Raw genomic sequence first — 56,350 nt, 5'->3', positions numbered from 1 at the left:
CGGCCTCAGGAAGGGCACCGGCCGCCACATCCGTCACGCCGCGAGCGTCGTCAGCAGGCGCTCCAGTGACCCGCCCAGTCCCCAGCGGGCCGCCAGTACCTCCAGCTCAGCAGGGTCGCGCGGCGTCCGAGGCACCGCCGTCGTGACGTCCGGCAGTGGTACGTCGTCCGCGACCCGGACCACCTTCGGCGCCACCGCGAGATACGGACGCGCCTCGTCCAGCCGCCTGCGCTGCGTCGGCGTCAGCTTCGAGCCCCGGTCCTCGACCGCCGCCAGGATCCCGGCCAGGTCCCCGAACTCGGCCAGCAGCTTGGCGGCCGTCTTCTCGCCGATGCCCGGCACCCCCGGCAGGCCGTCGCTGGGGTCGCCGCGCAGCAGGGCCAGATCCGCGTACCCGCTGCCGTCGACCCCATACTTTTCACGCAGCCAGGCCTCATCGGTGAGCTGCAACGTGCCCACGCCCTTCAGCGGGTACAGCACGCGCACCCCGCGCGCATCGTCCACCAGCTGGTACAGATCGCGGTCGCCCGTGACGATGTCGACCGGGCCCTCGGCCCGCGCGGTGAACGTGCCGATCACGTCGTCGGCCTCGTAGCCGGCGACGCCCACGCGCGCGATGCCCACCGCGTCCAGCACCGCCTCGATGACCGGCACCTGCGGCGACAGCGTGTCGGGCACCTCCTCCTCGTCCGGTCCTGCCGCGTGTTCCTCGGCGACGCGGTGGGCCTTGTAGGAGGGGATCAGCTCCACCCGCCAGTGCGGCCGCCAGTCGGCGTCCATGCAGGCCACCAGGTGGTCCGGCCGGTGGTCCCGGACCAGGCGGTCGATGAAGTCGAGCAGCCCGCGCACGGCGTTCACCGGCGTGCCGTCCGGTGCCTTCACCGAGTCCGGGACGCCGAAGTAGGCGCGGAAGTACAGGGAGGCGGTGTCGAGGAGCATCAGTCGTCCGGTCACGCCACGCATCATGCCGTACGCCACCGACAGCGACCCGCCGCTGCGCGACGCGTTGCGATGTGTGCGTTCTGTGTGAACCGCCCCACTTCCGGGTTTGCTTTCCGGGATCGGGGGGAGGCGCGGCCCCGGAGCGAGGTCGGTTGCGCATTTCAACTGTTTTGCGCCCCGGCCTCGCTGTGTTTCTGTTGCCGTCCAGTCAAGAGGTGCACGTGTCAGCAAGGCTTCAGGCGGAGAGCCTGTACAAGGTGTTCGGCCGGAGACCGGACCAGGCGGTCGAGCGGCTCCGTGCCGGGGCCGACCGGGAGGAGCTGCGCGCCGAGGGCGCGACCGCCGCCGTGATCGACGCGTCCTTCACCGTCGAGCCCGGCCAGATCTTCGTCGTCATGGGCCTGTCCGGATCCGGCAAGTCCACCCTGCTGCGCATGCTGAACGGCCTGCTCGACCCGACCGCCGGACATGTGCGCTTCGACGGCCAGGACCTGACCACGCTCGGCGACCGTGAGCTGCGCGAGGTCCGCTCCCGGAAGATCAGCATGGTGTTCCAGCACTTCGCGCTCTTCCCGCACCGCAGCGTCCGGGAGAACGCCGCCTACGGTCTGGAAGTGCAGGGCGTGCCCCGCGCCGAGCGCGTACGCCGCGCCGACGAGGCGCTCGCCCTGTGCGGCCTGGCCGGCTGGGAGAAGTCCTGGCCCGACGAGCTGTCCGGCGGCATGCAGCAGCGCGTGGGCCTCGCCCGCGCGCTCGCCACCGACGCCGACCTGCTGCTGATGGACGAGTCCTTCAGCGCGCTGGACCCGCTGATCCGCCGCGACATGCAGGACCAGCTGCTGGAGCTCCAGCAGAAGCTGAAGAAGACGATCGTCTTCATCACCCACGACCTGAACGAGGCCATGCGCCTCGGCGACCGCATCGCCGTCATGCGCGACGGCCGCATCGTGCAGATCGGCACCGCGCAGGACATCCTGCTGCGGCCGGAGAACGACTACGTCGCGTCCTTCACCCAGGACGTCGACCGTTCCCGTGTGCTGACCGCCGGCGAGCTCATGGACACCTCGGTCACCGGCGACGACCCCGGCTGCCACTGCGAGACGGCCACCGCCGACACCCCGTTCACGGAACTGTGCGCGATCAGCGCCCGGCTCTCCCACCCCGTCTCGGTCGTGGACGAGGGCAACAAGCTGATCGGCGTCGTCCCCCGGCAGCGCCTGGTCGGCTTCCTCGGCGACGAGCAGGACACCACCCCGGAGCCCTGCGACTCCCCGCGGGACAAGGGCGGAGAGAAGGTGATCGCCCGTGCCTAGGATTCAGCTCGGCACCTGGGTCAACGACGCGGTCGACTGGCTCACCACCCACATGGGGTGGCTGTTCGACTTCTGCAAGACCGTCTTCCTCGGCCTCTACGACGGCATCAACGCCGTCCTCCAGGCCCCGCAGCCGCTGCTCCTCGCGGGCATCTTCGCCGTGATCGCCTTCTGGCTGCGCGGCACCCTCGCCGGTGTCCTCACCTTCGCGGGATTCGCGTTCATCGACTCCCTCGACCTGTGGGAGAACGCGATGATCACCCTGGCGCTCGTCCTCGTGGCGACCGTCATCGCGCTGGTGATCTCCATACCGGTGGGCATCTGGGCGGCCCGCTCGGACCGCGTGAGCGGTCTGGTCCGGCCCGTCCTGGACTTCATGCAGACGCTGCCCGCGATGGTCTACCTCATCCCGGCGATCCTCTTCTTCGGCACCGGCGCCTCCGCAGGTATCGTCGCCACCCTGATCTTCGCGCTCGCCCCGGGCGTGCGCATGACCGAACTGGGCATCCGCCAGGTCGACAAAGAACTGGTCGAGGCCGCCGACGCGTTCGGCACCACACCCCGCAACATCCTGCTGCGCGTCCAGCTCCCCCTCGCCCTGCCCACGGTCATGGCCGGCGTCAACCAGGTCATCATGCTCGGCCTGTCCATGGCCGCCATCGCCGGCATGGTCGGCACCGGCGGTCTCGGCGGCGACGTCAACCAGGCCATCGGCCAGCTCAACGTCGGCCTGGGCGCCGAAGCCGGTGTCGGCATCGTGATCCTCGCGATCTACCTCGACCGCATGACCAGCGCGCTGGGCACCCAGGTCTCCCCGCTCGGCCGCCGCGCCGCCGCCCGGCTGCGCGCCGCCCAGGGGCTGAAGATCTGGTCGTACCGGCCCCGCCCGGCCGTCGCCGTCATCGGCGTGGTCGTACTCGCCCTCATCTCCGGCGGCATGGGGGTCTTCGGCAGCGGCGGCACCACTTCCTCAGCCGCGGCCGGCAGCAAGGACGTCGGCCAGGGCAAGAAGATCAGCATCGGCTACATCCCCTGGGACGAGGGCGTCGCCTCCACCTTCCTCTGGAAGGAGGTCCTGGAGCAGCGCGGCTACCAGGTCGAGGCCAAGCAGCTCGACGCCGGCCCGCTCTACACCTCCCTCGCCCAGGGCGACGTCGACTTCCAGACGGACGCCTGGCTGCCCACGACCCACGCCCAGTACTGGAAGAAGTACGGCAAGCAGCTCGACGACCTGGGCGCCTGGTACGACAAGACGTCCCTGGAGCTCTCCGTGCCCTCCTACATGAAGGGCATCGACTCCCTGGCGGACCTCAAGGGCAAGGCGTCCGAGTTCGGCGGCAAGATCACCGGCATCGAGTCCAGCGCCGGCGAGATGGCCCTGCTCAAGAGCAAGGTCCTCAAGGAGTACGGCCTGGACAAGGAGTACAAGGTCGTCGACAGCTCCACGCCCGCGATGCTGGCCGAGCTGAAGCGCGCGTACGCCAAGAAGGAGCCGGTCGTCGTCACGCTCTGGTCGCCGCACTGGGCGTACAACGACTACGACCTGAAGAAGCTCAAGGACCCCAAGGGCGCCTGGGGCGAGGGCGACGGCGTGCACACGCTGGCCCGCAAGGGCTTCGCGGACGACGACCCCACGGTCGCCGGCTGGCTGAAGGACTTCAAGATGAGCGAGAAGGAGCTCACCAGCCTCGAAGCCGAGATCAACAAGGCGGGCAAGGGCAACCAGCAGGAGGCGGTCCGCGCCTGGCTGAAGCGGCACCCCGGTTACGTCGACAAGCTCGCCCCGGTGAAGGGCGCCGGCGGCAGCACACCCGCCGAGGCCGAGCGACCGCTGGACGTGGCGTGGTTCCCCTGGGACGAGGACATCGCCGTCACGTACCTGTGGAAGAACGTCCTCGAACGGCGCGGCTACCGGATGAACCTGAAGCAGATGGACGTCGGCCCCGTCTACACGGGTCTGGCCTCGGGCGATCTCGACCTCAACTTCGACGCCTGGCTGCCCTACGCCCAGAAGAACTACTGGGACGCGAACAAGGACCGGCTCAAGGACCTCGGCACCTGGTACCAGCCGACCTCCCTGGAGATCGCCGTGCCGTCCTACGTCAAGGGCGTGGATTCCCTGGCGGACCTCAAGGGCAAGGCCGGAACCTTCGACGGGAAGATCATCGGCATCGAGCCCGGCACCGGCGAGATGAACCTGCTGAAGACCAAGGTCCTGCCCGGCTACGGCCTGGACAAGGAGTACGAGGTCGTCGACGGCTCCACCCCGGCCATGCTGGCGGAGCTCAAGCGCGCCTACGCCAAGAAGGAGCCGATCGCCGTCACCCTCTGGTCGCCGCACTGGGCCTACAGCGACTACGAGCTGACCAAGCTGAAGGACCCCAAGAAGGCCTTCGGCGAGGGCAACACGATCCGCACCATCTCCAACGAGAAGTTCCCCGAGCAGTACCCGCAGCTCACGAAGTGGATCAAGAACTTCAAGATGAGCGAGGACGAGCTCGGCAGCCTGGAGAGCGAGATCAAGGACCGCGGCCAGGGCCATGAGGAAGAGGCCGTCGCCGCGTGGCTGAAGCAGCACCCCGACATGGTGGAGCGCATGACGCCGCAGTGAGGCCCGGTACGGGGCTGGACGCGACACGCCGCGTCCAGCCCCGTACGCGCACCCTCACCCCCACCGGCGCCCGGACCCACGAGCAGATCCGGACAACCACAGAGCGCTACGCCACCCCCAGAACCCCTTCTCCCTTCCTGTTTCTCCCTGTTCCTCCCTGAGGAGGAATCCACGCGCCGCCCCCGAGGGCGGCGGATCAACTGGCGCGAAGTGTGAGGTCGCACACCGCCCGGTAGGACGTCGATGTGACGGGCGCATGCACCGGTTTGCCGAACATGCGTAGGGTGCAGACAACCCAACAGAAGGAGTGCGCCGGCACCGGCGCACAGGATCGACGGCGAAGGAGGGAGCCGGAGCGATGGGCGACCACAAAGAGCAGCCCCTTCGGGTGGGCGCGGCCGTGCGTCGGCGGCGCCGCGCGCTGGAGCTCACCCTCGCCGTCGTGGCCGAGCGCAGCGGCCTGTCGGTCCCGTTCCTCAGCCAGGTCGAGAACGACCGTGCCCGGCCCAGCACGGGTTCCCTGGAGAAGGTCGCCGACGCCCTGCGCACCACCGCGGTCGAGCTCCTCGCCGCCGCCGACCCGGCGTGCAGCGTGGACGTCGTCCGGGCCGACGACACCGAACCGCTGCCCCAGCCCCGGACCCGGTCCCTGGTGCGCGGCCACCACCAGATGCACGCCTCCGAGTTCACCGGCGACCACGACGCCGGCCGTGAATTCCAGTACCGCAACGATCAGTTGATGTACGTCGCCGACGGCGCGGTGGAGATCGAGGCGGAGGGCCGCGCCTACCGTCTGGGCCGCGGCGACACGCTGTACCTCACCGGCGGTGTGCGGCACCGCTGGCGGGCGGCGGAGTCCGACACCCGGGTGATCGTCGTCGCCGTGGCCGAACACATCGAGGCGGTCCGGGACCGGCCACGCCGGTGAGGGTCGTCTCGCTGGTCCCGTCGCTGACCGAGGCCGTGGCCCGGTCCGCGCCCGGCGTGCTGGTCGGCGCCACCGACTGGTGCACGCACCCGCCCGGCCTCGAGGTCGTACGCGTCGGCGGCACCAAGAACCCGAAGGCCGACCGGATCGTCTCCCTCGCTCCCGACCTGGTGATCGCCAACGAGGAGGAGAACCGCGAACCCGACCTCGCGGCCCTGCGCGCGGCGGGCGTCGAGGTCCTGGTCACGGAGATCCGCGACGTGCCGCAGGCCTTCCGGGAACTGGCCCGGGTCCTGGACGCCTGCGGGGTGGCGGCCCGCCCGCGCTGGCTGGACGAGGCGGAGGAGACCTGGTCGTCCCTGCCGCGCCCGGCCGCCCGGCCGACGGCGATCGTGCCGGTCTGGCGCCGCCCGTGGATGGTCCTGGGCCGCGACACCTTCGCGGGCGACGTCCTGGCCCGCCTGGGGGTCGACCACGTGTACGCGGCGCACCCCGACCGCTATCCCCGCATCCCGCTGGAGGAACTCCGCGCCGCCGCGCCGGACCTGGTGGTCCTCCCGGACGAGCCCTACCGCTTCACCGCGGACGACGGCCCGGAGGCCTTCCCCGGCCTGCCCTGCGCGCTCGTCAGCGGACGGCACCTGACGTGGTACGGGCCGTCGCTGGCCGAGGCGCCACGGGTCCTGGGCCGGGCCCTGCGAGCAGCTCGCCCCTGAGCAGCCCGCGTACGGTGCCCACCGCGGCGGTGCCCCACGCGGCGACCAGCACCGCGTACAGCACGACGGCCGGCCCCGCGTAGGCCACGAGCCCCGTGTGCCGGCCCAGTGCCTCGGCGCCCGTGACACAGGTGCCGACCGGGAAGGTGAACGACCACCAGGTCATCGAGAAGGGCATCCCGTGCCGCCGGGCGCGCAGCACATGGGCCGTGGCGAGGCAGAACCACAGCAGCGCGAATCCCATCACGGGCACGCCGTAGAGCACGGCGAGGACACCGAAGCCCTGGCTGTACGGCGCCGGTAGGACCCCGGGGGCGACGTCCGCGAACGCGCCGACCGCGGTCGTGGACTGCCCGAGCGGCCCGAGCACCAGGAAGAGCGTCGGGGTGAGGGCGAGCGGCAGCGGCCCGCCGGTGATCAGCCGTCCGAAGACCAGCGGCAGCATGACCAGGGTCGCGAGCAGGCTGAGCCCGAACAGCGCGACACAGACGAGGAGCAGCGTCTCCCGGGGCTGACCGGGAGGCAGATGGCGCACCAGCGGCGGCCCGACGGCGGCGGACACCATGGGCGCGACCAGGGGCAGCAGCCAGACGGGCGTGGCCTGTCCCGGCTCGACCCGGTGGCCTACGGCCATCAGATACGGCACCGCGACGGCCGCGGCCAGTCCGAGAACCGTACCGGCGCCGAACAGCACGGCGTCGAGCGCCACGGCCGCCCGCACGCCGATCCAGTCCCGGCCGACGCCGAGAGCACCCCCGCCGACGGCCAGGAGGGCCATCGCGAGGCAGCCGTAGAAGGGTGCGGTCGCGGGGTCGAGGAGGTGGGCGCGGGCCTGGTCCCGGTGGTGGGCCCAGTGCACGGCCCGGGCGCCGAGCAGGGTGACGAGCAGGACCAGGGAGAGGGCCCAGACACCGGCCAGCGTGCCGCGCAGCCCGGGGGCGTGCGGCGACAGGGCGGTCCCGGCGGTGGCGACGACGGCGGTGCCCATGACGGTGGCGTACCAGTTGGGTCCGAGGTGACGGACGGAGACTGCGCACGGAACGGGCTGGGCTGCGGTGACCATGACTCCACGGTCGGGCCGTGGGCACCCCACCACCAGGGAGCATGCCTCTATGGCCACATAAGCTGGGTTTATGAGCAGGACGGAAGAGCAGGGTGAGGTCCCGACCGGCGGGTCTCTCGCGCACCGGGTGCCGGATCTGGGCGCCCTGGAGTTGCTGCTGGCGGTGGCGCGGCTCGGCAGCCTCGGCGGGGCGGCGAGGGAACTCGGCATCACCCAGCCCGCGGCCAGCAGCCGGATCCGGTCGATGGAGCGGCAGCTCGGCGTGGCGCTGGTCGACCGCTCACCGCGCGGGTCCCGGCTCACGGACGCCGGTGCGCTGGTGACGGACTGGGCGCGGCGCATCGTCGAGGCGGCGGAGGCGTTCGACGTGGGGGCGCAGGCGCTGCGCGACCGCCGCGACTCCCGGTTGCGGGTCGCGGCGAGCATGACGATCGCGGAGTACCTGCTGCCGGGCTGGCTGCTCGCGCTGCGCGCCCAGCGGCCCGACACGGCGGTGTCCCTGCTCGCCGGGAACTCGACGGTGGTCGCGGAGCGGCTGCTGTCGGACGAGGCGGACGTGGGGTTCGTCGAGGGACTGACGGTCCCGAAGGGGCTGGACTCGGTGGTCATCGCCCACGACCGCCTGATAGTGGTCACGGCCCCCGCGCATCCCTGGGCCCGCCGGCGACGGCCCCTGGCGGCCGGGGAGCTGGCGTCGACGCCCCTCATCCTCCGCGAGAAGGGCTCCGGCACCCGCCAGGTCCTGGACGCGGCGCTGGGCGGGCTGGCCAGGCCGCTGATCGAGCTGTCGTCCACCACGGCGGTCAAGGCGGCGGCGGTGAGCGGGGCGGGGCCGGCGGTCCTGAGCGAACTGGCGGTGGGGGAGGAGCTGGCGATGCGCCGCCTGGTGCGCGTGCCGGTGGAGGGGGTGGCCCTGGCGCGTGACCTCCGCGCGGTGTGGCCGACGGGACATCGCCCTACGGGGCCGGCCAGGGACCTGTTGTCGCTGACGCGGGGGTAGTTTCCTCGCCCCCGCCGCCCCTGCCCGTCCCCTCCCCAGGGGCTCCGCCCCTTCGACCCCGCCAAGGGGCTCCACCCCCTGGCCCCCCATCGGCCTGAACGGCCTCGTCCTCAATCGCCGGGCGGGCTGGATGTGGCGGACTCCGCCGCCTCCACCAGCGCCCGCATCACCCGGACGTCCTCGCCCATCTCCGGATGCCACTGGACGCCCAGCACCCAGCCCGCACCGGACGGCAGTTCCAGGGCCTCCACCGTGCCGTCGTCCGCGTAGGCCGACGGGACGAGTCCCTCGCCCAGGCGGTCCACGGCCTGGTGGTGATACGCCGGCACCGATGTCTCCTCGGGCACGACAGCCGCGTACAGACTCCCCGGCACCGGCTTGACCGCGTGGTTGCCGAAGACGCCCACGACCTCCGCGTGCCCGTCGAGGTGCTGCACCAGCGTCCCGCCCAGGGCGACGTTCAGCAGTTGCATGCCCCGGCAGATGCCGAGCAGCGGGACGCGCGCCGTGAGGGCCGCGTCGATCAGGGCCAGTTCCCACGCGTCGCGCTCCCGCGCGGGCGGCCCGGTGCGGGGATGCGGCTCGGCGCCGTACCGTACGGGCTCCACGTCCGGGCCGCCCGCGATGACCAGGCCGTCCAGCCGGGCCACGGTCGCGGCCGCGTACGCGGGGTCGTCGGGCGGAAGCATCGCGGCGAGGCCGCCCGCCCGCTGCACGAGCCGGGGATAGCCGACCGGCAGCAGCGCGGCCTCCAGTTCCCACACCCCCCAGCGCGCACCGGCCTCCAGATACGTGCTGACCCCGATCAACGGCCTGGCCACAGAAACTCCCTCACACTCGATGCCTCAGTCCCGTGTCAACTCTGCCTCGGCCGCGGCCAGTGCCGCGAACTCCTCCTCCGGTGCCTTCGCCACCAGCCGCTTCCTGCTGTACAGACCGAAGTACGCGAGGGCCACGACGTACACCGCGAGCGCGATGAAGGCCGCCGTCACGTCCACCAGGAACGTCGCCACCAGCGCCGCACAGGCCAGCACCAGGGCGACGGAGGAGGTCAGCACCCCGCCCGGTGTGCGGTACGGCCGCGGCAGCTCCGGCTCCCGGCGGCGCAGCACGATGTGCGACAGGGACATCAACGCGTAGGAGATGGTCGCGCCGAAGACCGCGATGTTCAGCATCCGGGCGCCGTCGCCCGACACCGCCGCCAGCAGGAAGCCGATCGTGCCGGGGACCAGCAGTCCCAGGTACGGCGCCTTGCGGCGGCTGGTGAGGGACAGGAAGCGGGGCAGGTAGCCCGCGCGGGACAGGGCGAACAGCTGGCGCGAGCCCGCGTAGATCAGGGAGAAGAACGACGCCACCAGGCCGGCCAGGCCCGCGTAGTTCACGATCCTGCTCAGGGTCGTCGCCCTGCCGTCCGGCTGGAGCGCCTCGACGAGGGGGTTGCCCGCCTCCTGGATCGACGCCGAGCCGCGTGCCCCGGCCGCCGCGACGAAGGTCACCACCGCCAGTACGACCAGGATGCCCATCGACCAGCGGATCGCCTTGGGCAGCGTACGGGCCGGGTCCCGCGTCTCCTCGGCGGCCAGCGGCACGCCCTCGACGCCCAGGAAGAACCACATGCCGAACGGGAACGCCGCCCAGATGCCGAGCAGGCCGAAGGGGAGCCAGGAGCTCGACCCCGCGGCGGAGGAGTCGACCGGGATGTCGTCCAGCGAGGCGAACGAGAAGTCGGGCAGTGCCGCCAGCGCGAACACGACCAGGGCGGCCACCGCGATGCCGGTGACGACGAAGCTGAAGCGCAGGGCCTCGCCCACACCCCAGAGGTGGATGCCGAGGAAGATAGCGAAGCAGACCAGGTACATCGGCCAGCCGGACTCCAGGCCGAACAGGCCCAGCGACTCGACGTAGTCGCCGATGAAGATGACGATGGCGGCGGGCGCGAGGACGTACTCGATGAGGATCGCCGTACCGGTCAGGAAGCCGCCCCACGGGCCGAGCGCCCGACGGGCGAAGCCGTAGCCGCCACCCGCCGTCGGCAGGATCGAGGACAGCTCGGCGAGGGCGAAGACCATGCACGCGTACATCGCGCCCATGAGCACCATGGCGATCGCCAGGCCGCCGAAGCCGCCCTCGGCCAGGCCGAAGTTCCAGCCCGAGTAGTCACCGGAGACGACGTAGGCGACGCCGAGACCGGTCAGCAGCACCCAGCCGGCGCTGCCGCGGCGGAGCGCCCTGCGTTCCAGATAGTCGTCCGCCTGCGCGGCGGCGGGTGGGCTGGTGGATTCCTGGGACATGGACGGACTCCCGACGGGCGGCGGACACGGGGTCGAGCGGGCTCCCGCTCAATGGAATGGATCCACACCTTTTCGGTGCCGACCGGGGAATGGCAATACCCGTGCGTTAATCGCCCGTAAATCCTCACGCGCCGCGACCCGGCGCGGCGCGGCCGAGGAAGCCGCGCAGCAGCGCCGCCGTGCCCGCGCAGTGCTCGCGGGTGATCTCCCGGGCCTGGTCGGCATCGCCCTCGATCACGGCCTCCACCAGGGCCGTGTGCTGCCGCTGCGAGTGTTCGAGGTTGCGCACCAGCAGCGGGATGCAGTCGAGCAGGTCGTTCACGGTCGCGCGGACGGCCGCGTACTGGGCGGTGAGCGTGGGGGAGCCGGACAGCTCGGCGAGGGTGAGGTGCAGCAGCGTGTCCTGCCGGCGGTAGTCGGCGAGCGGGGCGTCGTGCGTGCGCGCCAGGGCCTCCCGGAGCCGATCCGCCTGCTTGTCGTCCAGCCCGTGCGCCGCGCACAGCCCCGCCGCCCCGACCTCCAGCACCTCCCGGAACCGCAGCACGTCCTCAATGTCGACCTCGGCGATCCGGCGCCGCAGCTCGTCCTCGCCGCCGGCGTCGGATCGCGGCAGCACGAACGTGCCGCCGTACCGGCCCCGCCGCGACTCCACCAGCCCCTGGTCCTGGAGCACCTTCAGCACCTCGCGCAGCGTCACCCGGCTGATCCCCAGCCGCTCCGCCAGCTCCCGCTCGGCCGGCAGCCGCTCGCCCCCCGGCACCAGGCCCAGCCGTACGACCTGGAGGATCTGCTCCAGCGCCTCCTCGAAGCCGTTGCCCGCGCGCACCGGCCGCAGCACCGGCGTCAGCCCGTCCCGCGTGTCGTCCCCACCGGCTTCCTCCGACATGTGGCCGTACCCCCTTCCCAAGCAATGGTTCTCCGCAATACCTTATGGCTCCCGGCGGATCCAGGCAGCGGATCCAAGGAGCCTAGGAGGCCTTCCCGTGGCAGACCGCACAGCCCCGCTGAGCGTCGAGGAGCTGCACGCCCTCGTCGCCGGCGGTGAGATCGACACTGTCGTCCTGGCCTTCCCCGACATGCAAGGGCGGCTCCAGGGCAAGCGGTTCGCCGCACGCTTCTTCCTCGACGAGGTCCTCCAGCACGGCACCGAGGGCTGCAACTACCTGCTCGCCGTCGACACCGAGATGAACACCGTCGACGGCTACGCGATGTCCTCCTGGGACCGCGGCTACGGCGACTTCGCCATGCACCCGGACCTGAGTACCCTGCGCCGCGTCCCCTGGAACGAGGGCACGGCCATGCTCCACGCCGACCTCGCCTGGAACGACGGCTCGCCCGTGGTCGCCGCACCCCGCCAGATCCTGCGCCGCCAGCTGGAGCGCCTCGCCGAACTCGGCTACACCGCCCAGGTCGGCACCGAGCTGGAGTTCATCGTCTTCAAGGACACCTACGAACAGGCCTGGGACGCGGGCTACCGCGGGCTCACCCCGGCCAACCAGTACAACATCGACTACTCGGTCCTCGGCACCGGCCGCATCGAGCCCCTGCTGCGCCGCATCCGCAACGAGATGGCGGCCGCGGGCCTCACCGTGGAGTCCGCCAAGGGCGAGTGCAACCCCGGCCAGCACGAGATCGCCTTCCGCTACGACGAGGCCCTGGTCACCTGCGACCAGCACGCCGTCTACAAGACCGGCGCCAAGGAGATCGCCTCCCAGGAGGGCATGTCGATCACCTTCATGGCCAAGTACAACGAGCGCGAGGGCAACTCCTGCCACATCCACCTCTCGCTCGCGGACGCGGACGGCAACAACGCCATGGCGGGGGACGGCGAAGGCGGCATGTCGGACGTGATGCGCCACTTCCTCGCCGGCCAGCTCGCCGCCCTGCGCGACTTCTCCCTGCTCTACGCCCCCAACATCAACTCCTACAAGCGGTTCCAGCCCGGTTCCTTCGCCCCGACCGCCGTCGCCTGGGGCCATGACAACCGCACCTGCGCGCTGCGCGTGGTCGGCCACGGCCGCTCCATGCGCTTCGAGAACCGGCTGCCCGGCGGGGACGTCAACCCCTACCTCGCCGTGGCCGGGCTGGTCGCGGCCGGACTGCACGGCATCGAGCAGAAGCTGGAACTGCCCGAGCCCTGCCCCGGCAACGCCTACGCCGCCGACTTCGCCCACGTCCCCACCACCCTGCGCGAGGCCGCAGAGCTCTGGGAGAACAGCCCCATCGCCCAGGCCGCCTTCGGCGACGAGGTCGTCGCGCACTACCGCAACATGGCGCGCGTCGAACTGGACGCCTTCGACGCCGCGGTGACCGACTGGGAGCTGCGCCGCTCCTTCGAACGCATGTGAGGTCCTTCTTGTCTTCCGAGCACCTTCTGGAAGTACTGAACCCCGCGACCGAGGAGGTCGTCGCCGCCGTCGCCGGGGCGAGTCCGGCCGATGTCGACGCGGCCGTCACCCACGCCGCCAGGGCACAGCGGATCTGGGCCGCCCTGCCCCCAGCGGACCGCGCCCGGCTGCTGCGCCGCTTCGCGGCCACCGTCGACGAGCACCTGGAGGAACTCGCCCGCCTGGAGGTCCGGGAGGCCGGCCACACCATCGGCAACGCCCGCTGGGAGGCGGGCAACGTCCGGGACCTGCTGGACTACGCGGCCGGGGGAGTGGAGCGGCTCACCGGCCGGCAGATCCCGGTGCCCGGCGGCCTCGACGTCACGATCCTCGAACCGCTCGGCGTCGTCGGCGTGATCGCGCCGTGGAACTTCCCCATGCCGATCGCCGCCTGGGGCACGGCCCCCGCCCTCGCGGCCGGGAACGCGGTCCTCCTCAAGCCCGCCGAGACCACCCCGCTCACCGCGCTGCGTCTGGCCGAACTCGCCCTGGAAGCCGGACTCCCCGAGCACCTCTTCCAGGTCCTGCCCGGACACGGCGCCATCACCGGCGACGCGCTGGTGCGCCACCCCGGGGTCGCCAAGATCGTCTTCACCGGCTCCACCAGGACCGGCCGGCGGGTCGCCGCGCTCGGCGCCGAGCAGGTCAAGCCGGTCACCCTCGAACTCGGCGGCAAGAGCCCGAACATCGTCTTCGCCGACGCCGACCTGAAGGCCGCCGTCGACCCCTTCTCCTTCCTGGACAACTCCGGCCAGGACTGCTGCGCCCGCACCCGCATCCTGGTCCAGGAGACGGTGTACGACGAGGTCCGCGAGCGGCTCGCCGAGACGCTGGCCGCCGTGGTGGTGGGCGATCCGGCCGACGAGAAGACGCAGATGGGCCCGCTGATCTCCCGGCAGCAGCTGGACCGCGTCCGCGGCTTCGTACCCGAGGACGCCCCGGCCCTGCGGGGCAGCGCACCCGAGGGGCCCGGCTTCTGGTTCCCGCCGACCGTGCTCACCGGGGAGCGGCCCGACTCGGCGGCGGCCTGCGAGGAGATCTTCGGCCCGGTCGCCGTCCTGCTGCCCTTCACCGACGAGGCCGACGCGATCCGCCTCGCCAACGACACCCCCTACGGCCTCTCCGGCTCCATCTGGACCCGGGACGTCGGCCGTGCCCTGCGCGTCTCCCAGGCCGTGCGCGCCGGCAACCTGTCCGTCAACTCCCACGCCAGCGTCCGCTACTGGACCCCCTTCGGCGGCTACAAGCAGTCGGGCGTCGGCCGCGAGCTCGGTCCCGAGGCCCTGGCCGCCTTCACCGAAACCAAGAACGTCTTCATCAGCACGGAGGGCCCCGCACAGTGACCGCTCAGGAAAGCATCTGCCGCCGGCTGGTCGGCCGCAGCGCCGTCGTCACCGGAGCCGGCAGCGGCATCGGTCTGGCCGCCGCCCGCCGTCTCGCGTCCGAGGGCGCGCACGTCGTCTGCGCCGACGTCGACGAGGCACGCGGCAAGGCGGCCGCCGAGGAGACCGGCGGCATCTTCGTGAAGGTGGACGTCACCGACGCCGAGCAGGTCGAGGCCCTCTTCAAGACGGCCCAGGACACCTACGGCAGCGTCGACATCGCCTTCAACAACGCCGGCATCTCCCCGCCCGACGACGACTCCATCCTGGAGACCGGCCTGGAGGCCTGGAAGCGCGTCCAGGAGGTCAACCTCACCTCGGTCTACCTCTGCTGCAAGGCCGCCATCCCGTACATGCGGCGCCAGGGCAAGGGCTCGATCATCAACACGGCGTCCTTCGTGGCGAGGATGGGCGCCGCCACCAGCCAGATCTCGTACACGGCCTCCAAGGGCGGCGTCCTCGCCATGTCCCGTGAGCTGGGCGTGCAGTTCGCCCGCGAGGGCATCCGGGTCAACGCCCTGTGCCCCGGCCCGGTCAACACCCCGCTCCTCCAGGAGCTGTTCGCCAAGGACCCGGAGCGCGCCGCGCGCCGCCTGGTACACATCCCGCTGGGCCGGTTCGCCGAGGCCGAGGAGATCGCCGCCGCCGTGGCCTTCCTCGCCAGCGACGACTCCTCCTTCGTGAACGCCACCGACTTCCTGGTCGACGGCGGGATCGCGGGAGCGTACGTCACACCCCTGTAAAAGGCGTGTCCGGACGGCCGGGATCCGGCTCTACAGTGCCGGGATGAGCATGACGCCGCCGCCCGGCTGGTATCCCGACCCGCACGGCCCGCATCTGGAACGCTGGTGGGACGGCACGGCCTGGACCGAGCACCGCCGCGCGCCCGAGGCGCCCGCCACCCCGCCGCCGGGCGGCGGCACCGGCCGCACGAAGGTGGTCGCCCTGACCGCCACGGGCGTCGTTCTGGTCGCCGCGATCGTCACCGGAGCCGTCGCCCTCGGCGGGGGCGACGGCGGCGGCACGGAGGCCACGACCGCCCCCACCTCCACCGTCGAGCCCAGCCCCGACTCGTCGGAGCCGACCCCCGAGGCGTCCGCCTCCGAGCCGTCCGCCGACGACCCCGCGATCGTCGAGGACCAGCTCAACGGCATAACGTTCCCCCTGCTCGACGGCTGGGTCCTCCCCCAGTACGTCGCCCAGGACGACGTCGTCATGACGACCGACGGCACCTACGACTGCCCCGGCGGCGTCGGCGTCTGCCGCCACGGCCTCGTCTTCTCCCGCACGGTGACCGAGACCGACGAGAAGTCCCCCGAGGCCCTCGCCAAGGCGGACATCGACGCCGCCGCCGACGATGCCTACGACCGCGACGCGCTCGGCCGCGAGCTCTACGGGGGCGTCGAGTCGCACCAGCAGGTCAAGTCCGGTCCGGTCGCGGTGGCGGGCCGCGCCGGGTACCTCGTGCGCTGGCGCGTGCGGACCGCCAAGGGGCCGGGCGGCTACGTCCAGTCGCTCGTCTTCCCGTCCAGCGTCGGCACCGAGTCGCCCGTGCTCGTCCGCTACGTCTTCGACGCGGGCCAGGACGGACCGCCGCTCGCCGACATGGACCGCATCACCGAGGGCATCCGGCCGTTCGGCGACGCGGACACGGGCGGCGGCGTGGGCAGCAGCATCGGCCCGCCGGACTGAGCGGCACCGACCGCGGGGCCGCTACAGGAACGTGTGGCCCTCGCCGCGGTACGTCGGCACGGTCGCCGTCACCGCGTCCCCCTCCACCAGGTGCAGCACGTCGAAGCGCTCGCACAGCTCACCGGCCTTCGCGTGCCGGAACCACACCTTGTCACCGATCAGCAGGTCGTCGGCGGGCGAGCCGAGCAGCGGCGTCTGCACCTCACCGGCCCCCTCCTGAGGGTCGTAGCGCAGCCCCTGGGGCAGATACGGCACGGGCAGCCGGTCGGGCCCGGCCGCGCCGGAGGCGGGGTACCCGCCACCGAGGACCGTCACGACCCCGACGCCCGGCCGCCGTACGACGGGCTGGGCGAAGAGAGCCGCCGGACGGCCGCTGAACGACGTGTAGTTGTCGAACAGCCGCGGCACGTACAGCCCCGACCCGGCGCCGATCTCGGTCACCGCGTCCTCGGCCGCCGTGTGCTGCACCGAGCCGGTGCCGCCGCCGTTGACGAACTCCAGCCCCGGCACGACGGCCCGCACCGCACGCACCACCTCCGCACGCCGCTCGGCGAGTTCACGCTTGGCGGCGGCCTGCATCAGCCGGATGGCGCGGGACCGCAGCGGCCGTCCCGCGACCGCGTCCCCGACACCGGCGACGTGCCCCTCGTACGCCATGATCCCCACGACCTCGAAGCCCGGCCGGCGGGCCACGGCCCGGGCCAGGTCGGCGACCTGGGCGGGGGAGTGCAGCGGCGAACGCCGGGCCCCGACGCGCACCCGCCCGCCGAGCAGCTTCAGGGAAGTGTCCAACTCCAGGCAGACCCGCACGACTTCACGTCCGCCGCCCCGCGAAGCATCGATGAGATCGAGCTGGGCGACGTCGTCGACCATCACGGTCACGGCGGCGGCGAGCTTGGGATCACCGGCGAGTTCGCCGTACCCGGCCCGGTCGGCGGACGGGTAGGCGAGCAGCACGTCGTCGAACCCCGAGCGCGCCAGCCACAGCGACTCGGCGAGGGTGAACGACATGATCCCCGCGAAACCGTCCCGGGCCAGGACGCGTTCCAGCAGCGCCCGGCATCGCACGGACTTGCTGGCCACCCGCACGGGCTTGCCCCCGGCGCGACGGGCCAGATCCGCGGCGTTGGCGTCGAAGGCGTCCAGGTCCACGATCGCGAGAGGGGCGTCGAGATGGGCGGTGGCCCGGTCGTAACGGGCCCGGTCGGAGGCGCGCGCAGTCATGAACGCAGCCTGCCAGACAGGATTACCGCAGGGTAGGGGGACGTTCCGGGCAGATGCCCCGGGCTCGTGGACTGGTTCCCGTTCGCCCAGGAACAAGCCGTAGAGTGACGCGCACGTACGGCGGAGCGGCGCCGGCCGGACTTCCGTGCCGGGATGACGCTCCATCCGTACGGGTATGTGTGCCCGGGACGACTCAGTGCCGGGCCTCGGGCAGGAGGACACCGGCCCGCGCAGTGCGCAGCGGCCCGGGTACGAGGAAACGGGGGGTGCATGAGCACGGAAGCACAGCGTGCCTCTTTTCCCCCGCGCCCCAGCACCCCGCCACGCCCCGCACACCCACCGGCCCCGGCCGAGGACGCCCAGGCGGCACCTTCCGGCCCGGCCCCGGGTGCGCGGCGTCCGTCGCCGGAGCGGGACACCGACACGTCAGGGTCCGCTGCCGCCTGGCAGGAAACGACCGCTCGGGGCGGTGGCGCGGCCTCCGGTCAGACCGACGGCACGAACGGCGGCCCCCGTTTCCCGAGCTTCGGCGACACCATGGCCCGGCGTGCCGAGTCCACCGCACCCGGGCGTACCGAGCCCGCCGCCCCGCCCCCGCCCCGCGCCTCCGACCGGTTCCCGGACACGCAGTCCGGCGCCGGCCGCGTGACGCGATCCGAGTCGAACAGGCCGTCCACCCCACCCGACGCCCCTCCGCGACTGCGCCACCTCCCCACGCAGGGCTCGTCCGGCCGGCCGGGGCAGGCCCCCACGTCACGCCGTACCGGCGCCCCTGCCGAAGGCTCCTCGGAGACGACCGCACGATTGCGACCGGTCCCCGCCGACCCGGCACCCGCCGAGCCAGCCGCGCGCCCGTCCTCCGGGCCTGCTGAATCCTTCGGCCGCCCCGGTTCCGCGGGGCCGGGCGTTCCGCCACGCCCCGCGCGGGAGCCACAGGTCACTGCCGACGCCACGGCCGGGCGTGGCATCCGCATTCCCTCCGCACCCGCACACCGGCCCACCGACGTCTCCCCCGACCCGTCCCTCTCCTGGAGCGCCCCTCCGGCCCCCGGCCACACTCCTTCCGGCACACGCCCCGCCGTGTCCTTCGGGGAGCCCGAGGGGTACGACGGCGACGGACGGCCCCGGCCGCTCGGGCGGCGCGGGGCGTCCCAGACCGCCGCTGCCGCCGTCTGTCTCGTGCTCGGGCTGGGGCTCATCTCGGGCGCGGTCACCGGGAGCTGGCTCGTCGGGGACTCCGGTCGGGAGGGCTCGCGCAGCACCTTCGCCGCGGCCGGCAGCCTCTGGCACAGCGTTCCCGTCGACCAGTTGTTCCCGCCCACCGTGCAGGGCCAGGGAGCCGGCCCCGGCGGAGCCGACCGCACCTGGACCCGGATAGCCGTCGCCCCGGACAGCGGCTGCGAGGACGCCTTCGACCCCCTGCTGCGCAAGGCCCTCGCCCCCGTCGGCTGCGAGCGGCTCCTGCGCGCCACCTACACCGACGCCACCGAGAGCTACGTGACCACCGTCGGCCTGCTCTTCACGAAGGCCGACGCCCCGGGCATGACCTCCCTCGCGAACCGTTTCCGCAAGGAGCGCCTGGACCGCCGCAGCGATCTGATGCCCCTGCCGTACGCCGCGAAGGACACGCCCGCCGCCCACTTCGGCGCGAAGCAGCGCGCCGCCTGGACCGTCTCCGTGCTGACCGAGGCCCCGGTCGTCGTCTACGCCGTCTCCGGCTGGGCCGACGGCCGTACCGTCGACGACCCGCAGCCCGCCGGGGACGCCATGCAGGCCGGCGCCACCACCGCCCCCGCCCAGGCCGGCCTCGGCAACGAGGCACAGGGCCTCGCCGACCGCGTCGAACGCGGCCTGCGCAAGAACGTCCGTCCGGCCACGGAGCAGCCGTCGTGAAAGCCACCAGGAAACCGGCCGGCCGAGCCGCCGGGGCCGGCCGGTCCGCGGCGCTGAGCGTCCTGCTCGCCGCCGGCCTCGTCCTCCTGCCCGCCACCACCGCCCACGCCGACGGCATCCGCGCCCAGCAGTGGGCCCTGGAGGCGATGCACACCCAGGAGGCCTGGCGGACCACCAAGGGCGAGGGCGTCACCGTCGCCGTCCTGGACACCGGCGTCGAGGCCGACCACCCCGACCTGATCGGCAACGTCCTCACCGGCAAGGACCTGGTCGGATTCGGAGCCGAACCCGGCGACCGCGCCTGGGCCCGCCACGGCACCGCCATGGCCGGGATCATCGCCGGGCACGGACACGGCCCGGGCAACGCCGACGGCGTCCTCGGCATCGCCCCCGAGGCGAAGATCCTCCCCGTCCGCGTGATCCTGGAGGACGGCGACCCCTCCCGCGCCAAGGCCCGCAGCACCCGCGGCAACGCCCTCGCCGACGGCATCCGCTGGGCCGCCGACCACGGCGCCGACGTCATCAACCTCTCCCTCGGCGACGACTCCGCCTCCGCGCATCCGGAACCCGCCGAGGACCAGGCCATCCAGTACGCCCTGAAGAAGGGCGTGGTCGTCGTCGCCTCCGCCGGCAACGGCGGCGAGAAGGGCGACCGCATCTCCTACCCGGCCGCCTACCCGGGCGTCATCGCCGCCACCGCCGTGGACCGCGCCGGAACCCGCGCCCCGTTCTCCACCCGCCGCTGGTACGCCACCGTCAGCGCCCCCGGCGTCGACGTCGTCATCGCCGACCCCGACCACAAGTACTACGAGGGCTGGGGCACCAGCGCCGCCGCCGCCTTCGTCTCCGGCGCCGCCGCCCTGGTCAAGGCCGCCCACCCCGATCTGACCCCGGCCCAGATCAAGTCGCTCCTGGAGGACACCGCCCGCAACGCCCCCGCCGGGGGCCGCGACGACTCCCGCGGCTTCGGCTTCGTCGACCCGGCCGCCGCCATCAAGGCCGCCGACCGGCTCGAACCGCAGGGCCTCCGCTCGGCGGCGTACGGCGCGAAGTACTTCGGCAGCGGCCCCGACGCCACCGGCTCCGGCGACGACACCGCCGACTGGGCCGCCCCCCTCGCGGGCAGTGCCGGCGGCGTCCTGCTGGTCGCGGCGGTCGTCCTGTGGCGCGGCCGCCGCACGAGCCGCCAGGACTTCTGAGCTGCCGCCGGTGGCCCGGCCGCCGGCCGATAGGCTCGACGACCGTGGCGAACAAGAACATCCCCGACCCCGGCTTCTCCGACGACGACGGCTCCGCCGACCCCCGGCTGAGCGCGGCTCTCACCGCCTGGTCGGAAGATCGCAGTGCCGTGGGCCCGGTCCTCGACGCCCTCAAGGGCGCCCGGCTGCTCGTCCCGGTCGTGGCCGTGCTCGGCGAGGTCGAGGAGGACGAGCGGGGACTGCGCCGCGAGAAGACCAGCGACATGGCCGTACCGACCCTGAAGGCCGGGAACCGCACCGCCCTGCCCGCCTTCACCTCCACCGACTCCCTCGCCCGCTGGGACCCGGCGGCGCGCCCGGTCGCCGTACCCCTGCACCAGGCCCTCCAGGCCGCCGCGCACGAGAAGGCGGACACGGTCGTGCTCGACCTGGCCGGGCCCGTGCCCTTCGAACTGACCGGCCCGGCCCTGCTCGCCCTCGCGGAGGGCCGTACGACGACCGACCCGCTCGCCGACCCGGCCGTCGTGGAGGCCGTGCGCGACGCCGTGTCCGCCGAGCCGGCCGTGCTGCGCGCCCACCTCGGCCCGGGCCAGGCCGACGGCACCCTCGCCCTGGTCCTGGACCCGGCCGCCGCCCCCGCCGAAGCAGCCCGGGCGGTCGCCCGGCGGCTCGCCGCCGACGAGACACTGAGGGCCCGCCTGGTGCGCGGCCTCGACCTGGCACTGCTGCCGGCCGAGGCGACGCCACCCGGCGAGCCCCTGTTCGTCCGGTGAAGCTCTAGGGCGTGTCCGCAAAGTCCCGTCGTCCGCCCGGAGGGCGGGCCTCGCGGCGTCCGGTGCGTGCTCTCGGCGTGCCGGGCGGACGCCCGCGTACTGGTTGTACACGGGTGTTCGCCCGGTGCGGCGAGAGTGCGTGCCGGGCGTCGCGATGCAGGCGGGACTTTGCGGACACGTCCTAGCCGTAGACCGCGCCCGTGTACTTCTCGCCCGGGCCCTTGCCCGGCTCGTCCGGGACGAGTGACGCCTCGCGGAAGGCCAGCTGGAGCGACTTCAGGCCGTCGCGCAGGGGCGCCGCGTGGAACGAGCTGATCTCGGTGGCGGACGCGTCCAGCAGCCCGGCCAGCGCGTGCACCAGCTTGCGGGCCTCGTCCAGGTCCTTGTGCTGGTCGCCCTCCTCGGTCAGACCGAGCTTCACCGCGGCGGCGCTCATCAGGTTGACGGCGACCGTCACGATCACCTCGACCGCCGGGACCTCGGCGATGTCGCGGGCCATGGCGTCGAAGTCGGGGGACTCAGGAGGGGTCTCACTCATGCCCCACACGATAGGCGCAGGCCGGGCGTGGGCCGTACCAGGCCCCGGGGCGCCACGATTCGCTGTTCCTGGCCATTGCTGGTAATCTCGTGTAACGACCGGTCGGACCCGCATGCCTCGCGGCCAGCGAGCCCGACCCACAAGTGGAGGCTTTCGAACTCCCACCTGACCGCCCCCAGGGCGGCGGGTCACCGGTCAGGCGGTCCCGCCCCAGCGGCGGCGATCCGTCCGAAATCGCGCCCCGCGGCTCCCCGCGGCGGTGCTCCGGTAGTTCGAGGAGCCCCGCCTGGGAATCGTCCGGGGCATTTTTTGTGCTTCGGCGCGGTTAGGTCTATCGAACAGAGACGTTACGCGGCCGTCCGCCAGACCGTCGCGTGGTGCTACCGAGGAGGATCCATCAGCGCCGAGCCCCGCATCAACGACCGGATTCGCGTTCCCGAGGTGCGACTTGTCGGTCCCAGTGGCGAGCAGGTGGGCATCGTCCCCCTGGCCAAGGCACTGGAGCTTGCGCAGGAGTACGACCTGGACCTGGTCGAGGTCGCGGCGAACGCCCGTCCGCCCGTGTGCAAGCTCATGGACTACGGGAAGTTCAAGTACGAGTCGGCCATGAAGGCCCGTGAGGCGCGCAAGAACCAGGCGCACACGGTCATCAAGGAGATGAAGCTCCGGCCGAAGATCGACCCGCACGACTATGACACCAAGAAGGGTCACGTCGTCCGGTTCCTCAAGCAGGGCGACAAGGTCAAGATCACGATCATGTTCCGTGGTCGCGAGCAGTCCCGGCCCGAGCTGGGCTACCGACTGCTCCAGCGGCTCGCGGAGGACGTCCAGGACCTCGGTTTCGTGGAGTCGAACCCGAAGCAGGACGGCCGAAACATGATCATGGTCCTCGGTCCGCACAAGAAGAAGACCGAGGCGATGGCCGAGGCTCGCCAGGCGCAGGAGGCCCGCAAGGCGGAGGCGAAGGCCAACCCCGGCCGCTCGCAGAACGCCGCGGAAGCCGAGGCGCCGGCTGAGGAGCCCGCCGAGGCGTGACTCCCGGGACGCGAGTCCCAGGACCAACCGAAACAAGACGACGCTCCACCGTGCCCGGTTTCGCGACCGGGCATCGGAGCGCCACCGACGAGGAGAGAACGGCGCTATGCCGAAGAACAAGTCGCACAGCGGGTCCAGCAAGCGCTTCAAGGTCACCGGCTCCGGCAAGGTGCTCCGTGAGCGCGCCGGCAAGCGCCACCTGCTCGAGCACAAGTCGTCCCGTGTGACGCGTCGCCTCACCGGCAACGCCGAGATGGCCCCGGGCGACGCCAAGAAGATCAAGAAGCTTCTCGGCAAGTGACGCTCCGGCGCGCAAGCGCCGTACGTCAGGACCGGGACCCAATCGATTTCGGGCCGTGTGCGGACCACCGCGGCCCCGCTACAAGGAGTTAAAAAGTGGCACGCGTCAAGCGGGCAGTGAACGCCCACAAGAAGCGCCGGGCGATCCTCGAGCAGGCCTCCGGCTACCGCGGTCAGCGTTCGCGCCTGTACCGCAAGGCCAAGGAGCAGGTCACCCACTCGCTGGTCTACAACTACAACGACCGCAAGAAGCGCAAGGGTGACTTCCGCCAGCTGTGGATCCAGCGCATCAACGCCGCTGCCCGCGCCAACGGCATGACCTACAACCGCTTCATCCAGGGTCTGAAGGCCGCGAACATCGAGGTCGACCGCAAGATCCTGGCCGAGCTGGCCGTCAACGACGCCGGCGCCTTCGCCGCGCTCGTCGAGGTCGCCCAGAAGGCGCTGCCGAGCGACGTCAACGCCCCCAAGGCGGCCTGACGCCGGCTCCGAGCCGAAGTGACGGAAGGACCCGCAGGCCAAGAGGCCTGCGGGTCCTGCTGTGCAGCCAGCTACTGAGAAAGCGAACGGAATGCCCCCCGCCACCCCCGAGCTCATCTCCCCGCGTTCCCCCCGCGTCTCCGCCGCGCGGCGGCTGGCGAAGCGGAACTTCCGGGGGAAGGAGCGGCTGTTCCTCGCGGAGGGGCCGCAGGCGGTGCGGGAAGCGGCCGGGCACCGGGCCCGGGGCGCGGCCACGCTCGTGGAGCTGTTCGCCACGCTGGAGGCCGCCGAGCGGTACGCCGACATCATCGGGGCGGCCCGGGACGCCGGCGCCCGGGTGCACCTCGCCGCCGAGCAGGTCATCGCCGACATCTCCACCACCGTCACGCCGCAGGGCCTCGTCGGCGTCTGCCGGTTCCTGGACACGCCCTTCGAGGAGGTCCTCGCGGCGCGTCCCCGGCTCGTCGCCCTCCTGGCCAACGTCCGTGACCCGGGCAACGCCGGGACCGTGCTGCGCTGCGCGGACGCCGCAGGTGCCGAGGCCGTCGTCCTGACCGACGCCTCCGTCGACGTGTACAACCCCAAGGCCGTCCGTGCCTCCGTCGGCTCCCTGTTCCACCTGCCCGTCGCCGTCGGCGTCCCCGTGGAGCAGGCGGTCGAAGGGCTGCGGGCCGCCGGTGTCCGGATCCTCGCCGCCGACGGGGCCGGCGACCGCGACCTCGACGACGAGCTCGACAAGGGCACCATGGGCGGGCCGACCGCCTGGGTCTTCGGGAACGAGGCCTGGGGCCTGCCGGAGGAGACCCGCGCGCTCACGGACGCCGTCGTGCGCGTCCCGATCCACGGGAAGGCCGAGAGCCTGAACCTCGCCACCGCGGCCGCCGTATGTCTCTATGCGTCGGCGCGTGCACAGCGCGCCGCCGGAGGGTGCCGCTCCGTCACCGGGAACTAGTAGGGTGACCAGCTCAGGGACCCCTCTGTGGAGCTTGGAGGTGGGGTACGGGGATGAGCGTCGGCACGAGCAGCGCACCGGGGGCCCAGGACGCCGGGAGCCCGCCCGCCGCGTCCCGGCCACCCGGTGATCTCGCCGACCTCGGCATCGATCCCGACATGCTGCCCGACGGCCTCGTCGTCGCCGACGAGCAGGGCCGGGTCGTCTGCTTCAACGCCGCCGCCGAGCGCATCACCGCCGTCCGCGCCCGGGACGCGCTCGGGCAGCGACTGGAGAAGGCCCTGCCATTAGAGGATCTGGAGGGGCGACGCTGGTGGCAGCTGACCGACCCGTACGGCGGCCTCGCGATCCGGGTCGGACAGCCCGAACGCAACCTCCTCCTCCCCGGCGGCCGTGAGGTGCTGGTCTCCGCGCGCTACGTCCGCACCCGGCCCACCGGTCCCGTCCGGCGGCTCGTCGTCACCCTGCGCGACACCGAGGCCCGGCGCCGCACTGAGCGCAGCCACGCCGAGCTGATCGCCACCGTCGCCCACGAACTGCGCTCCCCGCTCACCTCCGTCAAGGGCTTCACCGCCACCCTGCTCGCCAAGTGGGAACGCTTCACCGACGACCAGAAGCGGCTGATGCTGGAGACCGTCGACGCCGACGCCGACCGGGTCACCCGGCTCATCGCCGAGCTGCTCGACATCTCCCGGATCGACTCCGGCCGGCTGGAGGTGCGGCGCCAGCCCGTCGACATCGGCGCCGCCGTCGGACGGCACATCCAGGCCTACGTCGCCGCCGGACAGCCCGCCGACCGGTTCCTGCTGCGTGTCCAGCAGCCGCTGCCCGACCTGTGGGCCGACCCCGACAAGATCGACCAGGTGCTCAGCAACCTCCTGGAAAACGCCGTGCGGCACGGCGAGGGAACTGTCACGATCGACGTCACGGCCACGGCGTCCCCCCGTGAGGGCGAGGACATCGGCACGTCGGTCACGGTGAGCGACGAGGGGCCCGGCATCCCGGAGGAGTCCATGAACCGCGTCTTCACCCGCTTCTGGCGGGGCAGCAAGCGCGGCGGCACGGGCCTCGGGCTCTACATCGTCAAGGGCATCGTCGAAGCCCACGGCGGCACCATCACGGTCGGCCGCGCCCCCGGCGCCGGCGCCGAGTTCCGATTTACGTTGCCCGTGAGCGCTCCGGCCTATCTCGCTTGAGCAGCCCGCGGGCGCATTCGTACACCTCCACCCCGTTAGACTCGGCCATTGGCACCTTTGTGTCCCGCAGACGGCCGTCGGAGTCGGTGACGGGGACCTTCAGCCAGCCAATCGGAAGCACGGGAAGAGATGTCGGCACCGAATAAGTCGTACGACCCTGTAGAGGTCGAGGCGTTGAAACCGGAAGAGATCGAGCGCATGCGGGACGAGGCGCTCGCCGCCTTCGCCGCCGCGGACTCCCTCGACGCGCTCCACGAGGCCAAGGTCGCCCACACCGGCCCCGCCTCTCCGCTGGCCCTCGCCAACCGCGAGATCGGCGCCCTGCCCCCGCACGCCAAGGCCGACGCCGGCAAGCGCGTCGGGCAGGCCCGCGGCGCCGTGAACAAGGGCCTCGCCGCCCGCCAGGCCGAACTCGAGGCCGAGCGGGACGCCCGCGTGCTGGTCGAGGAGGCGGTGGACGTCACGCTGCCCTACGACCGCGTGCCGGCCGGCGCCCGGCACCCGCTCACCACGATGATGGAGCGGGTCGCGGACGTCTTCGTGGCCATGGGCTACGAGATCGCCGAGGGGCCGGAGGCCGAGGCGGAGTGGTTCAACTTCGACGCCCTCAACTTCCTGCCCGACCACCCGGCCCGGCAGATGCAGGACACCTTCTTCGTGCAGGGCCCCGAGGGCACCGACGAGTCCGGGTCCGGCGTCGTCCTGCGCACCCACACCTCCCCGGTGCAGGCCCGCGCCCTGCTCGACCGTGAGCTGCCGGTCTACATCGTCTGCCCCGGCCGGGTGTTCCGCACCGACGAGCTGGACGCCACGCACACGCCCGTCTTCCACCAGATCGAGCTGCTCGCGGTGGACGAGGGCCTGACGATGGCCGACCTCAAGGGCACTCTCGACCACATGGTCCAGTCCCTGTTCGGCGCGGACATGAAGACCCGGCTGCGGCCGAACTACTTCCCCTTCACCGAGCCGAGCGCCGAGATGGACATGCTCTGCTACGTCTGCAAGGGCGAGTCGATCGGCAACCCCGACCGCCCCTGCCGCACCTGCTCGTCCGAGGGCTGGATCGAGCTCGGCGGCTGCGGCATGGTCAACCCGCGGGTGCTCACGGCCTGCGGCGTCGACCCGGAGAAGTACAGCGGATTCGCCTTCGGGTTCGGCATCGAGCGGATGCTGATGTTCCGCCACAACGTCGAGGACATGCGAGACATGGTCGAGGGTGACGTCCGGTTCACCCGGCCGTTCGGGATGGAGATCTGATGCGGGTCCCGCTTTCTTGGCTGCGGGAGTACGTCGACCTGCCGGCCACCGAGACCGGCCGCGACGTCCAGGCCAAGCTCATTTCGGCCGGTCTGGAGGTCGAGACCGTCGAGCAGCTCGGCGCCGACCTCAAGGGCCCGCTGGTCGTGGGCCAGGTGGCGACGATCGAGGAGCTGACGGAGTTCAAGAAGCCGATCCGCTTCTGCACCGTCGACGTCGGCCAGGCCAACGGCACCGGCGAGCCCCAGGAGATCGTCTGCGGCGCCCGCAACTTCGCCGTCGGCGACAAGGTCGTCGTGGCCCTGCCCGGCGCCGTCCTGCCCGGTGACTTCCAGATCGCCGAGCGCAAGACCTACGGCAAGATGTCCCGCGGCATGATCTGCTCCAGCGACGAGCTGAACATGGGCGACGACGGCACCAAGGGCATCATCGTGCTGCCCCCGGAGACCGAGGTCGGCAGGGATGCGATCGAGCTGCTGGAGCTGGTCGACGAGGTCCTCGACATCGCCGTCACACCCGACCGCGGCTACTGCCTGTCGCTGCGCGGCGTCGCCCGCGAGACCGCCATCGCCTACGGCCTGCCGCTGCGCGACCCGGCCCTGCTCGACGTGCCCGGCCCGAACGCGTACGGCTACCCCGTGCGGATCTCCGACCCCACCGGCTGCGACCGCTTCACGGCCCGGACGGTGACCGGCCTGAGCGCCGAGGCCCGCTCGCCGATCTGGCTCCAGCGCCGGCTGCAGAAGGTCGGCATGCGCCCGATCTCGCTCGCCGTCGACGTCACCAACTACGTGATGATGGAGCTCGGCCAGCCGCTGCACGCCTACGACCGCGGCCTGGTCCGGGGCACGATCGGCGTGCGACGGGCCGAGCCGGGCGAGAAGCTCACCACCCTCGACGGCGTCGAGCGCACGCTGGACGCCGAGGACCTGGTGATCACCGACGACCGGGGCCCCATCGGGCTCGCCGGCGTCATGGGCGGCGCCAACACGGAGATCGCCGACCACGACGACGTGGAGAACGCCACGGCGGACGTGGTGATCGAGGCCGCGCACTTCGACGCGGTGTCGATCGCGCGCACGGCCCGCCGGCACAAGCTGTCCTCCGAGGCGTCCCGGCGCTTCGAGCGCGGCGTCGACCCGCAGGCCGCCGCTGCCGCCGCGCAGCGCACGGTGGACCTGCTGGTCCTGCTCGCGGGCGGTACCGCCGAGGCCGGCGTCACCGAGGTGATCGCGCCGACCGCGCCCCGCACCATCACGATCCCCGCCGACCACCCGGACAAGGTCGCGGGCGTCGCGTACGGCCGCGAGACCGTCGTACGGCGGCTCCAGGAGATCGGCTGTGACGTGTACGGGCAGGACGAGCTGATCGTCACCGTGCCGTCCTGGCGGCCCGACCTCACCGACCCGAACGACCTCGCCGAAGAGGTCATCCGGCTGGAGGGCTACGAGAACCTGCCCTCCACGCTGCCCAAGCCGCCGGCCGGTCTCGGTCTGACCAGCCGGCAGCGGCTGCACCGCCGCGTCGGCCGGGCCCTGGCCGGTGCCGGGTACGTCGAGGCGCTGAACTACCCGTTCATCGGCGAGCACGTCTTCGACCAGCTGGGCCTCGAGGCGGACGACCCGGCCCGCCGCGTCGTGAAGCTCAGCAACCCGCTGAGCGACGAGGAGCCCGCGCTGCGCACGACGCTGCTGCCGGGCCTGCTCACCGCTCTGCGGCGCAACGACGGACGGGGCTCGCACGACCTCGCGCTGTTCGAGACCGGTCTGGTCTTCCGGCCGCGCGAGGAGCAGCGGATCGCCGCCGTGCTGCCCGTCGACCGCCGCCCGACCGACGAGGAGCTCGCCGAGCTGAACGCGGCACTGCCCGAGCAGCCTCGGCACGCCGCCGTCGTCCTCGCCGGTGCGCGGGAACAGGCCGGCTGGTGGGGCAAGGGCCGTCCGGCCGACTGGGCCGACGCGGTGGAGGCGGCGCGCTCCGTCGCCCGTGAGGCGGGCGCCGAGCTGCTGGTCCGCAAGGGGCAGTACGGGCCCTGGCACCCCGGGCGGTGTGCCGAGCTGGCGATCACCGTGGACGGTGCCGAGCGGGTGGTGGGCCACGCGGGGGAGTTGCACCCGCGCGTGGTGAAGGCGCTGGGCCTGCCGGAGCGAACCTGTGCGATGGAGATCGACCTGGACGCGGTGGAGTCGGCGGGTGACGCCATGGTGAAGGCGCCGCGCATCTCCACGTTCCCCGTGGCCACGCAGGATGTCGCCCTCGTCGTCGACGCGGTGGTTCCGGCGGCGGAGGTCGAGGAGGCCTTGCGCGAGGGTGCCGGGGAGCTGCTGGAGTCGATCCGGCTGTTCGACGTGTACGAGAACGCGGAGCAGCTGGGCGAGGGCCGGAAGTCGCTGGCGTACGCCCTGCGGTTCCGGGCGGCTGATCGGACGCTGACCGTGGATGAGGCGTCGGCGGCTCGGGACGCGGCGGTTGCCCTTGCGGGTGAGCGTGTCGGGGCCGAGCTGCGGAGCTAGCGCCGCCTCACTCGTTTGAGTGGTAAAGGTAGGTAAGCCTGCCCTTCCAGGTGTGCTGTCGACAGAATCGGACCGGTCTGTTTTTGGGCCGGTCCGATTCTGTGTGTCAGGGGCCTATTGGGGGGCCATCGGCATGATCCGCATCAGGGGTCGGGTGCGAAGCCTCGGTCTGCCGACGGTTTGGGGCGCGGCGGCCGTCACGTACAAGTTGGCCTGTCCGCTCGCCCAGGAGACCGGCCTCGAAGCGCGGATCGTGACCAGTGCCGTGTTCTTCACCGTCGGTACCGGGCTGATCCTGCACGTGCGGCAGATGCTGATGCGTGAGCTGCGGCAGTTGCGCCGTGTCGCGGGTGCCGCGCAGAGCGCGCTGCTGAGGCCGCTGCCCTCGTCTGTCGAGGGGCTGGACATCGCCGCCGCCCAGTTGCCGGCCGAGCGCGGGGCGGCCATCGGCGGTGACCTGTACGAGGTCGTCGCCACCGAGCACGGCGTACGGGCCCTGATGGGTGACGTACGCGGGCACGGGATCGGGGCGTTCGGGACGGTCGCCGCCGTGCTCGGCTGCTTCCGTGAGGCCGCGCACGACGAGAAGGACCTCGGCGGGGTACTGCACCGGCTGGAACGCGCCCTGGCACGGCACCTGCGCCAGGAGCATCCGGCCGGCGCCGCCGAGGAGTTCGTGACCCTGCTGCTCGTGGAGATCCGTGCCGACGGGGAGTTGACCGCCCTGAACTGCGGACATCCGTGGCCGTACCGGCTGAGCGGCACGGACGTCGACCAACTCGCCCCGGCCGATCCGTATCCGCCCCTGGGGCCGTTCCCGCTTCCGGCCGAGCTGCCCCCCGTGGGCCTGGGGTACCTGGAGCACGGTGACGCGCTGTTCCTCCACACGGACGGCGCACAGGACGCGAGGGATGCCCGTGGCCGCTTCTTTCCGCTGCCGCATGCTCTGAGGACGGCAGTGCGGGACGCGCCGTTCTCCTCGCAGACCATCCTGAGCAGGATTTCCACGGCCCTCCTGGACCACACCCGGGGCGCACCCGCGGACGACATCGCCCTGATGATCCTCACGAAGAGCGGATGCCCGTCCCGCAGGGGCGCGGGGAACCGCGCGACCGGCCACGACGCACCCGCAGTCGACGACACACCCCTCACCCAACGGCGATGAACCACCCGGCGTGGCCGGCGGTGCCGTCCGCCCCGCCACGGAGTGTCGGGCAGGCGGCCGGGCGGACGGCGGAAGCGGGCCGCCGCACTGTACGAGGGGGAGCCGGCGGCCCGGCCGGCCTCTTGCGAGGCATTTCAGTCAACCGGCTGACGACTCTGAGCGACAGTGCGCACACAGCGCGGATTCGAGCACTCCGTTCACACCCCGTGTGAAGGCGGAGCCACTAACCTGGCCGCACCGAGCCACCGGGGGGCCCACCATGCAGCCCAACACTCTGCTCGACGCGATCCTGGACGAGGCCGGGATCTCGCACGCGGGGCTGGCCGCACACGTCAACCAGGCGGGACGGGCGCGTGGCCTGTCCCTGAGGTACGAACACACCGCCGTCGCCCGGTGGTTGAAGGGGCAGCGTCCCCGGGGCCAGGTGCCCGACCTGATCTGCGAGGTGCTCGCCGCCCGGTTGCAGCGGCAGGTGACCCTCGACGACATCGGCCTCGGCGTGCCCGGCGAGCCGTCCGCACCGCACACCGGCTCGCTGTCCGGGTTCGTCGAGCGGGCCACCGCCCTGTGGCGCTCCGACCAGCAGCAGCGCCCGCACATCCTGGGCGCGCCCGCGCTCACCGGCACGCCCGCCGTCATGCCGGTGTGGGAGTGGGAGAACCCGCCCGAGGACGTGGACGTCTCCCGCGGCGGCAGACACCGGGTCACCCCGAGCGACCTGGAGATGCTGCGCGCCGCCCGCACGCACTACGAGCAGATGTACCGCAAGGCCGGGGGAATCGCGACGCGGGCCCGCATCGTCGGCTTCCTCAACGCCGAGGCCGCGCCGCTGCTGCGTGGCAGTTACACCGATGAGACGGGGCGTCAACTCCACCGGGCGACCGGCGGGTTGGTGGCCGTGGCCGGGATCTGCGCCTACGACTCCGACGCGCACGGCCTCGCGCAGCGTTACTTCCACCAGGCCCTGCGGCTCGCCAAGGCCAGCGGGGACCGGGGACTCGGCGCCTACATCATCGCGCTGCTGGTCAACCAGTCGCTGTTCATGCGGGAGTACCGGCAGGCCGTCGCCTTCGCGGAGGCCGCGCTGCGGGCCGCCGGCAAGCACATCACCCCCGCTCTCGCCTCCGACCTGTACGCGATGCAGGCCAAGGCGTACGCGCATCTCGGCGACGGCACGAGCGCCCTGTCCTGCATCCGGCGGGCCGAGCAGGCCGCGGCACGCATCCGGCGTGGCTACGAGCCCGACGAGACCGGCTATGTCCAGCCGGGGCTGGTCAACGTCCAGGTGGCGGAGGCGCTGCTGAGTCTCGGGGAGATCGCCGCCGCCGGGGAGCATGCGGCGGCAGCGGTCGACAACCCGGCGCACGACCGCGGCCGGGTGCACCGGCTGGCCATGCTCAGCACGATCGAGCTGCGGCAGGGCAACGCGGACAAGGCCGTGGCCATCGCCGTGCAGATGGCCGAGCAGGCCCGCGGCATGGAGTCCCAGCGGCTGCGCGACCGGCTGCGCGCGGTGCGGGAGCACCTGGTGCGCAGCGGCTGCGCCGGCACCGCCGAGGCGGCTGAACTCATCGACGGGGCCCTGCGCGTACCGTTGTAGACCCGGGCGACGGCGCCCGTGTCATCCCGAGCGACTTCCTGTGCGCCTGCTGTCAGTACGTCCCTACTGCGATATTGCCACTTACTCGACGGAAGGTGGCAGAACCGTGCAGTGGACGAAACACAACGAACAAAGTGTGTACTCAAACCGCTGGTTCAGCGTCAATCTCGCGGATGTCGAACTGCCGGACGGCCGGCACCTCGACCACTTCCTCATACGGCTGCGGCCCGTTGCCGTGGCCACGGTCGTGAACGAGGCCAACGAGGTGCTGCTGCTCTGGCGGCACCGCTTCATCACCGACAGCTGGGGGTGGGAACTGGCGGCGGGCGTCGTCGAGGACGGCGAGGACGTCGCCCGCGCGGCCGCCAGGGAACTGGAGGAGGAGACCGGCTGGCGGCCGGGACCCCTGCACCACCTCATGAGCGTGGAGCCGTCCAACGGGCTCACCGACGCCCGGCACCACGTGTACTGGGCCGACGAGGGCGAGTACGTGGGGCACCCCGTGGACGACTTCGAGTCGGACCGCCGGGAGTGGGTTCCCCTCAAGCTCGTCCCCGACATGGTCGCCCGCGGGGAGGTCCCGGCCGCCAACATGGCGGCCGCGTTACTGCTGCTGCACCATCTCAGGCTCGGGCAGGACACGTTGCCCTGAACTCAACGTCCCAGTGCCTGCCAGATCGCCACGACGAGGGCACCCACGGCGGTGAGGGCGGCGACCGCGGGCAGCGGCCAGCGCGCGTGTTCGAGTGAGTTGATCCGGGTGTTGAGCTCGTCGAGTTCCTTGGCGGTCTCCTCGGTGCGGTGGCTGAGCAGAGCCAGCCCGCCCTCGACGCGGGCGTACGCCACGTCGAGGCGGCGCCGTAACTCTGCGAGTTCTCCGTGAACGACCGGATGCTCGGGATCGACGGTCACGAGTCCGTTCCTTTCCGTAGTCGTTGCACATCCCTTGCATGCGCATGAGGAGTCAACTCGCCTGGTGGGCGCCTGGGGAGAGTGTGCGACGGGCATATGCGAGCCCGACGCGCACACGGTGTGTGAATGCCACGGGCCGGGCACCAACTCTGGTGCCCGGCCCTCAGCTTGGCCGAAATATGACCGTCCGTAACCGGCCTCGGGGGTACCCGGGACGACATGACGAAGTGGCAGAAGAACGCGGCGTACGCGCTGGCGCTCTACGCGCTGCTGGTCGCGGTGTTCCGGTACTCCTCCGGAGGACAGGGGTGGGGCACGGCGCTGCTGCTCGCTCTCGTGACCACGCCGCTAGCCCTCTGGATGGGCTGGCTGCGCGGCCGCCTCAACGAGCAGGCGGCCGAATGGGGACGCCGCCGGTTCCGGCCGTGGCCGGAGGAGCGACGGCGCTGAGGCGGCGGCCCGGCCCGGGTGGTCAGTCGTACGTGTAGAAGCCCGACCCCGTCTTGCGGCCCAGCCGGCCCGCGTCGACCATGCGCTGCAGGAGCGGGGGAGCGGCGTACAGGGGCTCCTTGTACTCCTCGTACATCGACTGCGCGACCGAGGCGACCGTGTCCAGGCCGATGAGGTCGGAGAGCTTCAGGGGGCCCATCGGGTGGGCGCAGCCCATCTCCATGCCGTTGTCGATGTCCTCGCGGCTGGCGATGCCCGTCTCGAACATCCGGATCGCGGAGAGCAGGTACGGGATCAGCAGCGCGTTGACCACGAAGCCGGAGCGGTCCTGGGCGCGGATCGCGTGCTTGCCCAGCACCTTCTCGGTGAACAGCTGGGCCCGGCTCAGCGTGCCCTCGGACGTGGTGAGGGCCGGGATCAGCTCGACGAGCTTCTGCACCGGGGCCGGGTTGAAGAAGTGGATGCCGATGACCTGGTCGGGCCGCGAGGTCGCCACCGCCAGCTTCACCAGCGGGATGGAGGAGGTGTTGGAGGCCAGGATGGCGTCGGGCCGGGTCACGACCTGGTCGAGCACCTGGAAAATCTCGGTCTTGACCTGCTCGTTCTCGACGACGGCCTCGATCACCAGGTCGCGGTCGGCGAACTCGCCGAGGTCCGTGGTGAAGCTCAGACGGTCCTGCGTCGCCTCCAGCTCCTCCTCGGTGATCTTGCCGCGCTCGGCTGCCTTGGCCAGGGAGTTGAACAGCCGGGTCCGGCCGATCTCCAGGGCCTCGCCGGTGGTCTCGGCGACCATGACGTCCAGACCGGCCCGGGCGCACACCTCGGCGATCCCCGCGCCCATCTGACCGCAGCCCACGACTCCGACGCGTGCAATGTCTCCCGCTGGGATGTCCGTCACATCGTCCCTTTCGCTGCTGATCCACTTCTGGGCAGGTGCTCCGGGTCGCCGGTGCCTGCTCCGTTCGTGCACGTTACTCCCAAGTATCGATGATCGATCGCCGGGGTCGCGTCCGCTTCGGGCATGCTGGGCCCGGAGCGATCCGCGACCGGGCGGATCCGCGGCTTTTTGGGGCATGCGGATGGGACGAGTGTCACGCAGGGCGTTCGCGGTGGCGGCGCTGTCGGCTTTCACGATGATGCCTCCGGCGTCGGCCGCGCCCGAGCGGGGCGGCCGGGGCGGCGACAGGGCGGCCTCCGGGATGCGGGGCGTCTGGCTGGCCACCGTGGTCAACCGCGACTGGCCGTCGAAGCCGGGGCTGACCGCCGCGCGGCAGCGGGCCGAGCTGATCACCCACCTCGACAGGGCGGCCCGCAACCGGCTCAACACCGTGATCTTCCAGGTCCGGCCCACGGCGGACGCCCTGTGGCCCTCACCGTACGAGCCGTGGTCACAGTACCTCACCGGCACCCAGGGCAAGGACCCCGGCTGGGACCCGCTGGGGACGGCGGTCGAGGAGGCCCATGCCCGTGGCCTGAAGCTGCACGCCTGGTTCAACCCCTACCGGGTCGCCACCCACGCCGACCCGACCCGGCTGGCCGCCGACCACCCCGCCCGCAGGAACCCGGACTGGGTGGTGACGTACGGCGGGAAGCTCTACTACAACCCCGGGCTGCCCGAGGTCCGGGCCTTCGTGCAGACCGCGATGCTCGACGCGGTGCACAAGTACGCCGTGGACGGTGTCCATTTCGACGACTACTTCTACCCCTACCCCGTGGCGGGCCAGAGCTTCGACGACGACGCGGCCTACGAGGAGTACGGCGCCGGCTTCCCGGACCGGGCGGCGTGGCGGCGGGACAACATCGACGAGCTGGTGCGGGAGACGGCGGAGCGCGTCAAGCAGGTCCGGCCCGGCACCCCGTTCGGCGTCAGCCCCTTCGGAGTGTGGCGCAACGCCGCCACCGACCCGCTCGGCTCGGACACCCGGGCAGGCGTGCAGACCTACGACGACCTGCACGCGGACACGCGCAAGTGGGTGCGCGAGAGCTGGATCGACTACATCGTCCCGCAGCTGTACTGGAACATCGGCTTGCCCGCCGCCGACTACGCGAAGCTGGTGCCCTGGTGGGCGGAGGTCGCGCGCGGCAGCTCGACGCGGCTGTATGTGGGGGAGGCGCTGTACAAGGCCGGTGACCCGGCGCAGCCCGCGGCCTGGCAGGACCCGGCCGAGCTGTCCCGGCACCTGACGCTGGCCAGGGATCACGCGCAGGTGCGCGGGCACGTCTTCTTCGCCGCCAAGGACGTGGCGACCGATCGGATCGGGGCGATGGCGAGGGTGGTCGCCGACCACTACGGGCAGCCGGCGCCGCCGCCGCGCTGAATCACGGCCCGGTGGTGGTCTCCCGGTGCCGGATCTCGGTGTCGGGTCCCGGCGAGCACACGCCCTCGTGCCCGTCCTCGAACCGGACGCGGTACGGGGGGTTGCCCTCCTGGCCCAGCACTTCGACGATTTCGCCGACCTTGTCGTGCTGACCGACCACCCTGCCGTGCTGGACAAGCTGGTCGCCCACGGTTGCGCGCATCTGGGGCCTCCTCACGATGTGCGGAGCAGCGGTCCGTGGCCTCCGAGTCTACGGCCGCGGGCGCCTCTCGGCAGGGCCGTGTGCGCCCGTTCAGCCGCGCGCCCGTTGTGTGACGGCGATGCAGACCAGCACCGCCACGGCTGTCAGCGGGGCGGCCACTGTCAGGTGCTCGCCCAGCAGCAGCACCGACCACACCAGTGTGAGCAGGGGCTGGGCGAGCTGCAACTGGCTGGCCTTCGGGATGCCGATGGCCGCCATGCCCCGGTACCAGACGACCAGTCCCAGGAACTGCGAGCCCGCCGCGACCCACAGCAGCCCGGTGACGCTGTGCGCGGTCAGGTGCACGGGTTCCTGCGCCAGGGTGAACGCGGCGACGGGCACGGTCAGCGGCAGGCACAGCACCAGCGCCCAGCCGATGACGTGCCAGCCCGGCATGACCCGGGCCAGCCGGCCGCCCTCGGTGTAGCCGGCCGCGCACACCAGCAGCGCCGCGAAGAGGTACAGGTCGGCGGTGCTCAGGGCGCCGCCGCTCTGCTGCACGGTGAAGGCCAGCACCGCCGCAGCGCCGGCGAGGGCCGCCGCCCAGAAGGTGCGCGAGGGCCGGGTGCCGACGCGCAGGGCGGAGAAGAGCGCGGTGGTCAGGGGGAGCAGTCCCACCACGACGGCGGCGTGCGCGGTGGTCGACGTCTGCAGTGCAAGCGTGGTCAGCAGCGGGAAACCGAGGACCACACCGGCCGCCACGACCGCGAGGCCCGGCCAGTGCCGCCGGGCGGGCGGGGGCACCCGCAGCGCCAGCAGCGCACCGCCCGCGATCACCGCTGCCAGGACGCTGCGGACGGCGACCAGCGACCAGGGCCCGAAGCCCTCAAGACCCCAGGCGGTGGCGGGGAAGGTGAGGGAGAAGGCGATGACGCCCAGGGCGGCCTGCGGGGTGCCGAGGCCGGGCTGCTCCCGCTCCGTGGCGACTGCTATCCGGGAAGCGGTAGTAGCGCTACTCTGTACTCTCATGCAAGAGCGTAGCAGCGTCGGTGAACTGGCGGAACAGCTGCGGCGGGAGCTCGACCGCTACTCGCCAGGTGGAAAGCTGCCGTCGAGCCGGGCCCTAGTCGAGCGGTTCCGGGTGAGTCCCGTGACCGTGTCGCGGGCGCTGGCGCAGCTCGCCGCCGAGGGGCTGGTCGTCACCCGGCCCGGCGCGGGCGCGTTCCGCGCGCCGGCCCGGACGGCACCGGCCCCCGCCGGGGACACCTCCTGGCAGGAGGTCGCGCTCAGCGCGGACGGTGCCGCCGACCTCGTGCCCCGCTCGGTGGACGCCTCCGGGGTGCTGGTGTCGCTGGCCGCGCCACCCCCCGGCGTGATCGAGTTCAACGGCGGCTATCTGCACCCGTCGTTGCAGCCGGAGCGGGCGATGGCCGCCGCCCTGTCGCGCGCCGGACGCCGGCCCGGGGCCTGGGGACGCCCGCCCATGGAGGGGCTGCCGGAGCTGCGCGAGTGGTTCGCGCGGGGCATCGGCGGCTCCTTCACGGCCGCCGAGGTGCTCGTCACCGCGGGCGGCCAGTCCGCCCTCACCACCGCCCTGCGCGCCCTCGCCCCGCCCGGCGCCCCCGTGCTGGTCGAGTCGCCGACCTACCCCGGCATGCTCGCCATCGCCCGTGCCGCGGGCCTGCGCCCGGTGCCCGTCCCGGTGGACCCCGACGGTGTGAAACCGGCGCTGCTCGCCGACGCCTTCCGGGCCACCGGCGCCCCGGCCTTCGTCTGCCAGCCGCTCTTCCAGAACCCCACCGGTGCCGTGCTCGCGCCCGAGCGGCGCGACGAGGTGCTGCGCATCGCCCGCGAGGCGGGCGCGTTCGTCGTCGAGGACGACTTCGTGCGGCGGCTCGTGCACGAGGACGCGGGACCGCTGCCACGCCCGCTGGCCGCCGACGACCCCGACGGTGTCGTCGTCCACGTCTGCTCGCTGACCAAGGCGACCTCGCCGAGCTTCCGGGTGAGCGCCCTGGCCGCGCGCGGACCGGTCCTGGAGCGGCTGCGCGCGATCCAGGTCGTCGACACCTTCTTCGTGCCCCGGCCCCTGCAGGAGGCGGCACTCGAACTCGTCGGCTCGCCCGCCTGGCCGCGCCATCTGCGAGCGGTGTCCGCCGAGTTGAGGGCGCGCCGGGACGCGATGACCGCCGCGCTCGCGCTGCACCTGCCGGAACTCGTCCTGCCGCACGTGCCGTCCGGCGGCTACCACCTGTGGCCGCGCCTGCCCGACGGTACGGACGAGCCGGCCCTGACCTCCGCCGCCCTGCGCGCGGGCGTCGCCATCACGCCCGGCCGCCCCTACTTCAGCGCCGAGCCGCCGGCCGCGCACGTGCGGCTGAGCTTCGCGGCGGTCGCCGGGACCGGGGAGATCGCGGAAGGGGTGCGGCGGCTGCGCGCGGCCTGCGACGAGGTGCTGGGTTAAGCGTTCGACGCATGGCCGCCGGCCTGCGAGCATCCCGTCATGACCGACACGCCGAGCCTGCCAGAGGGCTACGAGATCTCCACCGACCCTGCCCGCGTCGACGCCGAGCGGGTCCACCGCTGGCTGGCCACCGACGCGTACTGGGCGCTGGGCCGCCCCCGCGAGAAGCAGGACCGGGCGATCGAGGGGTCGCTCAACTTCGGCGTGTACGAGACGGTGTCGGGCGAGCAGGTGGCGTACGCCCGGGTCATCACGGACCGGGCCACCTTCGGGTGGCTCTGCGACGTGTACGTCGACCCGTCGGTGCGCGGCAAGGGTGTCGGAACCGCGCTCGTGGCGGCCGTACGGGACGAGCTGCGGCGGTACGGGGTGCGCCGGGTCCTGCTCGCCACCCACGACGCGCACGGCGTCTACGAGAAGCTCGGGTTCGCGGCGCTGGAGCGGCCCGAGCACTGGATGGCGCTCATCTTCGGCCAGTGAGGGCCGCTGCACCCTGGGTAACTCCCTGGTAACACCTCTTGACCTGCGCACTTGCGGCCCTCACGATCGCCGCATGCCACTTCGGGTCACGTTCGTCGCCGCCGCGCGCAGCTCCCCGCTGCTCGCCGAGCGCTTCGAGGACGACCGGCCGCTGGACCAAGCCGGCTGGGGTGAGGTGGAGTGCGTCGCCCACGAGCTGCTGCCGCTCGCCGCGGCCGAGCTGCGCTACTGCTCGCCCACTCCGCGCAGTCGTGCGACGGGGGAGGGGCTCGGGTACGCCCCGCTCGTGCAACTCGGCCTGCGGGACTGCGACATGGGCCGGTGGCGCGGGCTGACCCTGGGCGAGGCGATGGCCCGGGAGCCGGAGGCGGTGGACGCCTGGCTCGCCGACCCGCACGCCACACCGCACGGCGGTGAGTCGCTGGTGGACTTCATCACCCGCGTCGGCGGCTGGCTCGACACCCGGCCCGTCGAGGACGGCTGCCGGGTGGTGGCCGTCGCCGAGCCGTCCGTGATCCGCGCCGCCCTGGTGTACGCCCTGAAGGCACCGCCCGCGACGTACTGGAACATCGACGTCCGCCCGCTGTCGACGACGTCCGTGACGGGCCGGGCGGGGCGCTGGAACCTGCGCTTCGACGGGGTGCCGGCTCAGACTTCCCGTGCGTAGTCGGTGCGCAGTACGAGGTCCTTGGCCGGGCCGCGTACGTGCCACACCGTCCGCCAGTGGTCCGTGTCGCGGACGGTGAACTCGCCGCGGTAGAGGTCCGCCGCGCAGGGGTGGTCGGCGACGTGCCGTCCGGAGGTCAGGTCCAGGTCGTGGAACGGCCGCCCGTCCGCGAACCGCACGTCCGCCGTGCCGCCCGGACCCGGCAGGAACCGCAGCGTCCGCTCGGCGGGCCGGGCGACGCCCTGCCAGACGAAGGTGCCGGACTCGTGGTGCAGCAGTCCGCCGTCCTCCTCCGCGGTGAACACGGTGGTCCCGCTGAACTTCCCCTGCTCGCCGCTCGCGAGATCCCGCACCGACCGGGTCACGCGCCAGCGCCCGGCCAGATAGGCCAGTACATCCGGCACTGGCCAGAACTCGCCCATTCCGTACCGCTCTCCGTCCCAACCGTTGCTGCGCGACCCATTGACGCGCATCAGCCCCCTCCCTATCTTGCCGTTCGAAGTGCTGATCAATGTCTGATATTTCGAACACTCCTCTACCAGAGAGCCGCGGAGTATCCATGCCACGCACCGCCGCCCGCACCCGATGGAGACTCGGTCTCACGGCCACCGCCCTCCTGACGGCAACAGCCCTCGTACCGGCCCCCGCGCACGCCGAGGACGTCACCGACTACGCGATCACAGTCGACCCGTCCGCCAAGGGCGCGGCGATCGACGACACGATGTACGGCGTCTTCTTCGAGGACATCAACCGGGCCGCCGACGGCGGTCTGTACGCCGAGCTCGTGCAGAACCGCTCCTTCGAGTACTCCACCGCCGACAACGGCTCCTACACGCCCCTGACCTCCTGGACGGTCGGCGGCACGGCCGAGGTCGTGAACGACTCGGGCCGCCTCAACGAACGCAACCGCAACTACCTCTCCCTGGGCGCCGGTTCCTCCGTGACGAACGCCGGCTACAACACCGGCATCCGGGTCGAGCAGGGCAAGAAGTACGACTTCTCCGTGTGGGCCCGCGCCGAGAACGGCAGCACGCTCACCGTCTCCCTCAAGGACACCGCGGGCACGCTGGCGACCGCCCGGCAGGTGGCCGTCAAGGGCGGCTGGGCCAAGTACAAGGCCACCTTCACCGCGATTCGCACCAGCAACCGCGGCCGCCTCGCCGTGGCCTCGACGAACGCCGCCGCGCTCGACATGGTGTCGCTGTTCCCGCGCGACACCTACAAGAACCAGCCCAACGGCCTGCGCAAGGACCTCGCCGAGAAGATCGCCGCCCTGAAGCCGGGCTTCGTGCGCTTCCCCGGCGGCTGCCTGGTCAACACCGGCTCCATGGAGGACTACAGCGAGGCGAGCGGCTGGCAGCGCAAGCGCAGCTACCAGTGGAAGGACACCGTCGGACCCGTAGAGCAGCGCGCCACCAACGCCAACTTCTGGGGCTACAACCAGAGCTACGGGCTCGGCTACTACGAGTACTTCCGCTTCGCGGAGGACATCGGCGCCATGCCGCTGCCCGTCGTCCCCGCCCTGGTGACCGGCTGCGGCCAGAACAAGGCCACCGACGACGACGCCCTGCTCAAGCGGCACATCCAGGACACCCTCGACCTCATCGAGTTCGCCAACGGCCCGGCGACCTCCACGTGGGGCAAGGTCCGCGCGCGGATGGGCCACCCCAAGCCCTTCCACCTCACCCACCTCGGCGTCGGCAACGAGGAGAACCTCCCCAAGGAGTTCTTCGCCCGCTTCCAGCAGTTCCGGGCCGCCATCGAGGCGAAGTACCCGGACATCACCGTCATCTCGAACTCGGGCCCGGACGACGCCGGCACGACCTTCGACACCGCCTGGCAGCTCAACCGCGAGCACCACGTCGACATGGTCGACGAGCACTACTACAACAGCCCGAACTGGTTCCTCCAGAACAACGACCGCTACGACTCCTACGACCGCAAGGGCCCCAAGGTCTTCCTCGGCGAGTACGCCTCCCAGGGCAACGCCTGGAAGAACGGCCTCTCCGAAGCCGCGTACATGACCGGCCTGGAGCGCAACGCGGACATCGTCAAGCTCGCCTCGTACGCCCCGCTGCTCGCCAACGAGGACTACGTCCAGTGGCGGCCGGACATGATCTGGTTCAACAACCGGGCCTCCTGGAACTCGGCGAACTACGAGGTCCAGAAGCTGTTCATGAGCAACGTCGGCGACCGCGTGGTCCCCTCGAAGGCCACGACCACGCCGAACGTCAGCGGCCCCATCACGGGTGCCGTCGGCCTGTCCACGTGGGCGACCAGCGCCGCGTACGACGACGTGAAGGTCACCTCGGCGGACGGCTCGACCCTGCTGAGCGACGACTTCTCCGGTGACGCCTCGAAGTGGAAGCACACCGGCGCCGGCAGCTGGAGCATCCAGGACGGGCAGTACGTCCAGACCGACACCGCCGCCGAGAACACCATGGTCACGGCGGGCGACCCGGCCTGGAAGGACTACGACCTGCACGTGAAGGCCACCAAGAAGTCCGGCAAGGAGGGCTTCCTCGTCGCCTTCGGCGTCAAGGACACCGGCAACTACTACTGGTGGAACCTGGGCGGCTGGAACAACACCCAGTCCGCGATCGAGCAGGCCGTGGACGGCGGCAAGGGCACGCTGATGACGAAGCCCGGGTCGATCGAGACGGGCCGCGCCTACGACATCGACATCGAGGTGCGCGGCCGCCAGGTCACCCTGTTCCTGGACGGCAAGGAGTGGGGCAGCTTCAAGGACGACAAGCCCGCCGAGCCGTTCCGCCAGGTCGTCACCAAGGACGCGAAGACCGGTGATCTGATCGTCAAGGTCGTCAACGCCCAGTCGGCCGAGGCCCGGACGGCCGTCGACCTGGGTGGTGCCAAGGTCGCCTCCACGGCCCGCGTGACCACGCTGGCCGCCGACGAGGACGCGGTGAACACCGAGACGGACACGCCGGTGACGCCGGTGACGTCCACGTTCCGGGGGGTGGCCCAGAAGTTCACCTACACCTTCCCGGCGAACTCCGTCACCTTCCTGCGGATCAAGCAGGGGTAGCGAGCACCCCGCGTGGGCCGCTGCCCCCTGGGGCGGCGGCCCACGCCCGTGCCCGGTGTCGTCGGGGATCCGCGTCAGTGCGGGCCCAGGGCGCAGAACTCATGGCCCTCCGGGTCCGACAGGCACGTCCACGGGACGTCGCCCTGGCCGAGGTCGAGGTCGGTGGCGCCGAGGGCTTTCAGCCGGGCCACCTCCGCCGCCTTGTCGTCACCGGGGTAGGGCAGCAGGTCGAGACGGACGCGGTCCGGCACCGTCTTCGCCTCGGGCGAGCGGCGGAACTCGACGTACGGGCCGACGCCCTGGGCGGAGCGCAGCACCGCGTGTTCGTCGGTCACCTCGTGCAACGTCCAGTCCGTCGCCTCGCCCCAGAACCCGGCCATGGCCCGCGGATCGGAGCAGTCGACCACCACCCGGGCGATCGGCCCCGTGTCCCGGTAGATCTCCCGAGGCTCCAGCACACAGAACTCGTTGCCCTCGGGGTCGGCGAGGACCGTCCACGGCGCGTCGCCCTGGCCCACGTCGGCGGGCGTCGCACCGAGAGCCTCCAGACGCGCGACCAGCTCCGCCTGGTGGGCCGCGGAGGTGGTGGCCAGATCGAGGTGCACACGGTTCTTCGTCGCTGTCTTGGCTTCCGGGACCGTGACGACGTCGATGCAGACGGCGACCGGGTCCGGCCAGACGAAGCCGTCACCGGGCTCCACGTTGGTCACGCCGGGTCCCTCGCTGGAGACACCCCAGCCGAGCGCGTCCGCCCAGAAGCGGCCGACCGCCGCGTCGTCAAGAGCCTTTATGTTCACCTGAACAGGTCTCAGTGCCATGCCGGTGAGCCTATTTCCGTGTTTCGCGGGCGTATCGAAAACCGCATACGGCGTCGCAACGGCCCTCCGCGTCCCATGGGGGCATGACTTCCAACGCATCCCTGCCGGCACCGCCCCGCCGCACGCGCGGGTTCGTGCTTCTCGGTCTGGTCGTCCTCGGCCTGGCGGGCGCCGTGTTCGTCGTGCGGCGGCCGCTCATGATGTCCGCTCCCGTGTGCGTGGCCGGGCGGTGGCACGGCTGCTTCGACACGTTCAACGGCGTGGTGCTCATGACCTTGGTCGCGCTGCCGCCGGCCGCACTGGTGGTGTGGGCCCTGGCGCGCCGTCGGCGTGCCGCCGGCGTCACATCGGCGTGGCGGATGTCGCTGGCCGAGGTGGGCATGGTCCACGGAACGGTGCCGTTCCTGTGGCTGACCATGATGCCGGGCGCCGGTGCCGGCGTCGTCCCCGGCCGGGTGAGCCTGGTGCCGCTGCGGGACCTGGCCACGATGGGGCCGCTCGGGATCGCCGGGAACCTGCTGGTCTTCGCGTCGCTGGGGTTCTTCGCCCCGATGCGGTTCGCGGCGCCGGCGTCCGTGCCGCGGATCCTGGCGCTCGCGGCGGGCTGCTCGGTCCTGGTCGAGACCGCGCAGTACGTCCTGCGGCTGGACCGGGTGTCCTCCGTGGACGACGTACTGGTCAACACCACCGGCGCCGTGCTGGCCGCGCTGGCCTCGCGCCGCTGGTGGCGCACGTCGTCGCATACGTCTGCGATATGCCGTGCTGCTTAGGCTTCAGGCATGCGCGTACTGATCGTGGAGGACGAGCCCTATCTGGCCGAGGCCGTCCGTGACGGTCTGCGGCTGGAGGCGATAGCCGCCGACATCGCCGGCGACGGCGAAACCGCCCTGGAGCTGCTCAGCGTCCACTCCTACGACCTGGCGGTACTCGACCGCGACATCCCAGGCCCCTCCGGCGACGAGGTCGCCCGGCGCATCGTCGCCTCCGGCAGCGGCATCCCGATCCTCATGCTCACCGCCGCCGACCGGATCGACGACAAGGCGTCCGGGTTCGAGCTCGGCGCCGACGACTACCTCACCAAACCGTTCGAGCTGCGGGAGCTCGTCCTGCGGCTGAGGGCGCTCGACCGCAGACGCGCCTACGCCCGGCCCCCGGTCCGCGAGATCGCGGGCCTGCGGCTGGACCCCTTCCGCCGGGAGGTCTTCCGCGACGGACGCTACGTCCCGCTCACGCGCAAGCAGTTCGCCGTGCTGGACGTCCTCGTCGCCGCCGAGGGCGGGGTCGTCAGCGCCGAGGAGCTGCTGGAACGGGCCTGGGACGAGAACGCCGACCCCCTCACCAACGCCGTGCGCATCACCGTCTCCGCGCTGCGCAAACGGCTCGGCGAACCCTGGATCATCGCCACGGTGCCCGGCGTCGGCTACCGGATCGACCCCGGCACGGACGCCGCCGACACCGGCAGGACGCATGCGTAGACGCCCCGGGCCCAGCGCCCGGCTGAAACTCACCCTCAGCTACGCCGGATTCCTCGCCGTCGCCGGCGCTCTGCTGCTGGCCGTGGTGTGGATGTACCTGCTGCGCTACGTACCCGACAACTCCCAGGGACTGCTCTGGACCTCGCCCAACCGCTACCTCCTGGTGCGCACCTTCGCCCCCGCCGCGGCCGTGGCGATGGTCTTCCTGCTCGTGTTCGGCCTCGTCGGGGGATGGGTCCTGGCCGGCCGGATGCTCGCACCGCTCACACGGATCACGGCCGCGGCACGGAGGGCCGGGAACGGATCGCTGTCCCACCGCGTCCGCTTGGAGGGCCGCCAGGACGAATTCCGCGAACTCGCCGACACCTTCGACGCCATGCTCGGACAACTCGAGTCGCACGTCGCCGAGCAACAGCGGTTCGCCGCGAACGCCTCCCACGAACTGCGCACCCCGCTGGCCATCTCCCGGACGCTGCTCGACGTCGCCCGCAAGGACCCCACGCGGGACCGGGGCGAACTCATCGAACGCCTGCACGCGGTCAACACGCGCGCGATCGGCCTCACCGAGGCCCTTCTGCTGCTCAGCCGCAGCGACCGAGGGAACTTCACCCGCGAGAGCGTCGACCTCTCCCTCATCGCCGAAGAGGCAGCCGAAACCCTGCTCCCCCTCGCCGAAGAGCGGGAGATCACCCTCGACGTCACCGGCGGGGCGGCCCGGGCGAGCGGCTCCTCGGAACTCCTGCTGCGGATGGTGACGAACCTCGTCCAGAACGCCCTCGTCCACAACCTCCCCGCCGGCGGCACCGTGACGGTCCACACCGAGGCGCACGGTGACACGAGCGTGCTGCGGGTCGAGAACACGGGCCGTCGGATCCCGCCGGACCTGGTACCGACCCTCACCGAGCCCTTCCAGCGCGGAACGGAACGCGCCCGCACCGACGAGCACGCAGGGGTCGGCCTCGGCCTGGCCATCGTGGACAGCGTCGTGCGCGCCCACGACGGCACCCTCGACCTCGTCCCCCGCCCCGCCGGCGGCCTCCTCGTCACGGTCCGGCTCCCGGGGACGCCGTAGGCATCGCCCCTGCACCCTCGCGATCGCATGGACGCGATTGCATAAACCTGCAGAGAAACGTATAGTCATGCCCTCTAGGAGGAGGTTCCATGGCGGTACGTGCGGCAGTGGCCGGAGCGAGTGGATACGCGGGCGGGGAACTGCTGCGTCTGCTCCTGGCGCACCCCGAGGTCGAGATCGGCGCCCTGACCGGCAACTCCAACGCGGGGCAGAAGCTCGGTGCGCTCCAGCCGCACCTGCTGCCCCTGGCCGGGCGAGTGCTCCAGGAGACCACCCCCGAGGTGCTCGACGGCCACGACGTCGTCTTCCTCGCGCTGCCGCACGGGCAGTCCGCCGCCGTCGCCGAGCGGCTCGGGCCGGACGTGCTGGTGATCGACATGGGCGCCGACTTCCGGCTCACGGACGCCGCCGCCTGGGAGCGGTTCTACGGCTCGAAGCACGCCGGAACCTGGCCCTACGGCCTTCCCGAACTGCCGGGTGCACGCGCCGCGCTGGAGGGGTCCAAGCGCGTCGCGGTGCCCGGCTGCTACCCCACGGCAGTGTCGCTGGCGCTCTTCCCGGCGTACGCCGCCGGGCTCGCCGAGCCCGAGGCCGTGATCGTCGCCGCGTCCGGCACCTCCGGCGCGGGCAAGGCGCCCAAGCCGCACCTGCTGGGCAGCGAGGTCATGGGCTCGATGTCCCCGTACGGCGTCGGCGGCGGGCACCGGCACACCCCCGAGATCACCCAGAACCTCAGCGCGGCCGCCGGCGAGCCGGTCTCCGTCTCCTTCACACCGACCCTCGCGCCGATGCCCCGCGGCATCCTCGCCACGTGCAGCGCGAAGGCGAAGGACGGGGTCACCGCCGAGTCCCTGCGCGCCGCCTACGAGAAGGCCTTCGCCGACGAGCCCTTCGTGCACCTGCTGCCCGAGGGCCAGTGGCCCGCCACGGCGTCCGTCTACGGTTCGAACGCCGTTCAGGCGCAGGTCGCGTACGACGCGGCCGCCGGACGGATCATCGTGATCAGCGCCATCGACAACCTCACCAAGGGCACCGCCGGCGGTGCCGTCCAGAGCATGAACATCGCCCTGGGGCTCGACGAGACCACCGGACTGACGACGATCGGAGTTGCGCCGTGAGTGTGACGGCAGCGAAGGGATTCACGGCGGCGGGCATCGCCGCCGGGATCAAGGAGAACGGCAACCCCGACCTGGCCCTCGTGGTCAACACCGGGCCCCGCCGCGCCGCCGCCGGCGTCTTCACCTCCAACCGCGTGAAGGCCGCACCGGTGCTGTGGTCCGAGCAGGTACTGAAGAGCGGCCAGGTGTCCGCCGTCGTCCTCAACTCCGGCGGCGCCAACGCCTGCACGGGCCCGAAGGGCTTCCAGGACACGCACGCGACGGCCGAGAAGGTAGCCGAGGTCCTCGGGCGGGGCGCCATCGAGGTCGCCGTCTGCTCGACCGGCCTGATCGGCGTGCTCCTGCCGATGGACAAGCTGCTGCCCGGCGTCGAGACGGCCGCCGCCCAGCTCTCCGAGCACGGCGGTGAGAAGGCCGCCATCGCCATCAAGACCACCGACACGGTCCACAAGACGTCCGTCGTCACCAAGGACGGCTGGACCGTCGGCGGCATGGCCAAGGGCGCGGGCATGCTCGCCCCCGGCCTCGCCACCATGCTCGTCGTCCTCACCACCGACGCCGACCTGGACGACGACGTACTCGACAAGGCCCTGCGGGCGGCCACCCGTACGACCTTCGACCGGGTCGACTCCGACGGCTGCATGTCCACCAACGACACCGTGCTGCTGCTCGCCTCCGGCGCGGCGGGGGTCACCCCGGAGTACGCGGAGTTCGCCGAGGCCGTACGGCAGGTCTGCGACGACCTCGGTCAGCAGCTCATCCGGGACGCCGAGGGCGCCAGCAAGGACATCAAGGTCGAGGTGGTCAACGCCGCGACCGAGGACGACGCCGTCGAGGTGGGCCGCTCCATCGCCCGCAACAACCTCCTCAAGTGCGCCATCCACGGCGAGGACCCCAACTGGGGCCGCGTGCTGTCCGCGATCGGCACCACCAAGGCCGCCTTCGAGCCCGACCGGCTGAACGTCGCCATCAACGGCGTCTGGGTGTGCAAGAACGGCGGCGTCGGCGAGGACCGCGAGAAGGTCGACATGCGCTACCGAGAGGTCCACATCGTCGCCGACCTCGCCGCCGGGTCCGAGACCGCCACCATCTGGACCAACGACCTCACCGCCGACTACGTCCACGAGAACAGCGCCTACTCGTCATGAGCACTACGCGGAAACACACCGCCCTCCCCAAGGCCCAGATCCTCATCGAGGCGCTGCCCTGGCTGGTCCGGCACAACGGCAAGACGGTCGTCATCAAGTTCGGCGGCAACGCCATGATCGACGAGGAGCTGAAGGCCGCCTTCGCCCAGGACGTCGTCTTCCTGCACCACGCCGGCCTCAAGCCGGTCGTCGTGCACGGCGGCGGCCCGCAGATCAGCGCCGCCCTCGACCAGCACGGCATCGTCAGCGAGTTCAAGGCGGGCCTCAGGGTCACCACCGAGGACGCCATGGACGTCGTACGGATGGTGCTGGCCGGTCAGGTGCAGCGCGAACTGGTCGGGCTGCTCAACCAGCACGGCCCGCTCGCCGTCGGCCTGACGGGCGAGGACGCGCACACCATCACCGCCACCAAGCACCAGCCCGAGATCGACGGCGAACTGGTCGACATCGGGCGGGTCGGCGAGATCACCGCGATCGACACGGGCGCGATCGAGGCGCTCCTCGCCGACGGCCGCATCCCGGTCGTCTCCTCGATCGCCCGCTCCCAGGACGACGGACATGTCTACAACGTCAATGCTGATACGGCGGCTGCGGCACTCGCTGCTGCTCTGGGCGCCGAAACCCTCATGGTCCTCACGGACGTCGAGGGACTGTACGAGGACTGGCCGAACAGCGACGAGGTGATCAGCCGCCTCACCGCCTCCGAACTGGAGCGCCTGCTGCCGGACCTGTCGTCCGGCATGGTGCCGAAGATGGAGGGCTGCCTGCACGCCGTACGGGGCGGCGTCACCACCGCCCGCGTGATCGACGGCCGGGTCCAGCACTCGATCCTGCTGGAGATCTTCACCGATGAGGGGATCGGCACGATGGTCGTGCCCGACGAGAAGCCCGAGGGACCGGGCGAACAGGGGGAGTCGTGAACAACGTCGTGGGAAATCAGGAACTGACCGCGCGGTGGCAGGGCGCGCTCATGAACAACTACGGCACCCCGAGGCTCCCGCTCGTCCGCGGTGCGGGCACCAAGCTGTGGGACGCCGACGGCAAGCAGTACCTGGACTTCGTCGGCGGCATCGCCGTCAACGCGCTCGGCCACGCCCACCCGGCCGTCGTCGAGGCCGTGAGCCGGCAGATCGCCTCCCTCGGCCACGTCTCCAACCTGTTCGTCGCCGAGCCCCCGGTCGCGCTCGCCGAACGGCTGCTCCAGCTCTTCGGCCGCGACGGCAAGGTCTACTTCTGCAACTCCGGCGCCGAGGCCAACGAGGGCGCCTTCAAGATCGGCCGGCTCACCGGACGGACCCACATGGTCGCGACCCAGGGCGGCTTCCACGGCCGCACCATGGGCGCCCTCGCGCTCACCGGCCAGCCCGGCAAGCAGGAACCCTTCCTGCCGCTGCCCGGCGACGTCACGCACGTCCCGTACGGCGACGCGCAGGCGCTGGCCGCCGCGGTGACGGAGGAGACGGCCCTGGTGATCATCGAGCCGGTCCAGGGCGAGAACGGGGTCGTGGTCCCGCCCGCCGGCTACCTCAAGGCCGCCCGGGCCATCACCGCCGCCACCGGCGCGCTGCTCGTCCTGGACGAGGTGCAGACCGGCGTCGGCCGGACCGGGCACTGGTTCGAGTACCAGGCCCACGAGGGCGTGCTGCCCGATGTCGTCACCCTCGCCAAGGGCCTCGGCGGCGGACTGCCGCTCGGCGCGACCGTCGCCTTCGGGCGCGCCGCCGAGCTGCTCCAGCCCGGCCACCACGGCACCACCTTCGGCGGCAACCCCGTCGCCTGCGCCGCCGGGCTCGCCGTCCTCGACACCGTCGAGAACGAGGGACTGCTGGAGAACGTCAAGCGGCAGAGCGAGAAGCTGCGGGACGGGATCGAGGGCCTGGGCCACGAGTTGATCGGTTTCGTCCGGGGCGCGGGTCTCCTCCTGGGTATCGTGCTCACCGAGCCGCTCGCGCCCCAGGTGCAGCAGGCGGCTCAGGACGCCGGCCTCCTGGTGAACGCGCCCGCCCCCGATGTCGTACGGCTCATGCCGCCGCTGAACATCGACGACGCGGAGGTGGACGCCTTCCTCCGGGCGCTGCCCGGTGTCCTCGACGCAGCCGACGGGGACGGACGATCCGGGGAATGAGACGACGATGAGCCAGGCGCAGGACCACGAGCAGCCGGGGGCGAACGGGCCCGCCGTGCCGCAGACCCGCACTGCACGCCACCGCCGGATCGTGGACATCCTCAACCGGCAGCCCGTGCGGTCGCAGAGCCAGCTGGCGAAGCTGCTCGCCGACGACGGGCTGAGTGTCACGCAGGCGACGCTCTCCCGGGACCTGGACGAGCTGAACGCGGTGAAGATCCGCAACACCGACGGAGACCTGATCTACGCGGTGCCGAGCGAGGGCGGTTTCCGCACGCCGCGCGCGCCGCTGGGCGGGTCGGCGAAGGAGGAGCGGATGCGGCGGTTGTCGCAGGAGCTGCTGATCTCCGCGGAGGCTTCGGCGAACCTCGTGGTCCTGCGGACTCCTCCGGGGGCCGCGCAGTTCCTGGCGTCGGCGATCGATCAGGCCGAACTGCACGACATCCTGGGGACGATCGCCGGTGACGACACGTTGCTGCTGATCAGCCGGAACCCTGACGGGGGGCAGGCGCTGGCCGACCATTTGCTGAGGCTGGCGCAGAACGGGCACTGAGCACGCAGTGGGGGTTGCCGGTGGTGGTCGTGTGCGGGTGGGCTGTGGCCGGTCACGCAGTTCCCCGCGCCCCTGAGTCACCCAGCTGCGGGCAATCGTGCCGCTGAGGGCGGCACCCGTCCCAAAGAGAGCGGCACCCCGCCGGCGCGGGTGCGCGACCCGACCCCGCCTCAGCCCCCCACTCACCCCAGCCTCGCTGCCAACCCTCCGGTGCAACGCACCTCATCACCAGCCGTGATGAGCAGGGCCTCCACATCCGGCAGCGACTCCAGCCAGGCCAGCCCCTCCCGCGACCCCATCGCGAACGCCGCCGTGGCCCAGCAGTCCGCCCACGTCAGCCGAGGCCCCACCACCGTGACGGCGACCAGGTCGGTCACGGCCGAACGCCCCGTGCGCGGGTCGACGATATGCGCGCCCCGCTCGGCGGTTCCGGACGTCGCCACGGCCAGTTCGTCCAGCCCCGCCGCTGAGATCACCGCCGCGAGACCCCCCGGCCGCAGGGGATCCGAAACCCCGACCCGCCACGGCCGCTGCGACCCCGGGACCCCGAGCGACTGCACGTCACCGCCGCCGTTGACGCTCACCCCGCTCACCCCGGGCACGGCGGCCAACTGCCGCGCCGCCCGCTCGACCGCCCAGCCCTTCACGATGCCGGTCGGATCGAGCCGGCCCCCGTACGACGTGCTGAACCAGCCGTTGCTCAGCCGCTCCGCCTCGGCGGCCAGTGCGAGCACCTCGGCGACCTCGGGATCACACTCCTCGACGGTCAGCTCCCCGCGCTGCAGCCGGGAGACCTGACTGTCCTCGCGGTACGTGCTGAACACCTCGTCGACCCGGTGCAGTCCGGCCACGACATCGTCCACGGCCGCGCGCACGGCGGCCGGTTCCCCGCCGCGGACGTCGAGGGAGAAGACGGTCCCCATCGTCTCCTCCGCATGACGTACCGCGGCGGGAGCCTGTGCGGAGTCGGCCACCGTGTCAGCCACCGGCCTGGTCCAGCGCCGACTGGAGGGACTGCTTGTAGCCGGCGCTGGTGTAGGTGGCGCCGGAGACGGCGTCGATCTGTGCGTTTCCGGCCGCGACCGCTGCCTGGTTGAGGCGGGGGACGGAGGCNTTGGTGATCTTCCCGCCGGCGACGGTGACGCGGACCTGGACCGGGCCGTACTGCGTCTGCGCCACGTCGCCGGTCAGCGTCTGGGCGTCGCCCGAGCCCTGCGCGCCGCCGGCCGAGGCCTTGGCCTTGTCCAGAGCCGACTGGAGGGACTTCTTGTAGCCGGCGCTGGTGTACGTCGCCCCGGACACGGCGTCGATGTCCGCGCTCTGGGCGGCCACCACCGCCTGGTTGAGGCGGGGCACGGAGCTGGCGGTGATCTGGTCGCTGCGGCCGCCCTTGGGGGCCTGGACGGCTTCGGCCTTGGTGATCTTCCCGCCGGCGACGGTGACGCGGACCTGGACCGGGCCGTACTGCGTCTGCGCGACACTGCCCGTGACGGTCTTGGCCTGGGCGCTGCCCGAACCGGAACTCTGGGAGGAGCCGCCCCCTGCCGGGGCCTTGTCCAGGGCGGACTGGAGGGACTTCTTGTAGCCGGCGCTGGTGTAGGTGGCGCCCGAGACCGCGTCGATGTCCGCGCTCCCCGCCGCGACGGCCGCTTGGTTGAGGCGGGGGACGGAGGCGGAGGTGATCTGGTCGCTGCGGCCGCCCTTGGGGGCCTGGACGGCTTCGGCCTGAGTGATCTTGCCGCCGCTCATGGTCAGGCGGACCTGCACCGCGCCGTACTGCGTCTGCGCCGCGTCACCGGTGACCGCGCCGTTCACGCCGCCCTGCGGGGCCTGCCCGGCGGCCGCGGGCGGGAGCTGACCGCCCGCGGCCTGGGCGGAGCCCGGGTCGGAGGCCGGCTTCAGTGACAGCAGCAGCACGATCCCGGAGACGGTGGCTGCGCCGGCGAGCACGGCACGCCGGACGGGGTGAGACTTCCTCATCGTTTCTCAAGCTCCTGAAGGGCCGTTGATGTCCCGTCGCTCACATCTCGAACGACTCGTGATGGATTCGGCGGGCGGGGACCCCCGCGCCGCGCAGTGCCTCGTACACCGATTGCGCGAAGCCGGGCGGCCCGCACATGAAGACGTCGTGGCGGTCGATGTCCGGGATCTTGCGCTGGAGGGACTCCGCCGAGATGTCGGGGCGTTCCCCGTCCGGGCTGTTGACCGCGTACATCAGCCGGGCGCCCCGCTCGTCGGCGATCTTGGCGAGCTCGCCCCACAGGGCCAGGTCCTGCGTGCTGTTGGCCCGGTAGAGCAGCGTGATGTCCCCGGCCGCGCCCGGCAGCGTCTCGAACAGGGCCCGCATCGGGGTGATGCCGACACCGCCCGCGACCAGCAGCACCTTGCCGCGGCTGCGGCGCTGCGCGGTCATCGCGCCGTACGGGCCCTCCGCCCACACCTTGGTGCCGGGCTTCAGCTCGCGCAGCCGGGAGGTGTGGTCGCCGATCGCCTTGACGGTGATCCGCAGCATGTCCGGGCGGGGGGCCGCCGACAGCGAGTACGGGTGCGAACTGAAGCGCATTCCGGGCGCCTTGAACCGCCAGCGGAAGAACTGGCCCGCCTCCGCGCCCATCCGGTGCAGCTTGCGCCCGCCGATCAGCACGGACACGATCCCCGGGGTCTCCTCGATGACCGCCTCGACGCGCATGCGGTGCCGCAGGTTCAGCCGGATCGGGGTGAGGATCCGGTACCAGAGGACGAGCGCCGTCACCGCGCCGTACAGCCCGTACCAGAAGGTCTTCGCGGCGGGTTCGACGGCGAACTCGTTGCCGGTCGTGATCTGGTGCCAGAACGTCAGGTACACCGACGCGTAGGTGAGCAGGTGCACGTGGTACCAGGTGTCGTACCCGATCAGACGGCGGACGCCGCCGATCGAGAGGATCCCGATGACGAACAGCAGACCCGTGCCGATGGCGGCCTTGCCCATGTCCGGCAGCTGGTTGATGGAGTCGGTCGTCTGCTGGACGATGGCGCCGAGCCCCTTGCCCGCCTGGAGGGCGTAGCCCCACATGGTGAGGAAGACGTGTGCCAGGACCAGGCAGAGCGTGTACCGGCCGGTCATGGCGTGCCAGCGGGCGACCCGGTCGGTGCCCACCCGCCGCTCCAGCGCGGGCACCCGGGCCATCTGGAGCACCACCAGCGCCATGAGGTAGCCGGCGAGCAGACCGGTGATCCGGCCCGCGGCCAGGATCTTGCTCGTGGTGTCCGCGAGGGACGGTGTGTTGTCCCACCACAGCCACAGCACGGCCGCCGCACCCGCCCACAGGGCGATCAGCAGCGGTACGGCCGGGGAGCGGCGCGGGCGGATGCGGCGCATCGTCTGGCGGCGGGCGGCACGGCCGCCTGCGAGCGTGGTGGTCACGGTTCCTCCGTGGGGACTTGACCCTTGGCCCACAGATACGTGCCGGGACACGGGAGTGTTCAGCCGTGCACCGAGTCGTGTGCGCGGCTGTGCGCACGGAAGTGACCGGTGGTAACACTCAGGCGCGCCCGTGCCCTAGTAGCGGGTGACGGCGGTGGCCCCGGTCGCCGTCCCGACGGCGATGTGGGGGCGCTTCGCCGGGTCGGCCCAGGTGAGGATCGTCCGCATCGCGTCCTTCGGCACGGACACACAGCCGGCCGTCGCTCCCCGCCCGACGACATGCAGGAAGATGCCCGCGCCGCGTCCCCGCACGGGACGCGCGTAGTTGAAGCCGATGACGAGCGCGTGCGCGTACCGCTCGCCGTAGCTGATCAGGTGCTCGGACTCCGCGGCCCGGCAGTCGGCCGCCCGGGGCTCGGTCCAGCGGTTGTAGGAGCGGGAGTCGTTGTCCTGGCACCACCAGGAGTCCCGGTGCACCCGGCGGTACGGGTACGCCGTCCCGCGCGGTGCCGCCCTGATGCCGAAGGCGTACGGCAGCCCGTACAGACCCGTGGGTGTCGTGTTCGTGCCCTGCTTGCGGGACGCGCCTTCTGCCAGCCCGTTCGCTCCGAAACGTGCGGGCGCGGAACCCGCCCGCACCCACCGCCCGTCCCTGAGGTCCCACCAGGTGACCGTGCCCCTCGTCGAGGCCGCCCTCGGGGCCACCGCGGTGATCAGCTGGGTGCCGCCGCCGGTGTCCGTCATCCGGGCCGGCAGCGGGGGCGAGGGCGCGGGCGGCCCGGCGCCGAGCACGACGAGGCCGGAGACGGCGAGGGCTACGGCACCGGGGCGCATGCCTCAGACCGTAGAGGGCGGCAGCGGCAACGGCAGCCCGGGTAGTCCGTCCAGGCTGGTCGCGATGTGCTCCTTCTTGGTGAAGTACTCGCTGAGCGAGGCGTCGTCCTCGCGGGCGAAACGCCTGCCGTGCAGGTCGCGGTCCGCCTCGTACGCCATGAAGGGCACGGCGTAGCCGCAGGTGTCGCGGACGAGTTCGGCCGTGACGACGATGATCGCGCGCAGCCCGTGCTGTGCCGGGTCGATGTCCGGGAAGTGGCCGAGCAGCTCCCCGAAACGGGGGTCGTCGCGGAAGACCGGCTCCCCGCGGCCGTGCACCCGGACGATGTTCGGCGGGCCCTGGAAGGCGCACCACATCAGGGTGATCCGCCCGTTCTCCCGCAGGTGGGCGATGGTCTCGGCGTTGGAGCCGGCGAAGTCGAGGTAGGCCACGGTGTGGTCGTCGAGCACCGCGAACGAGCCCTTGAGGCCTTTGGGGGAGAGGTTGACCGTGCCGTCGGCGGACAGGGGAGCGGTGGCGGTGAAGAAGACCGGCTGCGCCTCGATGAACGAGCGGAGCCGGCCTTCTATGCGCTCATGAGTTTTTCCCATGCCATCGATTATGGCGCAGTCTTTTGACTGTCTAAGGAATTGCGGGACCCGTGGCCGCCCCGGCCGGCGCTCACACGGGGCGGCCACAGCGCCTGTCACCTCACTTGGTGAGCGTGCAGGCAGCCAGGGAGTCCAGACCGGCCGGCTTCTCGGCCGTGCGGCCGATGGCCGTGGCGATGCGGTTGACGGTGGAGATCCGCTTGTCCTCCAGCGGGCCGAGGATGGCGTTCTGGACGAAGTTGGGT

54 protein-coding genes are annotated in these 56,350 nt (G+C 72.0%); 36 read left to right on the top strand and 18 right to left on the bottom strand.

The genetic code is table 11. The features are described from left to right. Positions 1 to 33: 33 nt before the first annotated feature. Positions 34 to 963, bottom strand: a complete 930-nt coding sequence (locus GTY47_RS27640) for a 5'-3' exonuclease (protein ID WP_231911257.1) — start codon at positions 961 to 963, stop codon at positions 34 to 36. 200 nt (positions 964 to 1,163) lie between these two features. Between GTY47_RS27640 and GTY47_RS27635 the strand changes: the two genes are divergently transcribed. The 4 genes from GTY47_RS27635 to GTY47_RS27620 all read left to right on the top strand — a co-directional run bounded on the left by GTY47_RS27635 (position 1,164) and on the right by GTY47_RS27620 (position 6,510). After that, positions 1,164 to 2,255: a betaine/proline/choline family ABC transporter ATP-binding protein gene (locus tag GTY47_RS27635; RefSeq protein ID WP_029181544.1), complete on the top strand. Its 1,092-nt coding sequence runs from the start codon at positions 1,164 to 1,166 to the stop codon at positions 2,253 to 2,255. Beyond that, positions 2,248 to 4,866 carry an ABC transporter permease/substrate binding protein gene (locus GTY47_RS27630; RefSeq protein WP_010045303.1) on the top strand — a complete coding sequence of 873 codons (2,619 nt, stop codon included), beginning with the start codon at positions 2,248 to 2,250 and terminating at the stop codon, positions 4,864 to 4,866. Before GTY47_RS27635 ends, GTY47_RS27630 begins: the two co-directional genes overlap by 8 nt. 358 nt (positions 4,867 to 5,224) lie before the next feature. Then, positions 5,225 to 5,794, top strand: a complete 570-nt coding sequence (locus tag GTY47_RS27625; RefSeq protein WP_010045301.1) for an XRE family transcriptional regulator — start codon at positions 5,225 to 5,227, stop codon at positions 5,792 to 5,794. Further along, the gene (locus GTY47_RS27620; protein WP_010045299.1) at positions 5,791 to 6,510 is read left to right on the top strand and encodes a helical backbone metal receptor; all 720 of its coding nucleotides are present in this window, start codon (positions 5,791 to 5,793) and stop codon (positions 6,508 to 6,510) included. Before GTY47_RS27625 ends, GTY47_RS27620 begins: the two co-directional genes overlap by 4 nt. On the opposite strand, the gene GTY47_RS27615 is transcribed toward GTY47_RS27620, so the two are convergent. Then, positions 6,422 to 7,573: a TDT family transporter gene (locus GTY47_RS27615; RefSeq protein ID WP_010045297.1), complete on the bottom strand. Its 1,152-nt coding sequence runs from the start codon at positions 7,571 to 7,573 to the stop codon at positions 6,422 to 6,424. The genes GTY47_RS27620 and GTY47_RS27615 overlap by 89 nt on opposite strands. Before the next feature lie 70 nt (positions 7,574 to 7,643). Here GTY47_RS27615 and GTY47_RS27610 point away from each other — a divergent pair, with 70 nt between their 5' ends. Further along, on the top strand, positions 7,644 to 8,573 hold the full coding sequence (locus tag GTY47_RS27610) for a LysR family transcriptional regulator (protein ID WP_010045295.1): 930 nt from the start codon (positions 7,644 to 7,646) through the stop codon (positions 8,571 to 8,573). A gap of 110 nt (positions 8,574 to 8,683) precedes the next feature. Here GTY47_RS27610 and GTY47_RS27605 read toward each other — a convergent pair whose 3' ends face one another. From GTY47_RS27605 to GTY47_RS27595, 3 genes are all read right to left on the bottom strand, one after another. Beyond that, positions 8,684 to 9,394, bottom strand: a complete 711-nt coding sequence (locus tag GTY47_RS27605; protein WP_040903886.1) for a gamma-glutamyl-gamma-aminobutyrate hydrolase family protein — start codon at positions 9,392 to 9,394, stop codon at positions 8,684 to 8,686. A gap of 24 nt (positions 9,395 to 9,418) precedes the next feature. Then, complete coding sequence (gene eat / locus GTY47_RS27600; protein ID WP_010045291.1) at positions 9,419 to 10,864, bottom strand: ethanolamine permease; 1,446 nt, start codon at positions 10,862 to 10,864, stop codon at positions 9,419 to 9,421. 124 nt (positions 10,865 to 10,988) lie between these two features. Next, complete coding sequence (locus GTY47_RS27595; protein ID WP_010045289.1) at positions 10,989 to 11,750, bottom strand: FCD domain-containing protein; 762 nt, start codon at positions 11,748 to 11,750, stop codon at positions 10,989 to 10,991. Positions 11,751 to 11,847: 97 nt separating this feature from the next. Between GTY47_RS27595 and GTY47_RS27590 the strand changes: the two genes are divergently transcribed. Genes GTY47_RS27590 through GTY47_RS27575 form a run of 4 tightly spaced genes read left to right on the top strand, consistent with a single transcriptional unit; the run spans position 11,848 to position 16,325 of the window. Beyond that, positions 11,848 to 13,212, top strand: a complete 1,365-nt coding sequence (locus GTY47_RS27590) for a glutamine synthetase family protein (protein WP_010045286.1) — start codon at positions 11,848 to 11,850, stop codon at positions 13,210 to 13,212. An 8-nt stretch (positions 13,213 to 13,220) separates the two neighbouring features. Continuing rightward, positions 13,221 to 14,594, top strand: a complete 1,374-nt coding sequence (locus GTY47_RS27585) for an aldehyde dehydrogenase family protein (protein ID WP_010045284.1) — start codon at positions 13,221 to 13,223, stop codon at positions 14,592 to 14,594. Then, positions 14,591 to 15,376: a 3-oxoacyl-ACP reductase gene (locus GTY47_RS27580; protein ID WP_010045282.1), complete on the top strand. Its 786-nt coding sequence runs from the start codon at positions 14,591 to 14,593 to the stop codon at positions 15,374 to 15,376. Before GTY47_RS27585 ends, GTY47_RS27580 begins: the two co-directional genes overlap by 4 nt. 49 nt (positions 15,377 to 15,425) lie before the next feature. Further along, positions 15,426 to 16,325 carry a DUF2510 domain-containing protein gene (locus GTY47_RS27575; RefSeq protein WP_010045280.1) on the top strand — a complete coding sequence of 300 codons (900 nt, stop codon included), beginning with the start codon at positions 15,426 to 15,428 and terminating at the stop codon, positions 16,323 to 16,325. Between the two features lie 21 nt (positions 16,326 to 16,346). On the opposite strand, the gene GTY47_RS27570 is transcribed toward GTY47_RS27575, so the two are convergent. After that, positions 16,347 to 17,549, bottom strand: coding sequence for an amino acid deaminase/aldolase (locus tag GTY47_RS27570; RefSeq protein WP_010045278.1), 1,203 nt, complete (start codon positions 17,547 to 17,549; stop codon positions 16,347 to 16,349). A gap of 1,080 nt (positions 17,550 to 18,629) precedes the next feature. On the opposite strand from GTY47_RS27570, the gene GTY47_RS41265 reads away from it, so the two are divergent. The 3 genes from GTY47_RS41265 to GTY47_RS27555 are packed head-to-tail and all read left to right on the top strand — an operon-like array spanning position 18,630 to position 21,414. After that, positions 18,630 to 19,442 (top strand): hypothetical protein, encoded by an 813-nt coding sequence (locus GTY47_RS41265; RefSeq protein WP_010045276.1) that lies wholly within the window; start codon positions 18,630 to 18,632, stop codon positions 19,440 to 19,442. Beyond that, positions 19,439 to 20,641 (top strand): type VII secretion-associated serine protease mycosin, encoded by a 1,203-nt coding sequence (mycP, locus tag GTY47_RS27560; protein WP_010045273.1) that lies wholly within the window; start codon positions 19,439 to 19,441, stop codon positions 20,639 to 20,641. Before GTY47_RS41265 ends, mycP begins: the two co-directional genes overlap by 4 nt. Positions 20,642 to 20,685: 44 nt before the next feature. Next, the gene (locus tag GTY47_RS27555; protein ID WP_010045271.1) at positions 20,686 to 21,414 is read left to right on the top strand and encodes an SseB family protein; all 729 of its coding nucleotides are present in this window, start codon (positions 20,686 to 20,688) and stop codon (positions 21,412 to 21,414) included. 181 nt (positions 21,415 to 21,595) lie between these two features. On the opposite strand, the gene GTY47_RS27550 is transcribed toward GTY47_RS27555, so the two are convergent. Beyond that, positions 21,596 to 21,952, bottom strand: a complete 357-nt coding sequence (locus tag GTY47_RS27550; protein WP_010045269.1) for a DUF1844 domain-containing protein — start codon at positions 21,950 to 21,952, stop codon at positions 21,596 to 21,598. 396 nt (positions 21,953 to 22,348) lie between these two features. On the opposite strand from GTY47_RS27550, the gene infC reads away from it, so the two are divergent. The 10 genes from infC to GTY47_RS27500 all read left to right on the top strand — a co-directional run bounded on the left by infC (position 22,349) and on the right by GTY47_RS27500 (position 33,102). Beyond that, positions 22,349 to 22,987 (top strand): translation initiation factor IF-3, encoded by a 639-nt coding sequence (gene infC / locus GTY47_RS27545; RefSeq protein ID WP_107118544.1) that lies wholly within the window; start codon positions 22,349 to 22,351, stop codon positions 22,985 to 22,987. A gap of 106 nt (positions 22,988 to 23,093) precedes the next feature. Next, positions 23,094 to 23,288, top strand: coding sequence for a 50S ribosomal protein L35 (gene rpmI / locus GTY47_RS27540; RefSeq protein ID WP_003989075.1), 195 nt, complete (start codon positions 23,094 to 23,096; stop codon positions 23,286 to 23,288). A gap of 95 nt (positions 23,289 to 23,383) precedes the next feature. Beyond that, complete coding sequence (rplT, locus tag GTY47_RS27535; RefSeq protein WP_010045263.1) at positions 23,384 to 23,767, top strand: 50S ribosomal protein L20; 384 nt, start codon at positions 23,384 to 23,386, stop codon at positions 23,765 to 23,767. 91 nt (positions 23,768 to 23,858) lie between these two features. Beyond that, positions 23,859 to 24,719: an RNA methyltransferase gene (locus tag GTY47_RS27530; RefSeq protein WP_010045261.1), complete on the top strand. Its 861-nt coding sequence runs from the start codon at positions 23,859 to 23,861 to the stop codon at positions 24,717 to 24,719. 53 nt (positions 24,720 to 24,772) lie between these two features. Further along, positions 24,773 to 25,915 carry an ATP-binding protein gene (locus GTY47_RS27525; protein WP_010045260.1) on the top strand — a complete coding sequence of 381 codons (1,143 nt, stop codon included), beginning with the start codon at positions 24,773 to 24,775 and terminating at the stop codon, positions 25,913 to 25,915. 129 nt (positions 25,916 to 26,044) lie between these two features. Further along, positions 26,045 to 27,172, top strand: coding sequence for a phenylalanine--tRNA ligase subunit alpha (pheS, locus tag GTY47_RS27520; RefSeq protein ID WP_010045259.1), 1,128 nt, complete (start codon positions 26,045 to 26,047; stop codon positions 27,170 to 27,172). Next, positions 27,172 to 29,685 carry a phenylalanine--tRNA ligase subunit beta gene (pheT, locus tag GTY47_RS27515; RefSeq protein WP_010045258.1) on the top strand — a complete coding sequence of 838 codons (2,514 nt, stop codon included), beginning with the start codon at positions 27,172 to 27,174 and terminating at the stop codon, positions 29,683 to 29,685. The genes pheS and pheT overlap by 1 nt, the downstream gene beginning before the upstream one ends. A gap of 133 nt (positions 29,686 to 29,818) precedes the next feature. Beyond that, entirely contained in the window at positions 29,819 to 30,850 is a 1,032-nt protein-coding gene (locus tag GTY47_RS27510; RefSeq protein ID WP_010045255.1) for a PP2C family protein-serine/threonine phosphatase, read from the top strand. Between the two features lie 259 nt (positions 30,851 to 31,109). After that, positions 31,110 to 32,450: a hypothetical protein gene (locus GTY47_RS27505; RefSeq protein ID WP_010045253.1), complete on the top strand. Its 1,341-nt coding sequence runs from the start codon at positions 31,110 to 31,112 to the stop codon at positions 32,448 to 32,450. A gap of 106 nt (positions 32,451 to 32,556) precedes the next feature. After that, a complete protein-coding gene (locus tag GTY47_RS27500) occupies positions 32,557 to 33,102 on the top strand; it encodes an NUDIX hydrolase (protein WP_010045251.1) in 546 nt (181 codons plus the stop codon). 2 nt (positions 33,103 to 33,104) lie between these two features. Here GTY47_RS27500 and GTY47_RS27495 read toward each other — a convergent pair whose 3' ends face one another. After that, positions 33,105 to 33,362, bottom strand: a complete 258-nt coding sequence (locus GTY47_RS27495) for a hypothetical protein (protein WP_010045250.1) — start codon at positions 33,360 to 33,362, stop codon at positions 33,105 to 33,107. A gap of 219 nt (positions 33,363 to 33,581) precedes the next feature. Between GTY47_RS27495 and GTY47_RS27490 the strand changes: the two genes are divergently transcribed. Next, on the top strand, positions 33,582 to 33,812 hold the full coding sequence (locus GTY47_RS27490) for a hypothetical protein (RefSeq protein WP_010045248.1): 231 nt from the start codon (positions 33,582 to 33,584) through the stop codon (positions 33,810 to 33,812). Between the two features lie 22 nt (positions 33,813 to 33,834). On the opposite strand, the gene GTY47_RS27485 is transcribed toward GTY47_RS27490, so the two are convergent. Further along, complete coding sequence (locus tag GTY47_RS27485; protein ID WP_029181543.1) at positions 33,835 to 34,710, bottom strand: 3-hydroxybutyryl-CoA dehydrogenase; 876 nt, start codon at positions 34,708 to 34,710, stop codon at positions 33,835 to 33,837. Positions 34,711 to 34,891: 181 nt separating this feature from the next. Here GTY47_RS27485 and GTY47_RS27480 point away from each other — a divergent pair, with 181 nt between their 5' ends. Continuing rightward, positions 34,892 to 36,130, top strand: a complete 1,239-nt coding sequence (locus GTY47_RS27480; RefSeq protein WP_040903899.1) for a family 10 glycosylhydrolase — start codon at positions 34,892 to 34,894, stop codon at positions 36,128 to 36,130. Position 36,131: 1 nt separating this feature from the next. Here the strand turns inward: GTY47_RS27480 and GTY47_RS27475 are convergent, their stop codons facing one another. Together GTY47_RS27475 and GTY47_RS27470 are read right to left on the bottom strand one after the other, a co-directional pair. Further along, positions 36,132 to 36,332 carry a DUF1918 domain-containing protein gene (locus GTY47_RS27475; protein ID WP_010045242.1) on the bottom strand — a complete coding sequence of 67 codons (201 nt, stop codon included), beginning with the start codon at positions 36,330 to 36,332 and terminating at the stop codon, positions 36,132 to 36,134. Positions 36,333 to 36,422: 90 nt separating this feature from the next. Beyond that, positions 36,423 to 37,340 carry a DMT family transporter gene (locus tag GTY47_RS27470; RefSeq protein WP_010045239.1) on the bottom strand — a complete coding sequence of 306 codons (918 nt, stop codon included), beginning with the start codon at positions 37,338 to 37,340 and terminating at the stop codon, positions 36,423 to 36,425. Between GTY47_RS27470 and GTY47_RS27465 the strand changes: the two genes are divergently transcribed. The 3 genes from GTY47_RS27465 to GTY47_RS27455 all read left to right on the top strand — a co-directional run bounded on the left by GTY47_RS27465 (position 37,339) and on the right by GTY47_RS27455 (position 39,922). Next, positions 37,339 to 38,775, top strand: a complete 1,437-nt coding sequence (locus tag GTY47_RS27465; protein ID WP_050810309.1) for a PLP-dependent aminotransferase family protein — start codon at positions 37,339 to 37,341, stop codon at positions 38,773 to 38,775. The genes GTY47_RS27470 and GTY47_RS27465 overlap by 2 nt on opposite strands. Before the next feature lie 39 nt (positions 38,776 to 38,814). Further along, positions 38,815 to 39,255 carry a GNAT family N-acetyltransferase gene (locus GTY47_RS27460; protein WP_010045235.1) on the top strand — a complete coding sequence of 147 codons (441 nt, stop codon included), beginning with the start codon at positions 38,815 to 38,817 and terminating at the stop codon, positions 39,253 to 39,255. A gap of 73 nt (positions 39,256 to 39,328) precedes the next feature. Further along, positions 39,329 to 39,922, top strand: coding sequence for a histidine phosphatase family protein (locus tag GTY47_RS27455; protein WP_010045233.1), 594 nt, complete (start codon positions 39,329 to 39,331; stop codon positions 39,920 to 39,922). On the opposite strand, the gene GTY47_RS27450 is transcribed toward GTY47_RS27455, so the two are convergent. Continuing rightward, on the bottom strand, positions 39,904 to 40,344 hold the full coding sequence (locus GTY47_RS27450) for a DUF6314 family protein (RefSeq protein WP_010045231.1): 441 nt from the start codon (positions 40,342 to 40,344) through the stop codon (positions 39,904 to 39,906). The two genes, GTY47_RS27455 and GTY47_RS27450, sit on opposite strands and share 19 nt — an antisense overlap. Before the next feature lie 137 nt (positions 40,345 to 40,481). Between GTY47_RS27450 and GTY47_RS27445 the strand changes: the two genes are divergently transcribed. Beyond that, positions 40,482 to 42,968, top strand: coding sequence for an alpha-L-arabinofuranosidase C-terminal domain-containing protein (locus GTY47_RS27445; RefSeq protein WP_010045228.1), 2,487 nt, complete (start codon positions 40,482 to 40,484; stop codon positions 42,966 to 42,968). Between the two features lie 74 nt (positions 42,969 to 43,042). Here the strand turns inward: GTY47_RS27445 and GTY47_RS27440 are convergent, their stop codons facing one another. Continuing rightward, positions 43,043 to 43,786: a VOC family protein gene (locus GTY47_RS27440; protein ID WP_010045226.1), complete on the bottom strand. Its 744-nt coding sequence runs from the start codon at positions 43,784 to 43,786 to the stop codon at positions 43,043 to 43,045. 83 nt (positions 43,787 to 43,869) lie between these two features. Here GTY47_RS27440 and GTY47_RS27435 point away from each other — a divergent pair, with 83 nt between their 5' ends. The 8 genes from GTY47_RS27435 to GTY47_RS27400 all read left to right on the top strand — a co-directional run bounded on the left by GTY47_RS27435 (position 43,870) and on the right by GTY47_RS27400 (position 51,277). Next, positions 43,870 to 44,556: a VanZ family protein gene (locus tag GTY47_RS27435; RefSeq protein WP_010045223.1), complete on the top strand. Its 687-nt coding sequence runs from the start codon at positions 43,870 to 43,872 to the stop codon at positions 44,554 to 44,556. Between the two features lie 9 nt (positions 44,557 to 44,565). After that, positions 44,566 to 45,261, top strand: coding sequence for a response regulator transcription factor (locus tag GTY47_RS27430; protein WP_010045220.1), 696 nt, complete (start codon positions 44,566 to 44,568; stop codon positions 45,259 to 45,261). After that, positions 45,254 to 46,333 carry a HAMP domain-containing sensor histidine kinase gene (locus GTY47_RS27425; protein WP_010045218.1) on the top strand — a complete coding sequence of 360 codons (1,080 nt, stop codon included), beginning with the start codon at positions 45,254 to 45,256 and terminating at the stop codon, positions 46,331 to 46,333. The genes GTY47_RS27430 and GTY47_RS27425 overlap by 8 nt, the downstream gene beginning before the upstream one ends. Positions 46,334 to 46,422: 89 nt before the next feature. Further along, on the top strand, positions 46,423 to 47,451 hold the full coding sequence (gene argC, locus GTY47_RS27420; protein ID WP_010045212.1) for an N-acetyl-gamma-glutamyl-phosphate reductase: 1,029 nt from the start codon (positions 46,423 to 46,425) through the stop codon (positions 47,449 to 47,451). Further along, on the top strand, positions 47,448 to 48,599 hold the full coding sequence (gene argJ, locus GTY47_RS27415) for a bifunctional glutamate N-acetyltransferase/amino-acid acetyltransferase ArgJ (RefSeq protein ID WP_010045208.1): 1,152 nt from the start codon (positions 47,448 to 47,450) through the stop codon (positions 48,597 to 48,599). The genes argC and argJ overlap by 4 nt, the downstream gene beginning before the upstream one ends. Further along, positions 48,596 to 49,519 carry an acetylglutamate kinase gene (gene argB / locus GTY47_RS27410; RefSeq protein WP_010045205.1) on the top strand — a complete coding sequence of 308 codons (924 nt, stop codon included), beginning with the start codon at positions 48,596 to 48,598 and terminating at the stop codon, positions 49,517 to 49,519. The genes argJ and argB overlap by 4 nt, the downstream gene beginning before the upstream one ends. Positions 49,520 to 49,527: 8 nt before the next feature. Further along, positions 49,528 to 50,724, top strand: coding sequence for an acetylornithine transaminase (locus tag GTY47_RS27405; protein ID WP_010045204.1), 1,197 nt, complete (start codon positions 49,528 to 49,530; stop codon positions 50,722 to 50,724). A gap of 7 nt (positions 50,725 to 50,731) precedes the next feature. Then, positions 50,732 to 51,277, top strand: a complete 546-nt coding sequence (locus GTY47_RS27400) for an arginine repressor (RefSeq protein WP_010045203.1) — start codon at positions 50,732 to 50,734, stop codon at positions 51,275 to 51,277. A 182-nt stretch (positions 51,278 to 51,459) separates the two neighbouring features. Here the strand turns inward: GTY47_RS27400 and GTY47_RS27395 are convergent, their stop codons facing one another. The 5 genes from GTY47_RS27395 to GTY47_RS27375 form a co-directional block, all read right to left on the bottom strand. After that, positions 51,460 to 52,263, bottom strand: coding sequence for an FAD:protein FMN transferase (locus GTY47_RS27395; protein ID WP_029181541.1), 804 nt, complete (start codon positions 52,261 to 52,263; stop codon positions 51,460 to 51,462). Then, positions 52,256 to 53,257 (bottom strand): FMN-binding protein, encoded by a 1,002-nt coding sequence (locus GTY47_RS27390; RefSeq protein WP_029181540.1) that lies wholly within the window; start codon positions 53,255 to 53,257, stop codon positions 52,256 to 52,258. Before GTY47_RS27390 ends, GTY47_RS27395 begins: the two co-directional genes overlap by 8 nt. A gap of 40 nt (positions 53,258 to 53,297) precedes the next feature. After that, positions 53,298 to 54,680: a ferredoxin reductase family protein gene (locus GTY47_RS27385; protein ID WP_010045200.1), complete on the bottom strand. Its 1,383-nt coding sequence runs from the start codon at positions 54,678 to 54,680 to the stop codon at positions 53,298 to 53,300. A 135-nt stretch (positions 54,681 to 54,815) separates the two neighbouring features. Next, positions 54,816 to 55,514, bottom strand: coding sequence for a L,D-transpeptidase family protein (locus GTY47_RS27380; protein WP_010045199.1), 699 nt, complete (start codon positions 55,512 to 55,514; stop codon positions 54,816 to 54,818). 3 nt (positions 55,515 to 55,517) lie between these two features. Then, entirely contained in the window at positions 55,518 to 56,105 is a 588-nt protein-coding gene (locus GTY47_RS27375; protein WP_010045196.1) for a pyridoxamine 5'-phosphate oxidase family protein, read from the bottom strand. Positions 56,106 to 56,350: the final 245 nt, after the last annotated feature.

It is taken from the genome of Streptomyces sp. SID5464 (assembly GCF_009862985.1).
GTDB classification, from domain to species: Bacteria; Actinomycetota; Actinomycetes; order Streptomycetales; family Streptomycetaceae; genus Streptomyces; species Streptomyces chartreusis_D.
This window is presented reverse-complemented; position numbering and strand designations above follow the sequence as displayed.

Coding starts and splice junctions, on each gene's coding strand:
- GTY47_RS27640 (WP_231911257.1), bottom strand. CDS start 963: ATGCGTGGCGTGACCGGACGACTGATGCTCCTCGACACCGCCTCCCTG.
- GTY47_RS27625 (WP_010045301.1), top strand. CDS start 5,225: ATGGGCGACCACAAAGAGCAGCCCCTTCGGGTGGGCGCGGCCGTGCGT.
- GTY47_RS27615 (WP_010045297.1), bottom strand. CDS start 7,573: ATGGTCACCGCAGCCCAGCCCGTTCCGTGCGCAGTCTCCGTCCGTCAC.
- GTY47_RS27610 (WP_010045295.1), top strand. CDS start 7,644: ATGAGCAGGACGGAAGAGCAGGGTGAGGTCCCGACCGGCGGGTCTCTC.
- eat (WP_010045291.1), bottom strand. CDS start 10,864: ATGTCCCAGGAATCCACCAGCCCACCCGCCGCCGCGCAGGCGGACGAC.
- GTY47_RS27595 (WP_010045289.1), bottom strand. CDS start 11,750: ATGTCGGAGGAAGCCGGTGGGGACGACACGCGGGACGGGCTGACGCCG.
- GTY47_RS27575 (WP_010045280.1), top strand. CDS start 15,426: ATGACGCCGCCGCCCGGCTGGTATCCCGACCCGCACGGCCCGCATCTG.
- GTY47_RS27570 (WP_010045278.1), bottom strand. CDS start 17,549: ATGACTGCGCGCGCCTCCGACCGGGCCCGTTACGACCGGGCCACCGCC.
- GTY47_RS27550 (WP_010045269.1), bottom strand. CDS start 21,952: ATGAGTGAGACCCCTCCTGAGTCCCCCGACTTCGACGCCATGGCCCGC.
- rpmI (WP_003989075.1), top strand. CDS start 23,094: ATGCCGAAGAACAAGTCGCACAGCGGGTCCAGCAAGCGCTTCAAGGTC.
- GTY47_RS27530 (WP_010045261.1), top strand. CDS start 23,859: ATGCCCCCCGCCACCCCCGAGCTCATCTCCCCGCGTTCCCCCCGCGTC.
- GTY47_RS27525 (WP_010045260.1), top strand. CDS start 24,773: ATGAGCGTCGGCACGAGCAGCGCACCGGGGGCCCAGGACGCCGGGAGC.
- pheS (WP_010045259.1), top strand. CDS start 26,045: ATGTCGGCACCGAATAAGTCGTACGACCCTGTAGAGGTCGAGGCGTTG.
- pheT (WP_010045258.1), top strand. CDS start 27,172: ATGCGGGTCCCGCTTTCTTGGCTGCGGGAGTACGTCGACCTGCCGGCC.
- GTY47_RS27510 (WP_010045255.1), top strand. CDS start 29,819: ATGATCCGCATCAGGGGTCGGGTGCGAAGCCTCGGTCTGCCGACGGTT.
- GTY47_RS27505 (WP_010045253.1), top strand. CDS start 31,110: ATGCAGCCCAACACTCTGCTCGACGCGATCCTGGACGAGGCCGGGATC.
- GTY47_RS27490 (WP_010045248.1), top strand. CDS start 33,582: ATGACGAAGTGGCAGAAGAACGCGGCGTACGCGCTGGCGCTCTACGCG.
- GTY47_RS27480 (WP_040903899.1), top strand. CDS start 34,892: ATGGGACGAGTGTCACGCAGGGCGTTCGCGGTGGCGGCGCTGTCGGCT.
- GTY47_RS27475 (WP_010045242.1), bottom strand. CDS start 36,332: ATGCGCGCAACCGTGGGCGACCAGCTTGTCCAGCACGGCAGGGTGGTC.
- GTY47_RS27465 (WP_050810309.1), top strand. CDS start 37,339: ATGCAAGAGCGTAGCAGCGTCGGTGAACTGGCGGAACAGCTGCGGCGG.
- GTY47_RS27470 (WP_010045239.1), bottom strand. CDS start 37,340: ATGAGAGTACAGAGTAGCGCTACTACCGCTTCCCGGATAGCAGTCGCC.
- GTY47_RS27460 (WP_010045235.1), top strand. CDS start 38,815: ATGACCGACACGCCGAGCCTGCCAGAGGGCTACGAGATCTCCACCGAC.
- GTY47_RS27455 (WP_010045233.1), top strand. CDS start 39,329: ATGCCACTTCGGGTCACGTTCGTCGCCGCCGCGCGCAGCTCCCCGCTG.
- GTY47_RS27450 (WP_010045231.1), bottom strand. CDS start 40,344: ATGGGCGAGTTCTGGCCAGTGCCGGATGTACTGGCCTATCTGGCCGGG.
- GTY47_RS27445 (WP_010045228.1), top strand. CDS start 40,482: ATGCCACGCACCGCCGCCCGCACCCGATGGAGACTCGGTCTCACGGCC.
- GTY47_RS27440 (WP_010045226.1), bottom strand. CDS start 43,786: ATGGCACTGAGACCTGTTCAGGTGAACATAAAGGCTCTTGACGACGCG.
- GTY47_RS27435 (WP_010045223.1), top strand. CDS start 43,870: ATGACTTCCAACGCATCCCTGCCGGCACCGCCCCGCCGCACGCGCGGG.
- GTY47_RS27430 (WP_010045220.1), top strand. CDS start 44,566: ATGCGCGTACTGATCGTGGAGGACGAGCCCTATCTGGCCGAGGCCGTC.
- GTY47_RS27425 (WP_010045218.1), top strand. CDS start 45,254: ATGCGTAGACGCCCCGGGCCCAGCGCCCGGCTGAAACTCACCCTCAGC.
- argC (WP_010045212.1), top strand. CDS start 46,423: ATGGCGGTACGTGCGGCAGTGGCCGGAGCGAGTGGATACGCGGGCGGG.
- argB (WP_010045205.1), top strand. CDS start 48,596: ATGAGCACTACGCGGAAACACACCGCCCTCCCCAAGGCCCAGATCCTC.
- GTY47_RS27400 (WP_010045203.1), top strand. CDS start 50,732: ATGAGCCAGGCGCAGGACCACGAGCAGCCGGGGGCGAACGGGCCCGCC.
- GTY47_RS27380 (WP_010045199.1), bottom strand. CDS start 55,514: ATGCGCCCCGGTGCCGTAGCCCTCGCCGTCTCCGGCCTCGTCGTGCTC.
- GTY47_RS27375 (WP_010045196.1), bottom strand. CDS start 56,105: ATGGGAAAAACTCATGAGCGCATAGAAGGCCGGCTCCGCTCGTTCATC.